The organism is Streptomyces sp. NPDC012827 (genome assembly GCF_042900905.1).
Classification (GTDB): domain Bacteria; phylum Actinomycetota; class Actinomycetes; order Streptomycetales; family Streptomycetaceae; genus Streptomyces; species Streptomyces gulbargensis.
This window is the reverse complement of the sequence record NZ_JBIBBY010000010.1, coordinates 167,783-223,023: the sequence shown is the minus strand read 5'-3', so window position 1 is coordinate 223,023 and position 55,241 is coordinate 167,783. Positions and strand designations below refer to the sequence as shown.

General features: G+C 73.2%; 49 protein-coding genes and 6 pseudogenes (2 of these 55 running past the window's edge). 30 read left to right on the top strand and 25 right to left on the bottom strand.

What is annotated here, in order from left to right; all coding sequences use genetic code 11:
• From ACFY60_RS22795 to ACFY60_RS22780, 4 genes and pseudogenes are all read right to left on the bottom strand, one after another.
• Positions 1–458: the 5' portion of a GNAT family N-acetyltransferase gene (locus tag ACFY60_RS22795; RefSeq protein WP_388613180.1), read on the bottom strand. 49 nt of this gene lie to the left of the window's left edge; the window shows 458 of its 507 coding nt (coding positions 1–458); its start codon is at positions 456–458; the stop codon falls past the left edge of the window.
• Between the two features lie 114 nt (positions 459–572).
• Complete coding sequence (locus ACFY60_RS22790) at positions 573–1,472, bottom strand: PhzF family phenazine biosynthesis isomerase (RefSeq protein WP_388613182.1); 900 nt, start codon at positions 1,470–1,472, stop codon at positions 573–575.
• A gap of 113 nt (positions 1,473–1,585) precedes the next feature.
• Positions 1,586–3,082: pseudogene (locus tag ACFY60_RS22785) on the bottom strand (leucyl aminopeptidase); the annotation flags it as partial.
• Entirely contained in the window at positions 3,079–4,086 is a 1,008-nt protein-coding gene (locus tag ACFY60_RS22780; protein WP_388613184.1) for a DMT family transporter, read from the bottom strand. The pseudogene ACFY60_RS22785 and the gene ACFY60_RS22780, both read right to left, overlap by 4 nt.
• A 91-nt stretch (positions 4,087–4,177) precedes the next feature.
• Between ACFY60_RS22780 and ACFY60_RS22775 the strand changes: the two genes are divergently transcribed.
• The gene (locus ACFY60_RS22775) at positions 4,178–5,110 is read left to right on the top strand and encodes a LysR family transcriptional regulator (RefSeq protein ID WP_388613186.1); all 933 of its coding nucleotides are present in this window, start codon (positions 4,178–4,180) and stop codon (positions 5,108–5,110) included.
• Between the two features lie 118 nt (positions 5,111–5,228).
• Positions 5,229–5,372, top strand: a pseudogene (locus ACFY60_RS22770) (VOC family protein); the annotation flags it as partial.
• Between the two features lie 12 nt (positions 5,373–5,384).
• Here the strand turns inward: ACFY60_RS22770 and ACFY60_RS22765 are convergent.
• Together ACFY60_RS22765 and ACFY60_RS22760 are read right to left on the bottom strand one after the other, a co-directional pair.
• Positions 5,385–5,480 (bottom strand): annotated as a pseudogene (locus tag ACFY60_RS22765) (IS5/IS1182 family transposase); the annotation flags it as partial.
• A gap of 18 nt (positions 5,481–5,498) precedes the next feature.
• On the bottom strand, positions 5,499–6,128 hold the full coding sequence (locus tag ACFY60_RS22760) for a hypothetical protein (protein ID WP_388613188.1): 630 nt from the start codon (positions 6,126–6,128) through the stop codon (positions 5,499–5,501).
• Between the two features lie 222 nt (positions 6,129–6,350).
• Here ACFY60_RS22760 and ACFY60_RS22755 point away from each other — a divergent pair, with 222 nt between their 5' ends.
• The 4 genes and pseudogenes from ACFY60_RS22755 to ACFY60_RS22740 all read left to right on the top strand — a co-directional run.
• Positions 6,351–6,536, top strand: a complete 186-nt coding sequence (locus tag ACFY60_RS22755; RefSeq protein ID WP_388613515.1) for a hypothetical protein — start codon at positions 6,351–6,353, stop codon at positions 6,534–6,536.
• Positions 6,537–6,601: 65 nt separating this feature from the next.
• Positions 6,602–7,403, top strand: a pseudogene (locus ACFY60_RS22750) (IS5 family transposase); the annotation flags it as partial.
• A pseudogene (locus ACFY60_RS22745) lies at positions 7,382–7,782 on the top strand (hypothetical protein); the annotation flags it as partial. The pseudogenes ACFY60_RS22750 and ACFY60_RS22745, both read left to right, overlap by 22 nt.
• Positions 7,776–7,895: pseudogene (locus ACFY60_RS22740) on the top strand (MerR family transcriptional regulator); the annotation flags it as partial. The pseudogenes ACFY60_RS22745 and ACFY60_RS22740, both read left to right, overlap by 7 nt.
• 78 nt (positions 7,896–7,973) lie before the next feature.
• Here the strand turns inward: ACFY60_RS22740 and ACFY60_RS22735 are convergent.
• Positions 7,974–8,588 (bottom strand): DUF642 domain-containing protein, encoded by a 615-nt coding sequence (locus ACFY60_RS22735; protein WP_388613190.1) that lies wholly within the window; start codon positions 8,586–8,588, stop codon positions 7,974–7,976.
• Positions 8,589–8,778: 190 nt separating this feature from the next.
• Positions 8,779–9,432 (bottom strand): DUF642 domain-containing protein, encoded by a 654-nt coding sequence (locus tag ACFY60_RS22730; RefSeq protein WP_388613192.1) that lies wholly within the window; start codon positions 9,430–9,432, stop codon positions 8,779–8,781.
• A 647-nt stretch (positions 9,433–10,079) separates the two neighbouring features.
• Here ACFY60_RS22730 and ACFY60_RS22725 point away from each other — a divergent pair.
• Positions 10,080–10,541 (top strand): hypothetical protein, encoded by a 462-nt coding sequence (locus tag ACFY60_RS22725; RefSeq protein ID WP_388613194.1) that lies wholly within the window; start codon positions 10,080–10,082, stop codon positions 10,539–10,541.
• Positions 10,542–10,606: 65 nt separating this feature from the next.
• Positions 10,607–11,254 (top strand): DUF642 domain-containing protein, encoded by a 648-nt coding sequence (locus tag ACFY60_RS22720; protein ID WP_388613196.1) that lies wholly within the window; start codon positions 10,607–10,609, stop codon positions 11,252–11,254.
• Between the two features lie 102 nt (positions 11,255–11,356).
• Here the strand turns inward: ACFY60_RS22720 and ACFY60_RS22715 are convergent, their stop codons facing one another.
• Positions 11,357–11,941: a hypothetical protein gene (locus ACFY60_RS22715; RefSeq protein ID WP_388613198.1), complete on the bottom strand. Its 585-nt coding sequence runs from the start codon at positions 11,939–11,941 to the stop codon at positions 11,357–11,359.
• 4 nt (positions 11,942–11,945) lie between these two features.
• A complete protein-coding gene (locus tag ACFY60_RS22710; RefSeq protein ID WP_388613200.1) occupies positions 11,946–12,755 on the bottom strand; it encodes a calcium-binding protein in 810 nt (269 codons plus the stop codon).
• Between the two features lie 105 nt (positions 12,756–12,860).
• On the opposite strand from ACFY60_RS22710, the gene ACFY60_RS22705 reads away from it, so the two are divergent.
• From ACFY60_RS22705 to secD, 5 genes are all read left to right on the top strand, one after another.
• Complete coding sequence (locus ACFY60_RS22705) at positions 12,861–13,487, top strand: hypothetical protein (protein ID WP_388613202.1); 627 nt, start codon at positions 12,861–12,863, stop codon at positions 13,485–13,487.
• Positions 13,488–13,574: 87 nt separating this feature from the next.
• The gene (locus tag ACFY60_RS22700) at positions 13,575–14,294 is read left to right on the top strand and encodes a 2-phosphosulfolactate phosphatase (protein WP_388613204.1); all 720 of its coding nucleotides are present in this window, start codon (positions 13,575–13,577) and stop codon (positions 14,292–14,294) included.
• A gap of 205 nt (positions 14,295–14,499) precedes the next feature.
• Positions 14,500–14,784 carry a DUF427 domain-containing protein gene (locus ACFY60_RS22695; protein ID WP_388613206.1) on the top strand — a complete coding sequence of 95 codons (285 nt, stop codon included), beginning with the start codon at positions 14,500–14,502 and terminating at the stop codon, positions 14,782–14,784.
• 323 nt (positions 14,785–15,107) lie between these two features.
• Entirely contained in the window at positions 15,108–15,530 is a 423-nt protein-coding gene (locus ACFY60_RS22690) for a hypothetical protein (RefSeq protein ID WP_388613208.1), read from the top strand.
• 144 nt (positions 15,531–15,674) lie between these two features.
• A complete protein-coding gene (gene secD / locus ACFY60_RS22685) occupies positions 15,675–17,972 on the top strand; it encodes a protein translocase subunit SecD (RefSeq protein ID WP_388613210.1) in 2,298 nt (765 codons plus the stop codon).
• Positions 17,973–18,141: 169 nt separating this feature from the next.
• Here secD and ACFY60_RS22680 read toward each other — a convergent pair whose 3' ends face one another.
• The 3 genes from ACFY60_RS22680 to ACFY60_RS22670 all read right to left on the bottom strand — a co-directional run bounded on the left by ACFY60_RS22680 (position 18,142) and on the right by ACFY60_RS22670 (position 19,658).
• Positions 18,142–18,690, bottom strand: a complete 549-nt coding sequence (locus ACFY60_RS22680) for an HAD domain-containing protein (RefSeq protein ID WP_388613212.1) — start codon at positions 18,688–18,690, stop codon at positions 18,142–18,144.
• 27 nt (positions 18,691–18,717) lie between these two features.
• On the bottom strand, positions 18,718–19,221 hold the full coding sequence (locus ACFY60_RS22675; protein WP_388613214.1) for a hypothetical protein: 504 nt from the start codon (positions 19,219–19,221) through the stop codon (positions 18,718–18,720).
• 194 nt (positions 19,222–19,415) lie between these two features.
• The gene (locus ACFY60_RS22670; RefSeq protein WP_388613216.1) at positions 19,416–19,658 is read right to left on the bottom strand and encodes a hypothetical protein; all 243 of its coding nucleotides are present in this window, start codon (positions 19,656–19,658) and stop codon (positions 19,416–19,418) included.
• Between the two features lie 265 nt (positions 19,659–19,923).
• Here ACFY60_RS22670 and ACFY60_RS22665 point away from each other — a divergent pair, with 265 nt between their 5' ends.
• Both ACFY60_RS22665 and ACFY60_RS22660 read left to right on the top strand, forming a co-directional pair.
• Entirely contained in the window at positions 19,924–20,349 is a 426-nt protein-coding gene (locus tag ACFY60_RS22665; protein WP_388613218.1) for a DUF3052 domain-containing protein, read from the top strand.
• A gap of 268 nt (positions 20,350–20,617) precedes the next feature.
• Positions 20,618–21,634 carry a LacI family DNA-binding transcriptional regulator gene (locus tag ACFY60_RS22660; protein WP_388613219.1) on the top strand — a complete coding sequence of 339 codons (1,017 nt, stop codon included), beginning with the start codon at positions 20,618–20,620 and terminating at the stop codon, positions 21,632–21,634.
• Between the two features lie 34 nt (positions 21,635–21,668).
• On the opposite strand, the gene ACFY60_RS22655 is transcribed toward ACFY60_RS22660, so the two are convergent.
• From ACFY60_RS22655 to ACFY60_RS22645, 3 genes are all read right to left on the bottom strand, one after another.
• Positions 21,669–22,517: a carbohydrate ABC transporter permease gene (locus ACFY60_RS22655; protein ID WP_388613220.1), complete on the bottom strand. Its 849-nt coding sequence runs from the start codon at positions 22,515–22,517 to the stop codon at positions 21,669–21,671.
• Entirely contained in the window at positions 22,514–23,572 is a 1,059-nt protein-coding gene (locus tag ACFY60_RS22650; RefSeq protein ID WP_388613221.1) for an ABC transporter permease subunit, read from the bottom strand. Before ACFY60_RS22650 ends, ACFY60_RS22655 begins: the two co-directional genes overlap by 4 nt.
• An 81-nt stretch (positions 23,573–23,653) precedes the next feature.
• Positions 23,654–24,973, bottom strand: a complete 1,320-nt coding sequence (locus ACFY60_RS22645; RefSeq protein ID WP_388613223.1) for an ABC transporter substrate-binding protein — start codon at positions 24,971–24,973, stop codon at positions 23,654–23,656.
• Between the two features lie 278 nt (positions 24,974–25,251).
• Here ACFY60_RS22645 and ACFY60_RS22640 point away from each other — a divergent pair, with 278 nt between their 5' ends.
• Positions 25,252–27,738, top strand: a complete 2,487-nt coding sequence (locus tag ACFY60_RS22640) for a glycoside hydrolase family 2 protein (RefSeq protein ID WP_388613224.1) — start codon at positions 25,252–25,254, stop codon at positions 27,736–27,738.
• On the top strand, positions 27,735–28,775 hold the full coding sequence (locus ACFY60_RS22635; RefSeq protein ID WP_388613225.1) for a LacI family DNA-binding transcriptional regulator: 1,041 nt from the start codon (positions 27,735–27,737) through the stop codon (positions 28,773–28,775). The genes ACFY60_RS22640 and ACFY60_RS22635 overlap by 4 nt, the downstream gene beginning before the upstream one ends.
• A 56-nt stretch (positions 28,776–28,831) precedes the next feature.
• Here ACFY60_RS22635 and ACFY60_RS22630 read toward each other — a convergent pair whose 3' ends face one another.
• A complete protein-coding gene (locus ACFY60_RS22630) occupies positions 28,832–30,460 on the bottom strand; it encodes a cellulase family glycosylhydrolase (protein WP_388613226.1) in 1,629 nt (542 codons plus the stop codon).
• A 343-nt stretch (positions 30,461–30,803) separates the two neighbouring features.
• Complete coding sequence (locus tag ACFY60_RS22625; RefSeq protein WP_388613227.1) at positions 30,804–31,838, bottom strand: ROK family protein; 1,035 nt, start codon at positions 31,836–31,838, stop codon at positions 30,804–30,806.
• Between the two features lie 213 nt (positions 31,839–32,051).
• Between ACFY60_RS22625 and ACFY60_RS22620 the strand changes: the two genes are divergently transcribed.
• The gene (locus ACFY60_RS22620; protein WP_388613228.1) at positions 32,052–33,449 is read left to right on the top strand and encodes a GH1 family beta-glucosidase; all 1,398 of its coding nucleotides are present in this window, start codon (positions 32,052–32,054) and stop codon (positions 33,447–33,449) included.
• Positions 33,450–33,472: 23 nt separating this feature from the next.
• Here the strand turns inward: ACFY60_RS22620 and ACFY60_RS22615 are convergent, their stop codons facing one another.
• Positions 33,473–34,366 carry a glucose 1-dehydrogenase gene (locus ACFY60_RS22615; protein WP_388613230.1) on the bottom strand — a complete coding sequence of 298 codons (894 nt, stop codon included), beginning with the start codon at positions 34,364–34,366 and terminating at the stop codon, positions 33,473–33,475.
• A 162-nt stretch (positions 34,367–34,528) separates the two neighbouring features.
• Between ACFY60_RS22615 and ACFY60_RS22610 the strand changes: the two genes are divergently transcribed.
• From ACFY60_RS22610 to ACFY60_RS22600, 3 genes are all read left to right on the top strand, one after another.
• On the top strand, positions 34,529–35,692 hold the full coding sequence (locus ACFY60_RS22610) for a YhjD/YihY/BrkB family envelope integrity protein (RefSeq protein ID WP_388613232.1): 1,164 nt from the start codon (positions 34,529–34,531) through the stop codon (positions 35,690–35,692).
• Positions 35,693–36,193: 501 nt separating this feature from the next.
• Positions 36,194–37,456 (top strand): cation:proton antiporter, encoded by a 1,263-nt coding sequence (locus ACFY60_RS22605; RefSeq protein WP_388613233.1) that lies wholly within the window; start codon positions 36,194–36,196, stop codon positions 37,454–37,456.
• A 167-nt stretch (positions 37,457–37,623) separates the two neighbouring features.
• Positions 37,624–38,664: a vWA domain-containing protein gene (locus ACFY60_RS22600; RefSeq protein ID WP_388613235.1), complete on the top strand. Its 1,041-nt coding sequence runs from the start codon at positions 37,624–37,626 to the stop codon at positions 38,662–38,664.
• Between the two features lie 91 nt (positions 38,665–38,755).
• Here the strand turns inward: ACFY60_RS22600 and ACFY60_RS22595 are convergent, their stop codons facing one another.
• The gene (locus ACFY60_RS22595; protein WP_388613237.1) at positions 38,756–39,202 is read right to left on the bottom strand and encodes a YybH family protein; all 447 of its coding nucleotides are present in this window, start codon (positions 39,200–39,202) and stop codon (positions 38,756–38,758) included.
• A gap of 203 nt (positions 39,203–39,405) precedes the next feature.
• Here ACFY60_RS22595 and sigJ point away from each other — a divergent pair, with 203 nt between their 5' ends.
• Entirely contained in the window at positions 39,406–40,401 is a 996-nt protein-coding gene (sigJ, locus tag ACFY60_RS22590) for an RNA polymerase sigma factor SigJ (RefSeq protein WP_388613239.1), read from the top strand.
• Positions 40,402–40,437: 36 nt separating this feature from the next.
• Here the strand turns inward: sigJ and ACFY60_RS22585 are convergent, their stop codons facing one another.
• Positions 40,438–40,995, bottom strand: coding sequence for a precorrin-3B C(17)-methyltransferase (locus ACFY60_RS22585; protein ID WP_388613240.1), 558 nt, complete (start codon positions 40,993–40,995; stop codon positions 40,438–40,440).
• Positions 40,996–41,103: 108 nt separating this feature from the next.
• On the bottom strand, positions 41,104–41,673 hold the full coding sequence (locus ACFY60_RS22580) for a CGNR zinc finger domain-containing protein (protein WP_388613242.1): 570 nt from the start codon (positions 41,671–41,673) through the stop codon (positions 41,104–41,106).
• 56 nt (positions 41,674–41,729) lie between these two features.
• Between ACFY60_RS22580 and ACFY60_RS22575 the strand changes: the two genes are divergently transcribed.
• The gene (locus ACFY60_RS22575; RefSeq protein WP_388613244.1) at positions 41,730–42,905 is read left to right on the top strand and encodes an MFS transporter; all 1,176 of its coding nucleotides are present in this window, start codon (positions 41,730–41,732) and stop codon (positions 42,903–42,905) included.
• A gap of 1 nt (position 42,906) precedes the next feature.
• Here ACFY60_RS22575 and ACFY60_RS22570 read toward each other — a convergent pair whose 3' ends face one another.
• On the bottom strand, positions 42,907–43,806 hold the full coding sequence (locus ACFY60_RS22570) for a LysR substrate-binding domain-containing protein (RefSeq protein ID WP_388613246.1): 900 nt from the start codon (positions 43,804–43,806) through the stop codon (positions 42,907–42,909).
• A gap of 115 nt (positions 43,807–43,921) precedes the next feature.
• Between ACFY60_RS22570 and ACFY60_RS22565 the strand changes: the two genes are divergently transcribed.
• Entirely contained in the window at positions 43,922–44,413 is a 492-nt protein-coding gene (locus tag ACFY60_RS22565) for a cupin domain-containing protein (protein ID WP_388613247.1), read from the top strand.
• Between the two features lie 259 nt (positions 44,414–44,672).
• Here the strand turns inward: ACFY60_RS22565 and ACFY60_RS22560 are convergent, their stop codons facing one another.
• A complete protein-coding gene (locus ACFY60_RS22560) occupies positions 44,673–45,344 on the bottom strand; it encodes a hypothetical protein (RefSeq protein ID WP_388613249.1) in 672 nt (223 codons plus the stop codon).
• Between the two features lie 210 nt (positions 45,345–45,554).
• Between ACFY60_RS22560 and ACFY60_RS22555 the strand changes: the two genes are divergently transcribed.
• From ACFY60_RS22555 to ACFY60_RS22540, 4 genes are all read left to right on the top strand, one after another.
• Positions 45,555–47,192 (top strand): phospholipase A2, encoded by a 1,638-nt coding sequence (locus ACFY60_RS22555; RefSeq protein WP_388613250.1) that lies wholly within the window; start codon positions 45,555–45,557, stop codon positions 47,190–47,192.
• Between the two features lie 229 nt (positions 47,193–47,421).
• Positions 47,422–50,220, top strand: coding sequence for a S8 family serine peptidase (locus ACFY60_RS22550; protein ID WP_388613252.1), 2,799 nt, complete (start codon positions 47,422–47,424; stop codon positions 50,218–50,220).
• Positions 50,221–50,601: 381 nt separating this feature from the next.
• On the top strand, positions 50,602–51,192 hold the full coding sequence (locus ACFY60_RS22545) for a hypothetical protein (RefSeq protein ID WP_388613253.1): 591 nt from the start codon (positions 50,602–50,604) through the stop codon (positions 51,190–51,192).
• Between the two features lie 54 nt (positions 51,193–51,246).
• The gene (locus ACFY60_RS22540; RefSeq protein WP_388613254.1) at positions 51,247–52,119 is read left to right on the top strand and encodes a hypothetical protein; all 873 of its coding nucleotides are present in this window, start codon (positions 51,247–51,249) and stop codon (positions 52,117–52,119) included.
• Here ACFY60_RS22540 and ACFY60_RS22535 read toward each other — a convergent pair.
• The gene (locus tag ACFY60_RS22535; RefSeq protein WP_388613256.1) at positions 52,063–53,061 is read right to left on the bottom strand and encodes a GlxA family transcriptional regulator; all 999 of its coding nucleotides are present in this window, start codon (positions 53,059–53,061) and stop codon (positions 52,063–52,065) included. The genes ACFY60_RS22540 and ACFY60_RS22535 overlap by 57 nt on opposite strands.
• Before the next feature lie 121 nt (positions 53,062–53,182).
• On the opposite strand from ACFY60_RS22535, the gene ACFY60_RS22530 reads away from it, so the two are divergent.
• Both ACFY60_RS22530 and ACFY60_RS22525 read left to right on the top strand, forming a co-directional pair.
• The gene (locus ACFY60_RS22530) at positions 53,183–54,241 is read left to right on the top strand and encodes a saccharopine dehydrogenase family protein (RefSeq protein ID WP_388613257.1); all 1,059 of its coding nucleotides are present in this window, start codon (positions 53,183–53,185) and stop codon (positions 54,239–54,241) included.
• A gap of 481 nt (positions 54,242–54,722) precedes the next feature.
• Positions 54,723–55,241, top strand: partial view of an MFS transporter gene (locus tag ACFY60_RS22525; RefSeq protein ID WP_388613259.1) — the 5' end (the start) only. 885 nt of this gene lie beyond the right edge of the window; only the first 519 of its 1,404 coding nucleotides appear in the window; the start codon lies at positions 54,723–54,725; its stop codon lies off the right edge, out of view.

Here is a 55,241-nt window from a genome sequence, read left to right as displayed (position 1 = left end):
GTGGTCACGCGGTCCTGCTCGAACCCGAGCTTCTCCAGGACACGGAGGGAGGGGGTGTTCCACGTGGCGACGGTCGCCCAGAGGCGCTTCCGGCCGGTCGCGGCGGCGGCGCCGAGCACCGCGCGGGCCGCCTCGGTGGCGTACCCCTGGCCGTGCACGCGGCGGAAGAGCTCGTACGCGATCTCGGGTTCCTCCAGGGTGGAGCGGCCGGTGATCAGCCCGCAGTACCCGATGAAGTCGCCCTCCTCACGGCGCTGGACGGGCAGCAGGGCGATCCCCGTGGTGCGGGTGGTGGCGAGGAGTTCTCCGATGGCGGTACGGATCCGCTCCACCGGCGGCCTCTCCTTGCCGCGCTCGGCGAGGAGGGCGGAGAACTCCTCGGCGTCCGACGCGGCCCAGGGCCTGAGGATGAGCCGCTCGGTCTCCAGGTGGAACGGCATCGTCTCGTAGGTCGTCATGTCCCCCACCCTGCCCCACCCACCCCGCTCTTCCCCACCTGCCCCTGCCACCTTGGTCGTTCGGGGCCGAGCGGCGCCCGGGACGGGCCGGCGAGGGGCCCTCACGGGGCCGTCTCAGACCGGCAGTTCCGTTCGGAACACCGTCGCCGCCGTGCCGCTGATCGACACGTCCGGTTCACCGGCGGCGGTGGTGCCGACGTCGACCCGGACGTCCCCGGGGCGGCCCATGGCGGCTCCCTGCCGTCCGGTGAAGGACAGACGGCCGCCCGGCGCGGGCACGACGCGGTGCCGGAGCAGGTACGCGCCGAGGGGTCCGTGGCCGTTGCCCGTCACGGGGTCCTCGGGGATGCCGATCGCCGGGGCGAACATCCGGGACCAGGTGAGCAGGCGCGCGTCGCCGGTCGCCCGGGTGAAGACGAAGAAGCCGTTGGTGTCGAGGGCGCGGCTGAGGGCCGTGAGGGCGGCGGGATCCGGCCGGAGGGCGTCCACGACGGCGCGGTCGCGCAGTCCGACCAGGACCTTGGCGTGGCCCGTGGAGACGATCTGGACCGGGCCGTCACCGGAGAGGTCCCCGGGTGCGGCGCCCAGGGCACGCAGCAGCCGTCCGACCTGGGGTCCGTCCAGTTCGGGTCCGAACGCGGCCGTTCCCTGGTGCATGTGGACCCGTACGCGGTCGCCGTCGCGGTCCACACGGATCCGCTGCCGCAGCCCCGTACCCGTCTTCTGCACCAGCGGGCCGGAGGGCAGTCCGTACTCGACGGTGCGGGCGAAGTGGGCGGCGACGGTGGCGTGTCCGCAGGTGGGTACCTCGGTCGTCGGGGTGAAGAACCGTACGCGCACGTCGTGGTCGGGGGCATCGGCGCGCAGGACGAAAGCGGTCTCCGAGTTGTTGAGTTCCCGGGCGACGGCGAGCATCTGCGCGTCGGTGAGACGGTCGGCGGTGAGGACGACGCCGGCCGGGTTGCCGCTGAAGGGAGCGGAGGAGAAGGCGTCGACCTGGTACAGGATGCTCACCGGTCCTCCGTTCCGCGGGCGGGGCGGGCGTCGCCGAGTGGCGGGACGGGGTGGCCGCCGGCCGTCGCGCCCGTCCCGGTGGCGGGGACGGCGGTCGCGGGTGGTCCGGGGCGTTCCCCGGTCGCCGCGCCGGCGGCGAGCCGGACGAGGGTGCGGACGGCGCAGCCGGTGCCGCCGCTGGGCGTGTGGCCGTGCGGACCGCCCTCGTTGAAGGCGGGTCCGGCGATGTCCAGGTGGGCCCAGGGGGTGCCGGCCGGGACGAACTCCCGCAGGAAGAGCCCGGCCACCAGTCCGCCGCCCATCCGCGCACCGTAGTTGGCGATGTCCGCCACCCGTGAGTCGAGACTGCCGCGCAGTTCCTCCGGCAGCGGCATCGGCCACGCGCGCTCGCCCGCGTCCCGGGCGGCCGCCAGCACCCGGTCGCGGAAGGTGTCGTCGTCGTCGCCCATCACCGCGAAGACGTGGTCGCCGAGGCCGAAGCGGGTGGCGGCGGTGAGCGTGGCGACGTCCACGATCGCCTCGGGCCGTTCCTCGGCCGCCCGCACGAGGGCGTCGGCGAGGACGAGACGGCCCTCGGCGTCGGTGTTGAGCACCTCGACGGTCCGGCCCCCGTACATCCGCAGGACGTCTCCGGGGCGCAGGGCGGAACCGGAGGGCATGTTCTCGGCCAGTGCGAGCCAGCCGGTGACGTTGACGGCCAGGTCGAGCCGGGCCACGGCCAGGACCGCGGCGAGGACCGCGGCCGCCCCGGACATGTCGCGCTTCATGATCTCGTTGGCGCCGACGGGCTTCAGCGAGATGCCGCCCGAGTCGTAGGTGATGCCCTTGCCGACGAAGGCGAGCGTGGTCGTGGCGCGGGGGTGCGTGTGGGCGATCCGTACCAGGCGCGGGGGTCGTACGGAGCCCTGGCCGACGCCGAGGATGCCTCCGTAGCCGCCGGCGGTGAGCGCGTGCTCGTCGAGCACCTGGACGGCCAGGTCGAGTCCCTCTCCCGCGGCGACCACCGCGGTGGCGAAGCTCTCGGGATACAAGTCGTTGGCGGGGGTGTTGACGAGGTCGCGGGCCCGGTTCACCTCCCGCGCCAGGACGCGGGCACGCCGTGCGGCGGCTTCCGCGACCGTGCGGAGGCCGTCGTCCACGAGCACGGTCACCTCGTGGACCGGCGGTGTCGGGTGGGTGGTGACGTAGGCGGTGAAGGCGTAGGCCCCGAGCAGGGCGCCCAGGGCGACCGCCTCCACGGCCTCGGCGGTGCCGGCCGGCAGGGCCAGGGCGATCCGGTCGGCACCGGCCAGGGTGCGCGCGGCCTCCCCGGCCGCGCGGCGCAGCGCCTCGGCGTCGTAGCCGTCGCGGTCGGCGGGGGCGGGCCCGAGGCCGACGGCGAGGACGAGGGTGCCGGTGGTCCCGGCGGGGCCTGGCAGGCGGAGCGTCTCCCCGGGGGCGCCGGTCGCCCCGAAGGCGGTGAGGAGGGCGGGCAGTTCGCCGTCGAACGCCGCGTCCGTCGCCGCTCCCGTTGCCGGTACGGGCCCGTTCGGGGTCTGGGCCACACCGATCACGAGCCAGTCGGCGGCGAGGGACGCGGCGGGGGTGGTGGTCACGGTCAGGGTGGTCACGGTCGTACGTCTCGTTCCTGGGGTGCGGGGCCGGGCTTCGGGTGGTCGGGTTCCGGGTGGAGTGCCTTCGGGTGGTCGGCTTCCGGGTGGTGGGTGGCGGTCGGGCCGGGGTCCGGTGCCGGGGCTCGTGGTGACCGGCGGCTCAGGGCCACCCCGGCGAGGACGACGACCATGCCGAGGGCGATCCGGAGGCCGAAGTCCTCGTGGAGCACGACGACTCCGAGCCCGACGGAGACCACCGGGAGCAGATAGCCGACGGTTGCCGTGCTGGTGGCGCCCTCGGCGGCGATGTTCCGGTAGGTGAGGTGGAAGGTGACTCCGGTGGCGACGACCCCCAGGACGACGACGGCGGTCAGCCGCCCCGGGGTGATGTCGACGGGGGCCAGGCCTCCGGCCGCCAGGGTGGGGGCGGTGAGGACGGTCGCCGCGAGGAGCTGCGCCGCGGACAGGGAGATCGTCGGGATGCCCCTGCCGACCAGGCGTCCCATGATCAGGAAGCCGACGGCGTAGCTGCATGCCGCGCCGACGACGGCGAGAGCGCCCCAGCCGCCCGCTCCGGTCGCCTGCCAGGGGGCCGAGATCAGGACGACTCCGGCGAAGCCCAGCAGGAGTCCGGCCACGCGGGACGGTCGCAGACCGCGCTCGGATCCGGTGGTCACGCCGATCAGCAGGGACCACAGGGGGGTGGTCGCGTTGAGGACGCCGGCGATGCCGGAGTCGATGCTCTGCTGGCCGAAGCTGAACAGGGCGAACGGCAGGGCGTTGCAGAAGAGGGCGGCCAGGGCGACGCGGCCCCAGAGCGGTCGGCCGCGTGGCAGCCGCCGGCCGGACCCCAGACAGACGGCCAGCAGGGTCACGGACCCGAGCAGGCAGCGGGCGAACGTCACCTGTACCGGGGTCAGCGCCCGCAGGGCCACCTCGATCCAGAGGAAGGTCGATCCCCAGAGGAGGGCGAGCAGGGCGATCCGCGCGCCCGCCCGCGTCCTGTGTATGACACCGTCCACCGTCGTCTCCTTGATCAGCTGTCTTGAACGGTGCCGCACTCCTTTCGGAAGGACAAGAAAAAGGTTCTACGCCTTTGTTAAGTTGCACTACATGATTGATGTGAGACGCATGCAGGTGCTCCGCGCAGTGATCACCAGCGGTTCCGTGACCGCTGCGGCCACACACCTCGGTTACACCCCGTCCGCCGTCAGCCAGCAGATCTCCGCCCTGGAGCGGGAGACGGGGAGCTCCCTGCTGGAACGGGTCGGCCGGGGCGTGCGGCCGACGGAGGCCGGGCTGCTGCTCACGCGGTACGCGGCGGTCATCAGCGAGCACCTCGCCGAGGCGGAGACGGCGCTGGCCGATCTGCGTGCCGGGCGCGAGGGCCGGTTGACCCTGCGCTACTTCGCCTCCGTCGGTCCGACCCTCCTGGCGCCCGCCCTCGCCCGCGTACGCCGTGAGCATCCGGGGGTGGCGATCGATCCCCGCCTGGCAGATCCGGACGACGCCCTGTCGGAGGTGATCCAGGGGGACGCCGACCTGGCCGTCGTCGTCCGGCCGCCGGCCGACGAGCGGCAGGCCATCCGTGTCGTCCACCTGCTCGACGACGCGTACCGGGCGGTTCTGCCCACCGGGCACCGCCTGGCCGCGAAGCGGGTGGTCGATCTGGCCGATCTGGCCGGTGAGCCGTGGGTCGGCAGCGAACCCCCCGGTCCGTGCCTCGCTCCCCTCGTCGACGCCTGCGCCGCGGCGGGCTTCAGCCCGGACTTCGCGGCCACCTCGGAGGACTACGCGACCGCCCAGGGGTTCGTCGCCGCAGGACTCGGCGTCAGTCTCATCCCGGGCCTCGGTCTGAGCGCCCGTCACCCCGGCGTCGTCGTCCGCCGGGTCCGTCACCCCGAGCCGGTCAGGGCGATCCACGCCGTCGTCCGGCGCAGTTCCCTGGAGCAGCCCGTGCTGCGCACACTGCTCGACGCCCTGCGGGACTCGGGGCGGGGTGACGGGCGGGGCTCCGGGGGGGCACCGGCTGTCCGCCGGACTTGACGCGGGCTCTTCGGGGAGCCGGCCCGATCCTGCCGCGGGGCCCGTCCTGCCGTGCGCTTCCGTGGATGCCCGATCCCCACTTGACCCTCACGCCGCGTGAGGCCGGAGGGCGGGATCCATGAGCGACTACGGCAACGCCTTCGAGATCAGTCCCGTGCCCGCTCCCGGCCCGGACGCGGTGGCACCCGAACCGTTCCGCGGCATCTACGGGATGCCCGCCTTCGTCACGATCCCCACGGAGGATCTGGCGGCGTCGGTGGACTTACCGATCGTTTCAGAATGCGGTTCGGAGACGCCGGAGGCATATGAGGCTGCAGCCCAGTTCGAGCAGACCCTGGTGGAGGTCGGCGCATCGCTCGCAGCGGGTGCGGGCCGTGGCGCACGCCTTCTACGGGCGGGGGAGCGGTGCCAGTTCGGCGTGGGTGACGGTGTAGCCGCCCTTGACGACGGGGGCGTACGGGGCCGGGGCCATACAGGTGCCGACCTCGGCGTCCTCACCGTTCGGCAGCAGGTTCACCCCGTTCCACGAGAAGCCCACCCGATCGGCCTTGCCGCCCTTTCCGCCGTCGTGCACGCTCAGTCCGACGCGCTTGCCGAGCAGGCCGGTCCCCTCGTGGCTGACCTTCGTGATGAGGGCCGTGACCGTCGCCGTGTTCGGGCCGGTGACCAGGCACTCCACTTGGCCGTCGAAGGTATAGGTGACGTTCTGGTCAGCCGAGTGGTGCGAGATGCGTACCGTCCCCCGCGCGTCGACGGGCAGCCCCGCGGGAAGCCCGGGCCGCGGGGTGCTGTACGGGGCGGCCACCGCGTCAAAGCTGAAGGAGCGTACATCCTTGTCGCTCAGGTACGGCAGTACGAAGTCCCCGCTGCCGACAACCCGCGCCGCACCCGGCCGGCGGTGGTCCGTGCGCTGCTCGGCGGACGAGGCGATGGACGAGGTGCACAGGGTGAGCCCGGCCACCAGGGCCGCGACGGTAGCGGTGGCGGTGCGCCGAGCGGACGGCGACAGCGAAGCCATGACGATTTCCTTTGCTGCGAAGGGGAGTTGACTGGAGGAACGCGACCCATCCTTCGCTTTGACAGCCGCCCGGTCGTCATCCCAAGGCCGCAAGATCGATGCCGCCTCATCGCCCGCGCGGCTGACCAGACGTCAGCCGAGGGTCGCACAGGGTGGATCACCGTCGGCCGCAGCCGTTCGCGGATCAGTTGTCGCGCCGGCGCCGCCCACGCCCTGACTCAAGTGGGGCACTACGAAGACACCGTCCGCAGGAAGGACGGGATCCTGGCGCACGCCGACCGGACCCTGTCCTTCGCCGGGCGGCTGGTGAGCGGCGGGCCACCGCTGGCCCGGCACCCTCTTTACGGTCTCGCCGCCAGGGAGCTGACGGGGACACCGGGAGTCGTCGGTCCGGGGCGCTCCAACTGATCTCTTCAGAATGAGTTGAGCCGCGGGTCGTGTGCGCGACGATCTTGGTCGGCAGGGTGTCCGGGGTGCGTGCCGATCTTGTTCCTGACGACCTGTGGGAGCGGGTGGCGCCGCTGCTGCCGCCTGCTCCCGAACGGCGCCGTCGCCACCCCGGACGGCTGCGCGTTCCCGACCGAGTGGCGCTCGCCGGTGTCATGTACGTGCTGCGGACCGTGTCGCGTGGCGCGATGTCCCCGCAGAGACCGTGGGCTGCTCCGGCGCGACCGCCTGGCGCCGGCTGCGGGACTGGACCGAGGCGGGCGTCCGGCCACGCCCGCACGCCGCCCTGTTGTCCAAGCTTCGCCGCGCCGGTCCGCTGGATCTGGACGACTGCTCCGTGGACGGGTCGCACGTCCGGGCTCTCAAAGGGGGGATCACGTGGGCCCCTCGCCCGTCGACCGCGCCCGCCCCGGCTCCAAGCACCACCACCTGATCGTCGACCGGCACGGAACCCCGCTCGCCGTCACGCTCACCGGCGGCGACCGGCACGACGTCACCCAGCTCCTGCCGCTGCTGGACGCCATCCCATCGATCCGGGGCATGCGGGGACGCCCCCGCCGCAAGCCCCGACGACTGTGTGCGGACCGGGGATACGACTTCGACACCTACCGCCGCCTGCTGTGGAAGCGCGGCATCAAACCACTGATCGCACGACGCGGCGTCGCCCACGGCTCCGGACTGGGCAAGGTGCGCTGGGTGGTCGAGCGCGCCGCCGCCTGGCTCCACCAGTTCTAACGGCTCCGCAGGCGCTACGAACGACGCGCCGATCTCCACCAGGGCCTGCTCGAACTGGGCTGCAGCCTCATATGCCTCCGTCGCCTACGAACCTCATTCGAAAACGATCAGTTAGGGGTGCGCGGCTGGGGTTCTTCGAGCTGTTCGGCATTCCGGGCACGCTCGTGCATCTGCGCCGTTGGGCGTTCCAGGACGTACGCCTCCCGTCGGCGACGGACGTTCCGGAACGGGCACCGGCCACGAGCGTCAGCTTCGCCTGCGTACTCGACCAGGTCGACCCCCTCGTCGCGGCCTGCCGCGCGCTGCCCCCGGCTCGGTCGCCGGGCCGCGGGACACCCCCTGGAACACCCACGACGTGGAAGTGATCACGCCCGAGAACGCGCGGATCGTCCTCACCGCGGCGAAACCCTTCGATCCGGCCGGTCGGAAGGCACGTGACCTTGTGGCCATCGGGATCACTCCGCCCCCGATGTCGCCGCCCACTACGACGGCATCCGGCCCGGTCTCGCCGCATGGTTCCGCCGCCTCATCGACGCCGGTGCGCGGGCCCACGGGATCGATCCGGACACCGCGACGTGGGAGTAGCGCGGTCGGCACGGCGGGGGCCCCGCTCTCACGGGCGGGCCCCCCGCCGGCCGCGCCCGGCGCTTCGGGCCGTGCGCGTCAGTGGTCCGGGGTGTCGTCCGCGTCCTCGCTGAACGGGACGACCTTGACGTTGGTGATCATGGCTCCGCAGTGGCCGGATTCCGGCGGGGAGGCGGAGGAGAAGCGCAGGGTCTCCTCCTCGCCTTCGGCGAGGAACTGGAGGCTCGCCGGGCCCCACCGCTCGCCCTGCTCCGGTGGGACGAACCGCTTGCGCTTGTTCGCGACGATTTCGACGGTGTAGGGCTGTTCGGGGATCTCGTCGCATCCGGGCCAGGTTTCGCGGGAGTGCTCCCAGCGGATGACGTACCGCTGACCGACCGTGGTCTCGAAGGACTGCTCGATGCTGCCCGGAGACCCGCCGGTGAGGTTGGCCGCCTGGTGGTAGGACGGTGATCCGGCGAGCTTGCGGCCGACGATGTCGATGTCGCCGCTGCGAAGCCGCCACTCCGGGAGCTCGCCGGCGTTGTCGGAGTCGATGCGCCGGTGGCCCAGGTCGGTGTCCGGCGCGGCCGGCCGGGAGAAGGTGCCGTTGTTGACGAGGTTGTGGTCGGCGGCCGTCGCCGGAGGCTGCGTCGCCGTACCGCAGGCGAGGAGGGTGCCGGCGACGAGCAGGACACGGTGCGTACGAGGCATGGACGTCAGTGCCTTCCTGATCGGCTGAGGGACGAGGAGCGGGGAGTGGGGGCGCGGGCGGGGCACGGCACGGGATGGTTCGCCGGCGGGTGGTGCCCGCGGGCGGGACAGCGCCCCGAGAGGGGTCCGCGTCCGCGGGGAGGACCCGTCGGCCGGGGCGCTGAGCAGACAGAGCCGGGCGGGAGAGGGATCAGTCGTCCCCGTTGCCCCCGGTGTCATTGCCTCCGCTGTTGCCGTTGTTGTTGCTGTTGGCGACCGGCTTGACCACCACGTCCGCGATGAGCGCGCCGCAATGGCCGTTGGACGGGGGCGCCTTGGAGGTGAAGCTGAGGGTCACGAAGTCGCTCTCGGCGGTGAAGGTCAGGCTCCGCTTGCGGTAGGTTCCGGGGTCGCCGGTGGGCTCGAAACGCTTGGGTTCGACGTCGCTGCCGTCGAGGGAGACGTCGTACGGCTGGTCGGGAAAGCTCTCGCAGCCGTCCCACGTCTCGGGGCTGTGGTACCACTCGAGCTTGTACCGCTGGCCGCTGTCGGTCTCCAGGTCCTGCTGGATCGAGCCGTTCCCGCCGCCGTTGATGTTCGCCGCCTGGTGGCGGTAGCGCGCCGTCTGGCTGCTGAAGATGTCGACGCTGCCCTTGGTGACCCGCCAGCCCGTCATGATCTGGTCGGAGTTGGCGGAGGTGACCCGCTTGTAGGTCGCGGCGCCCCTCTCCACGTCGGGCTTGCTGAACGTGCCGTTGGTCACCAGGTTGGTACTGGCGGTGGCGAAGGTGGCGGGGACGAGGGCGAGGCCGGCGAGCAGGGCGCTGCTCAGTGCCGTGACCACGACGAGGCGAGGCCTGTTCATGAGAATTCCTTCCGTCGGGGGTTCGAGGGCTGTACTGCCCTGGGCGGGGACACGGGAGGTGGGGTTCTTCGGGGCCGGCCGTCCGGAACGGACCGCGAAGGGTTCCGCGACGGCGGAACCGGGTGCAGCGATCGCCGTCGAATGCCGAATGACGAAAAGCGCCGGAATGGACATGACCCGCGACATCAGGAACCCGCACGCATGCATTCGCGTCCCGGACCACCATGACGCCTCCCCACACCTCGAACGCAAGGCATCGCGGGAGCCTTCACCTGATCGTGTGAGAAGGCCGGAAGGCCATTCAAACGTGAGCTTTTCCTACAATGGCGAGCGCCTGCCACATGCGGAGCGCACGTGATCTCCCGATTGCAGAAACCGTCCTCCAACGGTTCTACGTGGCATTTGGTGCGCGTGTGACACCGGAGTCGAAATGCAGAAGCATCCGCTTGCACGGAGAGTAAAAGCGCGCCCTCTTCACAACCCCGCTGCGCGCTCCGGGGCAGCCGCCAGGTGGAAGATTCCCTGTTTCCGGGGAACCGACGGGGTAACAATTGCCCCTGCCGGACGGGAACGGATTCGCCCCGTCTTCCCTTTCCGGCCCATCGGAGGCATCACCCCTTCCCTGCACAGCGGAAAAGGAGAAATGCATGCCCGAAATCAGCCGTCTGCACGTCGACGTACAGACCGCTTCGGAGACGCCGGCCAGAACCACCAGCAGGATCTACCTCGGTTTCGGCGGACGCGAGTTCCGGCTGCGGACACAGAGTGATCCGGCCGGTGATTTCACCCCCGGGGCCCGGCAGGACTTCTACCTCGGGGCCGACCCCAACGTCGCCCAGCCCCAGCGGAACGATCCACGCGAGCCGCGCCTGCCGGCCACCGCCCTGGACGGCGAGGTCTACCTCCGGCTGCACCCGGCGGGCGACCATCGCGACTGGGTCGTCGAGCGCGCACGCGTCCACGTCTTCTCCGGAGCGGAGGAGCTGGCCGTGTACGACACCCCCGCGCTGCGCGACGCCAACTCCCCCCTGAAGCACAAGATCTGGCTCGGTGACGACTACGGCCACATCTACCACCTGGAACGCCAGGGAGCCCCCGGCGGCGACTGATCCCCCGTAAGACGGCCGACGGCCCCTTCCGGCGAAACCCCATCCACGAACAGGAAGACATCACCATGAACCGCACCGCACGCAAGGCCGGTCTCATCACCCTCGTCCTGGCCGCCACCCTGACCGGGCTGGCCACCGGCGCCCCCCAGGTCACCGCCGCCTCCGGCGGCCACAACCTGATCACCAACGGCTCCTTCAACCAGCCCACCGCCCCCGAGGGGCCCCACGGTTACACGCGCATCGACTCCTCGAACGACCACCTGCTGCCCGGGTGGGACGTCGTCCGCGGCGACATCGACATCTACAACCGCGACCTGGCCCAGAGCCCGAAGCGCAACCAGGCCGCCGATCTGACCGGCTCCCAGCCCGGCACCATCCGTCAGACGGTCGAGACCGTGCCCGGCAAGGAGTACGCCATCCGCTGGCAGCACTCGCGCGAGACGTTCCCCGGCTGCGACCGCTTCCCCGAGCAGCCCTACGAAGTCACCGTCATCGGCAACACCAGCGGCCGCTTCGAACCCCAGGGCGACGCCGGCGACTGGCTCAAGACCGGGATGCGGTTCACCGCTTCCGACGACACCGAGAACATCCAGTTCGCCTCGAAGTCCAGCACCAACAACGGTGGTTGCGGCGCGATGATCACCGACGTCACGGTCACGGCCCTCACCTCGTCCAACGAGGGCGGCAACGGCGGCGGGGGCGGGGACGACTGACGCCGCATCACCTCGGGCCGTCCGTCGACCGAGGGGACCCGCCCCGGGCGGGTCCCCTCCGCCCTCCTGCCGCCAGGAGACCCGGGACCGGAGGCGGCGGCGTCACCGCACGGACGGCCCGAGAGTCTCGTCGGCCGTCTCGAAGCGGTGCTCCACCGGCTCGCCGCCCGGGTCACGGAGGTCGCCGAAGTACTCCGTCTCCGCCGTGCCGTCGAGTACCGCCAGGAGGAAGGCGAGGCACCCCGTGGCGTGGTGCTCCCACAGGGGGCCGCGGCCCTCCTGGTACAGCACGGTCCACTCGTCGGGGTGCCGGCCGGGCCGTACGAGCCAGAAGAGGAACGCTCCTGTGCCTTCCTCGTACCCCCAGGGCAGGACCATGGCCCCGGGCTCCCGCAGGACGGTCGGCTTCGGTTCTCCCAGGGCCCACAGGCCGGCCAGGGTCTCGTCCCGTTCCGCCCACCAGGTGCGCAGATCGCAGTCGGGGTGGGCGGAGTCCGGGACGAGCAGCCAGACCGTCCCGTCGAAGACGCCTGCGCCGTAGGTCGCGACGAGCTGCTTGTAGTCGGCGGGCAGAGCCGTGCCGACGGCGCGCTCGACGCCGTCCCAGTCCACCGCCGGCGGATCGGCGGGAGGCGGGCAGAGCCGGACGAGGGCGCCGAGGGTCTCCGGAATGCCGGCGCCGGTCATGACGTCAGCGCACGTCGACGTGGTCCGCGGGTGAGGACGCGGCGGTCGCCCACACCGGAGCCGGGTGGTACCAGCGCCAGTAGCCGTCGGCGGTCGCGGTGACCGTGGCGCGCAGTGCCCCGGTGGAGGGCGAGGTCACCGTGCGGACCGTGGTGTAGGAGGTGCACGGGGACTTGCAGAACTGGAGCTGGACCGGCCGGCCGGCGAGGGCCGTCCAGGAGTGGGTGTTCCAGTTGGCGGCGGTCAGACGGCCGGTGACGGTGAGCGCCGCGCCCTTGCGGACCGGCTCGGGGCCGGCGTCGCCGGAGACGGCCACGAGTCGCCGGACCGCGACCGAGGGGAAGTAGTCGCTGTCGAAGTCGCCGTCGCGCGATTTCGCCTGGGCGTAGGCAGTCCAGTTGGTGGGGCCCGCCAGGCTGTTGTGGACCATGTCGGACCGCGGGTCGAGGGTGAGCGTCGTGGTGCAGGTCTTCACCGTTCCGGCGGCGGAGCAGGTGGCCTGGCGGGACGCGTGGAAGTTCGTGCGGTCACCGGTGCGGTTCTCGAGGTCCAGCCACACCTGTTCGAGGGCGGAGTCCTCGGAGATCGTCGCGGTGACGGTCACCCGCTTGGCCGCGGTGGCCAGGACGATGTCCTTGCCTCCGTTGACCACCACCTTCGTGATCCGCATGGTGGTGGCGGCCCGGGCGTCGGGTGCGACGGCGGTGGTGACGGCCGAAGCGGTCAGGGCGGCGCCGACGACGGCGGCCGCGGTGACGCGGTGACGGGCACGGAAAAGGGCGCGCAGGCGCAAGAAGTCCCCCCAGGACGACATCCGGCCCCCTGGCCGGATGTTTGAGCATGGTGGGCGGAGTGTAATCGAGCGCTCCGACAGCCCCCGCGTCGGCCCGGTCCGTACCGGTGCCTAGGGTGAGCGGTTGTGAGCACGGACATCCACGGGGGGATCGAGTTCCGCCATCCCGGTGTCGACGCCGGATACCACGACGGTGAGCCGTGGGTCAGGGCGATGGACCTGTGGCCCCTGTACGACGAGAGTGACCACGCGGCTTTCGGCTGCCTGTTCGGGGTCTGCAACGACGCGGGGTTCCGCCCCCTCGCGGCGGGGCGCGGGCTCCCCACCGACATGTCGGGGGACCTGCGGGCCGTGTTGGAGCCGCCGGTGCGGACCAGGGAGTTCCACGGCGCGACCTGGGCCGACTGGGCGGAGATCGCCCGGCTCGATCCCGGCACCGTACCCGAATCCCCCTGCACCGGCCGCCTGTCGTGGTCGAAGGCCTCCCTGCCGTCCCTGCTGCACCAGCGGCTCGTGCCCGACCGGTGGCCTGCCGAGGTGGTCGGCCTCGTGGGCCCGCCGCCGGACGGCCTGGACCGTACGGCGCGCTTCTCCGAGTGGACCAGCGGGGATCTGCTCTGCCGGTACGAGCCGCTGACCGCCGGTGCCCTCCTGGGCGCCGGCTCCCCCTGGTCGCACGTCTTCGCCGTGATGAAGGCACTGGCGGACCGCTTCGGCGAGCGGGCGGTCCGGCTCGTCGTCGCGTTCGGCTGAGCCCCGCGGCAGGACGGGACGAGGATCGGACCGTGATGCTCGTCACGACGGGGAGTCCGCGGGTGCGGCATCCACGATCATGCCGGGATGGACGCTCGTTTCCTCGGTATCCCCGAACTGGTCGAAGTTCCGGACGTGGCCGTCGTGGTCGATGTCATGCGTGCCTTCACGGTCGCCGCCTGGGCCTTCGCCCAGGGGGCGGAGAAGATCGTTCTCGCCGGGTCGCTCGACGAGGCCCTGGCTCTCAAGGCGCGTCATCCGGACGCGGTGGCGCTGAAGGACGGTGCGCCCGCCCCCGGGTTCGACGCCGTCAACTCGCCCGGCAGGCTGCGGTCCGTGGATCTCGGCGGCCGGACCGTGGTGCAGAAGACCACGGCGGGGACGGTCGGCGCCCTGGCGGTGAAGGAGGCGTCGCTGGTGCTGTGCGCCGGCTTCGTGGTGGCGGAGGCGACGGCCCGGCTCCTGCGGACCCGCGGGTGTGACGGCGTCACGTTCGTCGTCACCGGTGAGGACGGGAAGGCCGACGAGGACCTGGCGTGTGCTCAGTACATCGCCCGCAGGGCCGCCGGGGCCGAGACGGACCCGGCCGCATTCCTCCACCGGGCCGGGACGTCACGGGCGGCCGCCGAGCTGGCGGAGGGGGTGCGCCAGGGCGTCCACCCCGATGATGTCGCGCTCTGCCTCGAGCTCGACCGGTTCCCCTTCGCCCTGGTGGCGGCCGTGGAGGAGGGGCTCATGGTCCTGCGTCCCCATGCCGTGCCCTCGCCGGACGAGGGGCCTGCACAGATCGACGGGCGTCCGCTCTGACGGTCCCGGGCCGGGAGGGCGCCGGGACGGGGCGTTCGGACCCGCGCGACCGGTCCGCCCAGGCGGACCGGGTCTCCGGTGCCCGCAGGCCGTGGTCGGGTTCGTCGTCGAAGTCGCGGGCGGCGGCGTCCCCGCAGGCGGTGGTCGCACGCGGATTCCGCGGGGCGCGGGACACCGGCCGCCCCGCTCTGTGAGGATGAGTGCCATGCCGAAAGCACTGTGGAAGGACATCGTCATCGCCGAGAGCGAGGACACGGTCGTCGTCGAGGGCAATCACTACTTCCCCCGGGCCTCGTTGCGCGAGGACGTCCTGCGCGACTCCGACACGCACACCACGTGTCCGTGGAAGGGAACGGCGTCGTACTACACCCTGGAGCACGCCGGGGAACGCAGCGAGGACGCCGTCTGGTACTACCCCGACCCGAAGGACACGGCCGCCATGGTGCGCGACCGGGTCGCCTTCTGGAAGGACGTCGAAGTCGTCGACTGAGCAGCCACGCGGCGGATCCGCCGCCTGAACCGAACGCCGTCCCGCACCGCCCGGGGCACGCCGTCCCGCGTCCCCGTGACCGGCCCGCCGGCCACCTCGTCAGGATTCCGAGGACACCCCCTAGGCCGTGTCTTTTGGATCAGGCCGGATCAGGGAGCGGCGTCTGGCGCCGTGCATCGCAAGGCGGAGGAGGGAGTCCATGCGGAGCATCGGCGACCGACGACAACGCAGCGGGGCGCGGTGCCAGGCGCCGCGAGCCCGGCAAGATCCGAAAGACACGGCCTAGGCTGGGGGGACTCCACGGGCGACGGGAAGGGGGCGGGATGGGGCGCGCCACGCGTTTCCTCGGTCGTCTTCTGCCCGGGCTGCTGTGCGCGCTCTGGTCGCTGCTGATGGTGGCCCCCGTCTCCGGGAGCCCGGCGGGCGTCCTGCCGGTCCCGCACTCCGCGGTCGCCTCCCCCGCCGTTCTCCCGGCGTCCGGAGGCGGCCCGTTCACCACTCACGCCGGGCCCGGCGCCGACGCGGCGCCCGAGGTCTCGCCGTCCGCCGTCGCCGAACTGCCCGCGGTGGTGGAGCACTCCGTACGCTTCCCTGCGCCGCCGATGGCTCCGCCCGTGGTGCGGCGGGGGCCGGACGTGCCGTTGCGGGGCGCGGTCGCGGGTGAGGCGCGCCGGGAGCGGGCGCCGCCCGGGGGTTCGTACGGTTCACGGGTTCCGCGCGGGCCCCCCTCCACCCGGCACAGCTGACGTTTCCGGCGCCGCTGTCGTCCGGGCCTTCGGTATGTCCGGGCCCGGGATTTCCTGACGGCCGCGCGTTTCCGACCTGTCCGCCGGCACCGGCGCACCGAGCAGACGCCGTGCGTCCCGTGCCGCGCCGCCCGTGGAGTTCCCATGTCTTTTCCCGTCGCGCTCCGGCGCGCGCTGCTCGCGCTCGTCGTCGTCGCGCTCTCCCTCTGGACCGTTCTGACCACGCCGCCCCGTCTCGGGCTCGACCTCCGGGGCGGCACCCGCATCGTTCTCGAAACCCAGCACACCCCCAGGGTCCGCGCCGACGCCGCGGCCACCGAGCGCACATTGGAGGTGTTGCGCAAGCGGGTCGACGGGCTCGGTGTGGCCGAGCCGTCGCTCGCACGGTCCGGCGAGCGCCGGATCGTGGTGGAGCTTCCGGGCCTGCGCGATCCCCGGGAGGCCGCCGAGGTGATCGGCCGTACCGCCCAGCTGACCGTGCACGCCGTCACCGCGACCGCTGCCGCCCCTGAAGCGGCCGCCGCGAAGAACGGCCGGGTTCTCGCCGATCCGGACGCGCCCGGTTCCTTCCTCGCCCTGTCCGCGCCGGTGCTCACGGGTGAGGGGGTGAAGAGTGCCGAGGCCGTCCTCGACACTGCCGGCGGCCGTGGGTGGACCGTCGACCTCGCCTTCCGGGCCAAGGCGGCGGACGCGTGGGCGCGTCTGACCGGCAAGGCGGCCTGCGCGCCGGCCGGAGATCCCGCGCGGAGGGTCGCGATCGTCCTCGACGACCGGATCGTGTCCGCGCCCGGTGTGGAGGCCGGCGTGCCGTGCGGTTCGGGCATCGTCGGCGGGTCCACGCAGATCACGGGCGGCTTCTCGGCCGGCGAGGCCCGGGATCTCGCCGCGCTCGTGGAGGGCGGCGCGCTGCCCGTGCCCGTGACCACGGTCGAGCAGAGCACCGTGGGGCCGACCCTCGGCGCCGAGGCGATCCGGGCCAGTCTGCTCGCCGCGCTCATCGGCCTGGCCTGCACGGGCGTCTTCGTCATCGCCGTCTACCGGCTCCTGGGATTGCTCGCCACGCTCGCCCTGCTGCTGTACGGACTGATCTCGTACGCCGCCGTGCTCGCCCTCGGCGCCACGCTGACCCTTCCCGGGCTCGCCGGGTTCGTCCTCGCGGTCGGCATCGCCGTGGACGCCAATGTGCTGGTCTTCGAGCGGGCGAGGGAGGAGTACGGGGCCCTGGGCCGGACCGCCGCGCGGGACCCGCGGCGGCCGGTGGCGGCGGCCTTCGGGAAGGTGTGGAGTGCCGTCGCGGACGCCAACGTCACCACGCTCCTCGCCGCCGGACTCCTCTTCGCCTTCGCGACCGGGCCGGTGAAGGGCTTCGGTGTGACGCTCGCGATCGGCGTCGTGGCGTCGATGCTCACCGCGATGGTGATCACCCGGATCTTCGCCGACGGTGCGCTGGCGCTGCCGGCGGTGCGCCGACGGCCGTCCCTCACCGGTATGGCCACGCCCGGGCGCCTGCGGACCCGGCTCACCCGTCGGGTTCCCCGCCTGATGGCGCGCCGCCGCCGGTGGTTCGCGGCGAGTGCCGGACTGTTGCTGCTCGCCCTGGGCGGGATCGCGGTCCGGGGCGTGGAGTTCGGTGTGGAGTTCACGGGCGGCCGGGTCGTGCAGTACGCGGCCGTCCGCCCCGTCGACGCCGACGAGGCGCGGTCGGCCGTGGCCGCCGCCGGGTTCCCGGACGCCGTCGTCCGGACCACGGGCGACGGGGACCGGGAGGTGTCCGTGCGGGTCCGGCAGACCGGGGACGCCGAACAGGACGAGATCCGGCGGGCCGTCGCGAGCGTGGCCGGGCCGGTCTCCGTCGAGCGGGACGAGCGCGTCGGGCCGAGTCTCGGCGGCGAGCTGCGGACCCAGGCGTTCGTCGCGCTCGGTCTCGGTGTCGTCGCGCAGCTGGTGTATCTGAGCGTACGGTTCCGCTGGACGTACGCGGTGTCGGCCGTGGCGGCGATGGCGCAGGACGTCCTGCTCGTGATCGGTCTGTTCGCCTGGCTCGGCAAACCCGTGGACAGCGTCTTCCTCGCGGCGCTGCTCACCGTGGTCGGCTATTCGGTGAACGACTCCGTGGTGGTCCTGGACCGGCTGCGCGAGCTACGGCGCAAGGGCGGCCGCCTTCCGCAGGCCGACCTCGCGGACCGGGCGGTCGCCCAGACCCTGCCGCGTACGGTCAACACCGGTATGGGGGCGCTGTTCGTGCTGGTGGCGCTCGCCGTCCTCGGCGGAGACTCGTTGACGGACTTCTCCGTCGCGCTTCTCGCGGGCGTGGTCCTGGGCATGGCGTCGACGGTGTTCACGACGCTGCCCCTGGCGGTCCTGCTGGAGGACCGACGCCCGGCGCCGGTGCCGGTCCGGCCGTCCGTACGGGAGCGTGCGGGGTCGGGGGCCGTCGTCTGACGTGACGGGTGAGGGGTGCGTCCGGGCGGGCCGGGCGCGTGAGGGGGGTGGCTCCGGCGGCCGGGGCGCTCCCCCAGGCCGCCGGGGTGACGGCGGGGGGGTGCCGAACCCCGTGTGGCGGCCTGACTTTCCGTCAGTCACCCTCACCCGTCTGTACGTTCGCGCCCCGCTACGCGGTCCGGCGGTCGTCCCCGGGCGCCTCCGGCTGCCGCCGGAGCCAGGCGCCGACCGTCGCGTAGTCGTCCTCGGTGAGACCGACGCGGGCATCGACGCGGTGCAGGAGGGCGGGTCCCCGGTGGTGGGCGGCCACCCACGCCCGGTCGGCGTCCCTGATCTCGTCGTCGACCCACACGAACGGCCGCCCCGCCGCGTGTGTGACGAGGGCGCGGGTCTTCCAGTGGAGTCCCGCGCGTTCGTCCTGCTCGTCGAGGGAGGACGGCTCCGGCCAGGTGATCACGGGAAGGGGTGCGAGACCGAGCAGGGGGGCGAGGCACTCGTTCGCGTCCTGCATCCAGGTGGTGGCCCAGACGATCGCACACGGGAGCGCGGCCAGCTTCTCTCCGTGCGCGGGGTCCAAACGGGTCAGCAGCGGGTTCGCGGCGGCTGCCGGCACATGGCCGGTCCGGAAGGACGGATACCGTCCGCTTTCCGCCCCGAACGGGATGAGCGGACCGTCGACGTCGAGGAACAGCAGGGGAAGCCACCGGGGATCAGTCATGTCGGTCCAGCATATCGACCGTGCGGGTCAGGTCGTCGTGGCGGTGATCCGCCAGGCGATCATGCCGGTGGATCCGGGTGTTCCCGTCACGGAGAGCGGCAGTTGCCCGGGGGCGCGGTCGACGCGGTGGCGCACGGGCACGGAGTCGCACGGCGCGGGCGGGAAGGCGGTGCGGTCGATGACGACGGTGACGGTCCCGGTCCCGGCGCAGGCGACGGAGACCGTGTAGGACGCGCCCCGGGTGAGCGGGGAGCGGTGGTGCACGCCGTCACGGACGCGTTCGAGTCCGGATGCGACGAAGGCCGGGTCCTCCTCGGGGGCCGTCGTCTCCAGGGCGGCCCTGGCGCGGGCGCCCTGGGCGAGTTCGGTGGCCGCCCTCGTCGGCTGCTGCCCGTCCCGCTGCTGCGCCGAGGCAGCCGGTGGGGTGGTGGGCCGCCCCGGGTCCGGGGAGGTGTCGGTGGTGCAGGCGGTGGCGAGGGCGGTGAGGAGGACAAGGGCCGAGGCGGTGGTTCCGCGTGTTCCGGTGCGCATGGTTTCCCCCGTGGTGACGTCCGTGCGAGGCCACCCGCCGGTCGGTGAGGTGGTCGTGGGGGGAACGTATCCGGGGGCGCGGGGATGACAGGCGGGGAGCGCGATCTTCTGAGGGAGATCTGAGGTCCGCCGGCGCGTGCCCGGCCCGGCGGGGAAGACCGGACCGGGTGCGGAGCCCGTCGGTGGAGGCGCGGTCAGGCTTCGGTGCGCTGCTCGAGGCGGCTGCCATGGGGCAGGGTCAGGGACATGATGTCGCTGGGGGCATCCAGGGCGATGCGGTGCCAGCGGCCCCGAGGCACGATCACCGCCGTTCCCGGGGTGAGTTCGACACCCTCTTCCCGATCGCCGGGGTGCTCCGGGTGGAGGAGGAGGCGGATGCCTCCGGTGAGGCAGGAGACGACTTCGTCCGCCTCGGTGGATCTCCCAGTGGTCGCCATGGACGTCGGCGTCGGTCTCGACGTGGAAGGTCATCAGCTGCCAGCCGTCCCGCTCCGGGTCGAACACCGGCTGTTCGGCGCGCACCCGGCCGTCGGGGCGGATGTGGAGGAAGGAGGAGTGGAGGTCGATCGGGGTCACGGTCATCGTGGTGGCTCTCCTCGTCGGATCGGCGTGGGGCACCCGTGACGCCCGGTCGGCGTGGCGCGTTGAACGTCGCGGCGTTCCAGCTGGACGCCTGTCGATGGGAGACGAGGAGGGCCGGCGATGACGACGGCGGAGACGAGCATGGCCGACCGGCTGGGCTTCACCCAGGGCCAGACCGTTCGGGAGATCGGTCACGCCCAGGACAGTGACACCGATCTGCGCCAGGCCGTCGAGGAGGCGACGGGCAAGGAGCTGGTCGGGGTGGGGACGGGCGGCCTGGCCGACGCCGTACTGCTGTGGTGGCGGGACGACGACGGTGATCTCGTCGACGGCCTCCACGCGGCGCTGACCGACTTCTGCGAGGACGGCGCCGTGTGGCTGCTGACCCCCAGGACCGGCCGGATGGGGCACGTGGAGCCCAGTGACATCGCCGAGTGCGCGGCCACCGCCGGGCTGGTGCGGACCGGCTCCGTGAGGGTGGCGGTGGACTGGCAGGGGACCGAGCTGCGTACGCCGCGGGCGAGGCGGTCCGGCAGGAGCGCCTGACGGGGCGGGCCGCGCCACCACCGGGCGGCGCGGTCCGGTCCTGGACCGCACCGCCGGGCCGGGAGCCGGCCGGGCGTCTGCGTCCGAGGGGTGAAGCGCTCGCGGGACGGCCACAGCCGGGGCGCCGCTGGTCCCGGAGGGGCGGGCACGGGCGGCCGTGCGGGCTCGGCGGGTGGAGCGCGGGCGGTCGTGGGCCTGACCGGCGGGGATGCCGGGGCGGGTAGGGTCAGCGGGGCGGGAGGATCGGGTCGGAGAGTGGGAGTGACGGGTGAAGCGGCCGACGATTGCGGACATCGCGCTCCGAGCCGGAGTGTCCAAGGTGGCCGTCTCCTACGCGCTCAACGACCAGCCCGGGGTCTCCGACACCACCCGCGCCGCGATCAAGGCGATCGCCGAGGAGTTGGGCTGGCGGCCCAACAGTGCCGCGCGGGCGCTGACCGGGGCGCGAGCCCAGGCGGTGGGGCTCGTGGTGCGGCGTCCGGCCTCCACGCTCGGCACCGAGCCCTTCTTCATGGAGTTCATCAGCGGGATCGAGCACGTCCTCTCCGACCGGGCCCACGCCCTCATGCTGCAGATGGTCGACAGCGAGGCGCGGGAGATGGAGACGTACCGGCGCTGGTGGGGCGAACGGCGGGTGGACGGCGTGTTCCTCGTCGATCTGCGGGACGGTGATCCGCGCGTGCCGGCGATCGAGGCGCTCGGGCTGCCGGCCGTCGTCATCGGCCCTCCGCACACGGCCGGTTCCCTGCCGGCGGTGTGGTCGGACGACGCCGAGAGCGTGCGCGAGACCGTGCGGTACCTCGCGGCGATCGGGCACCGGCACATCGCGCGCGTGGCCGGTCCGGCCGACCTCGCGCACACCGCCGTACGGGACGACGCCCTCCGGGAGGGGTGCGCGGAGGCGGGACTGGCCGAGCCGGAGATCCTGCACACCGACTACACCGGTGACGAGGGGGCGCGGGCCGCCCGCCGGCTGCTCATCGCGGCGGAACGTCCCACCGCGATGATCTTCGACAACGACATCATGGCGGTCGCGGCGCTGTCCGTAGCCCAGGAACTCGGCCTCGTCATCCCCCGCGACCTGTCCGTCGTCGCCTGGGACGAGTCGCCCCTCACTCAGGTCGTCCGGCCTCCCCTGTCCGCGCTCGCCCGGGACATTCCGGCGTACGGGGCCGGGGCGGCCCGTGCCCTGCTCGCCCTCCTCGCGAACGAGACGGTCGGGAACGTGCAGGCCGAGTACGCGCGGTTCGTGCCGCGCGGCAGCACCGCCGCGCCGCCGGCCTGACCCGCGTGCCGGGCCCGGCTCCGGCCGCGGCCGGCTACTTCGTCGCGCCTTGCGCGAAGCCGTTGTAGATCCAGCGCTGGAGCAGCAGGAAGACGACGAGCGTCGGCAGGATGACGAGGATCGCGCCGGCCGAGATGGCCTCCCAGTGCGCTCCGAAGGGACCCTTGAAGCGGAAGAGGGCGGTGGAGATGGTGCCCAGATCCTCGGAGTGCAGGTAGAGGAAGGGGATGTAGAAGTCGTTGTAGGTGGTGATCCCCTTGATGATGACGACGGTGGCGATGGCCGGCTTGAGCAGCGGAAGAATGATCTTCCGGTAGATGGTGAAGGCGTTGGCCCCGTCGAGGCGGGCCGCCTCGTCCAGCGAACGCGGGATGGAGCGGATGAACTGCAGGAAGATGTACACGGAGACGATGTCCGTGCCCATGTAGAGCAGGATCGGGGCCCACCGGGTGTCGACCAGGCCGAAACCGTTGACGATCTGGAAGGTCGCGACCTGGGTGGTGACGGCCGGTACGAGGGTGGCGACGAGGAACAGCGCCATGACGGCCTTCTTGGCGCGGAAGTCGAAGCGGTCGACCGCGTAGGCCGTCATCGAGCCGATGATCACGGTGCCGGTGAGGGAGAAGAGGAGGATGAAGGCGGTGTTCCCGAAGGCGGCGAGCAGATGGCCGTCGGTGAACGCGGTGGCGTAGTTGCGGAAATTGAGCCAGTCGCCCGGGAGCGAGAGCGCTCCTCCCTCGGACACCTCCTCGGTCGTCTTGAGCGAGGTGAGGAGGACGACGGCCAGCGGGAGCAGGACGACCAGCGCCGCGGCGATCAGCGACAGGTAGGTCAGTACGGTCCCGGCCCTGAGCCGGCGGCGGGAGGTCGGGGCGGGGGTCATACGAGATCCACCTTGTCGTCGGGGACGAGCCGGCGCTGTACCCAGGTGAGGAGCAGGATGAGCGCGAGCAGGACCACGGCCGCGGCGGAGGCCAGGCCGGTCTTGTTGAACTGGAAGGCGAGCTTGACCGTCTGGATGACGAAGGTCGACGTGCCGGTCGCCCCGCCGGTCATGATGTAGGGGATCTCGAAGACGGACAGGGAGCCGGAAATCGCCAGGATGACGCTGAGGCTGAGGACGGGCTTGATGCTCGGGGCGATGATGTGGCGGAATTGCTGCCACCGGTCGGCGCCGTCGAGTTGCGCCGCCTCGTAGAGCTCGCCCGGGACGGACTGGATGGCGCCCAGGAAGAGGACGAAGTTCAGGCCGGTGAAGCGCCAGACGGACACGCCGGCCAGCGAGAGGTTGGCGGAGGTGGGGTCGCCGAGCCACGGATGGTCGGTGGTCACGCCCAGCCACACGAGGACGGAGTCCAGGGTGCCGCCGTCCTGGAAGAAGTACAAAAAGACGAAGCCGATCGCGACGCCGTTGATGAGGTAGGGGAAGAAGAGGACGCCCTTGAAGAAGTTGCGGAACCGCAGGTTGAAGCTGAGAACCGTGGCGAAGTAGAGGGCGACGCCGATCTGGAGGGCGGAGGCGGCCAGGTAGTAGCCGCTGACGAAGAAGACCCGGAACATCTCGGGGCGGGTGAAGATCTGGACGTAGTTGTCCACACCCGTGAACTCCCGGTGGGGGCTCACTCCGTCCCAGTCGGTGAAGCTGTACGAGATCATGCTCGCCACGGGCACGTAGGTGAACGTGAGGAGCAGGGCCAAGGGCACGGCGAGGAAGAACCACGGGGTGGCGCGGCGCAGGGGCGAGTGGCGCCAGGAGCGGGCCGCGGGTCTGCGGGGCGCCACCGGACGCGTGCCCGTACGGCTGGGGGCGCCGGCCTCCGTGGCGGCGGGGGCGGGGAGGACCGCGGTCCCGGGCGCGGTGCGGGGGCGCGGGGCTCCGGGGGCCGGGGCGGAGGGATCGGTCGCGGTGCGCGGGGACTTCGGGGGTTTCTCGGTCATGTCGGCCTTTCGTGTCCGCGGCTGCGGGAGGGAGGAGGCCCGGCCGCCGCTCGGCGGCCGGGACCCGCGTTCCACCGGTGTTCAGGAACCGGCGGTCCTCGCCGCCTCGTCCCACTTCTTGTTCAGGTCGGCGAAGAAGTCCTGGAGGCTGCCGTCCTGGGCGCCTCGGGCGGTGTCGATGAGCTTCTGCCGGTAGTCGGGCTTGTTCAGGCCGATCTCGGCGGCGTTGTCGATCTCGTTGACCACGGCCGTCTCCGCCTCGGACCGCTCCACGAACGTGACATCGTTGTCAACAAAGTCCTTGAGGGTGGCCGGCATGGGGGCCGCCTTCACGGCGGGCACCGCGCCCTCCCGCTCGGAGTAGCCGGACTTCTCGGTGAACCAGTCGATCCAGGCGCGCGCCGCCGGCTTGTTCTCGGAATGGGCGCTCACGGCCTGCTGGTAGTCGGAGACCAGGGTCGCGCAGAACGCGCCGTTCTTCTGCGCGGGGAAGGGCATGAAGCCGATGTCCTCGGCGGAACCGCCGGCCTGCTTCGCCGCCGCCCGCATCTGGGTGATCGACCAGGAGCCGAGCATCATGCTGCCGATCTTCCCCTCGGCGAGCAGGGCCTTGGAGGTCTCCCAGTTGGTCGTGGTCGGGTCCTTCTCGGCCAGCCCCTGCTTCACGATGTCGTGGACGAGGGTGTCGATGGTGTGCAGTTCACCGCCCGCCTTCCAGGGCGACACCGGTCCGGCCAGCTTGTCGGTCGCCTTGGCGTCACAGGTCACCGATCCCACGTTCGAGGTCCACTGGACCATCGGCCAGCCGTCCTTGAAGTTCGTGTAGTACGGCACGGCGTCGGTCCTGTCCCCGAGGGTCCGCAGGGCGGCCAGAAACTCCTGGGGTGTCCTGGGCCAGGCGGTGATCCCGGCCTTCTTCCAGAGGGCCTTGTTGTAGACGAAGCCGTTGGCGGTGCCGAACTGGGCGATGCCGTAGACCTTGCCGTCCACCTCGGTCTTGTCGCTGAAGCGGTACTTGCGGGCGAGCTCGGCGGCCGGGCCGAGGGGCGCGAAGAAGGCGGGGTAGTCGTTCTTGGCCACCGCCGCGGGGATCATCAGCACGTCACCGTAGGTCTTGGTGTTCATGCGGATCTTCACCTCCCCCTCGTAGTCGGTGATCCCCTCGAACGTCACCTTCACCTTGGGGTAGACCTTGTTGAAGTCGGCCGCGTACCGCTTGAGCGTGCCGTCCTGGACCAGGTCGGTCCGGTGGGTCAGGACCTTGATCCGCCCGGAGACCCCGGCGGGGTCGGCCGGCGCGGCCGCGATCTCCCCCGTCGCGGCTCCCCCGCCACCGCATCCCGCCACGGTGAGTGTCGCGACGGCGAGAAGCGCGCCCGTGAACGCCTTCGTCTTCCCCATGTGCCCAACTCCTTCAGGGTTACGGCTCAGGTCAAAGTGGGATGTCGGCACTATGACAGGAGCGTGTGAACCGGTAAAGCTCCGGTTTCCTGCGCGATGCCCAATCGTTATCCAGAGCCCGTCCGGCAGCCGGAATTACGCGTTTTGCGGTTTCTTGCTTGCACGGTGGGTGAACACAGGGAGCTTTACCGGTTCATGGACAGTGCGGGGCGCGCGCGGCTAGGTTGTCGGCGTCGTACACACATCCCCCGCCACGCCGGGCGATTGGAGCCGCACACATGAAGGACGTCACCCAGCTGACCGAGGGCTGGAGCCTGCGCCACGAGGACGCACTGCTCCCGGCCCGCGTCCCCGGCTGCGTCCACACCGACCTGCTCGCCGCGCAGGTCATACCCGACCCCTTCATCGGCCGGAACGAGACGGAGATCGCCTGGGTCGGGCGCCAGGGGTGGTGCTACGTCACCGACTTGGACCACCGCAGCCGGCACGAGCGCACGGAGCTGGTCTTCGAGGGCCTGGACACCGCCGCGGAGATCGTGCTGGCCGGCGAGGTCCTCGGCCGGACGCGCAACATGCACCGGACCCACCGCTTCGACGTCACGGGCCGGACGGGCCGCCTCGAGGTGCGCTTCGACTCGGCGTACGAGGAGGCGGAGCGCGTCCGCGCGCTCACCGGGGACCGGCCGAACGTCTACCCCGAGCCCTTCCAGTACATCCGCAAGATGGCCTGCTCGTTCGGCTGGGACTGGGGGCCGACCGTCGTCACGGCGGGCATGTGGCGGCCGGTGCGGCTGGAGCACTGGTCGACGGCCCGGCTCGCCGAGGTCCGTCCGGTCGTCACCGTCGACGGTCTCCCCGCCGACGGCACCACCACCGGCCGTGTCGAGGTACGGGTGCGGGTGGCGCGCACCGAGCGCGGTACCGGCCGGCCGCTGACCGCCCGGGCCGTCGTCCGGGCCGGCGGCCCGGCGGCGGAGGCCGGGAGCGCGGCCGTGTCGCAGGCCGAGGTCTCCTTCACGGGTGACGAGGCGGTCCTGCGCCTGGACGTGTCCGATCCCGAGCTGTGGTGGCCGCGCGGGTACGGCGAACAGCCGCTGTACGGCCTGGAGGTGACGCTGGCCGACGAGGAGGAGGGCCGGCTCGACGTCTGGCGGCGCCGCGTCGGCTTCCGTACCGTCACTCTCGACCGGTCGGCGGACGCGCACGGAAGCGGCTGCACCTTCGTCGTCAACGGGGTACGGATCTTCGCCCGGGGGGTCAACTTGATCCCGGACGACGTGCTCCCCTCCCGGACGACGCCGGAGCGCTACCGGACCCGCCTCACGCAGGCCGCCGACGCCAACGTGGACCTGGTCCGCGTCTGGGGCGGTGGCATCTACGAGGACGACGCCTTCTACGACGTCTGCGACGAACTCGGCCTGATGGTCTGGCAGGACTTCCTGTTCGCCTGCGCCGCGTACCCCGAGGAGCAGCCGCTGCGCGGGGAGATCGAGGCCGAGGCGCGCGACAACGTTGTCCGGCTCATGCCGCACCCCAGCCTGGTCCTGTGGAACGGCAACAACGAGAACCTCTGGGGCTTCCGGGACTGGGACTGGGAGGAGCCGCTCGCGGGCGGCTCCTGGGGCGAGGGGTACTACCTCGGCCTGCTGCCGCGGATCGTCGCCGAGCTGGACCCGTCCCGGCCGTACACGGCGGGCAGCCCCTGGTCGGGGTCGTGGGAGCACCACCCCAACGACCCCCGGCACGGCACCCACCACTCGTGGGAGGTGTGGAACCGGCAGGACTACGCCGAGTACCGCGCGAGCGTTCCCCGTTTCGTCGCCGAGTTCGGCTGGCAGGCACCGCCCGCCCTCGCGACGCTCCGCCGGGCCCTGCCCGGCGAGCGGCTCGCCCCGGACTCCCCCGGCATGCTCCACCACCAGAAGGCCGAGGACGGCAACGGCAAGCTGAACCGGGGCATCGCCCGCCATTTCCCGCTGCCCGAGGAGGACTTCGACCGCTGGCACTACCTGGCGCAGGTCGTCCAGGCGCGGGCCGTGGCGGCGGGCATCGAGCACTGGCGGGCCCACTGGCCGGTCTGCGCCGGCACGGTGGTCTGGCAGCTCAACGACTGCTGGCCGGTGAGCTCGTGGGCGGCGATCGACGGGGACGGCCGGCTCAAGCCGCTCTACCACGAGCTGCGCCGGGTCTACGCGGACCGGCTGCTCACCCTGCTGCCGGGTGAGGACGGGCCGGTGCTCGCCGTCGACAACCAGGCGGGCACGCCCTGGCACACGACCCTCGGAGTGCGCCGGCTGCGCGCGGACGGCACCGTCCTGGCGAAGGCCGGCATCCCGGTGGAGGTGGCGCCGCGGTCGGTCGCCCGGCCGGTGCTCCCGGCGGAGCTGCTGCCCGCGCCCGGGTCGGCCGAGGAGTTCCTCGTGGTCGACGCGGACGGCCTGCGCGCGGTGCACTTCCCCGTCACCGACCGGGAGTTCGCCTACCCGCCGGCCGACTACGGCGTCCGGCTGGAGACCATGGCCGGCGCGGACGGTGACGCGGGGACCCGTGCCGGACAGGCCACGTCCTTCGACGTGGTGGTGACGGCGCGGACCCTGGTGAGGGATCTCCTGCTGCAGGCCGACCGGCTCGGCGCTGGGGCGTCGGCGGACCGGGGGCTGCTGACCCTGCTTCCCGGGGAGGAGGCCAGGATCCGGGTGAGCGGCTGCGGGGACGTCTCCGTCGAGCAGGTCCGTGCGGCCCTGTTCTGCGTGGCCCCTCGGTGAGCGGTCCCGCTCCTCGCGTCACCATCAACGACGTGGCGGCCCGGGCGGGGGTGTCCAAGGGCGCCGTGTCGATGGCGTTCAACGACCGCCCGGGGGTCTCCCGGGCGACCCGGGAGCGGATCTTCCAGGTCGCCCGGGAGCTGGGGTGGGCTCCGCACCAGTCGGCGCGGAGCCTCTCCGGCCGGCGGGCGGGCATCGTGGGCCTGGTGATCTGCCGGCCGGCCCGCCTGCTCGGACTCGAGCCCTTCTACATGGAGTTCGTCTCGGGGATCGAGAGCGTCCTGACGGAGCGGGCGCACGCGCTGCTGCTCCGGCTGGTCCGGGACCTCGGCGAGGAGATCGCCGTGTACGAGGAGTGGTGGCGCGGCAGGACGATCGGGGGCGGGATCCTGGTGGACTTCCATCAGGAGGATCCCCGGATTCCCGCGCTGCGGGCACTCGGGCTGCCCGCGGTCGCCGTCGGGCATCCGTCGCTGACCGGGGGTTTTCCCTCGGTGTGGACGGACGACGCCACGGCGGCCGCGGACGCGGTGCGCTACCTGGCGGCGCTCGGCCACCGGCGTATCGCCCGGGTCGGGGGCCCCGCGGGGCTCGGTCACAGCGCGATCCGGGCGCGGGCCTTCGAGGCCACCATGGCGGAGCTGGGCCTCGACGGCCGCCGGCAGGTGGCGACGGGATTCGCGGGCGAGGAGGGGGCCCGGGCGACCCGCGGGCTGCTGATGGCACGGGACCGTCCGACCGCCATCGTGTACGACAACGACATCATGGCCGTGGCGGGGGCCGCCGTGGCCGCCGAGATGGGGCTCGCCGTGCCCGACGACGTGTCGCTGCTGGCCTGGGACGACTCGCAGCTGTGCCGGCTCACGCACCCGCCCCTGTCGGCCATGAGCCATGACGTGCACCGCTTCGGCCAGGAGGTCGCGCGGGCCCTCTTCGAGGTGATCGAGGGGACGCGGAGCGGGGCGCTCCAGGTGCCGACGCCGTCCCTGACCCCCCGCGGGTCCACGGGCCCGCCCCGGCCGGCGCGCGGTGTGTGAGCGGGAGGGGCCGTACCCCGGTCGGGGTACGGCCCCTCCCGTGCCGGGCCGGGCGGTCAGTTCCTGGCGCAGGGCGCGCCGTTGAGGGTGAAGGTGGCGGGGACGCCGTTGCCGCCGGTGGACGAGGCGCTCAGGCCGAAGCTCACGCTGCCGCCGGCCGGGATGGTCCCGGTCCAGGGCTCGTGGGTGGCGGACACCTGGTTGCCGTTCTGCACGACCTTGGCGTTCCAGGCGGACTGGACCGTCTGGCCGCCGGGGAAGGCGAAGTCGAGCCGCCAGCCTTTGACGGCCTGGGTTCCGGTGTTGCGCACGGTGACGTCGGCGTTGAAGCCGGTCCCCCAGTCCTGGAGCCGGTAGGCGACGGCGCAGGTGCCGGTGGCGGGCCCGGAGGCGGTGGTGAGGGTGACGGCGGCGGAGCGGGGCGACCGGTTGCCGGCGGCGTCGCGCGCGTACACGGCGAAGGTGTGGGTCGTCGAGGGTGTCAGGCCGGTGAGCGTGGCGCCGGTCGCCGTGGTACTGGTGACGGCGGTCTCCCTCGTGCCGTCGAGGCGGACGACGTCGTAGCCGGTGACGCCGGTGTCGTCGGTGGCGGCGGGCCAGGTCAGCCGGGCGCCGGTGGCGGTCACGTCGGTCGCCGTGGGTGTGCCGGGGGCGGACGGCGGGCGGGTGTCGGTGCCGCCGGTGCCTCCGTAGACGCTCGCCTCGCGGGAGGTCTGCCGGATGCCGTCGGCGCCGTGGAACAGGCGCTGTCCCCAGGGGGTGAGGCGGGCCGGGTCGAAGCCGGTGGCGAGGTCGAGGTACTCCACTCCCCCGCCGTTGCCGCTCCACGACCAGCCGAGGTAGCCGAGGTCGAGCTGCCGCGCGGCGGCCATGACGGCGTCCTCGTCGGGGTTGCCGTCCGAGTGGTCGTGGCCGAACTCGCCGACCACGACGGGGAGCCGGCGGGCGACGAAGCTGGTCAGGTAGGCCTGGACCTCGGCGGCCGTGTCGTACACGCCGTACATGTGGACGGAGAAGACGGTGTTGCGGTCGGGGTCGGCGGCGAACACCGCCGGCGCGTTGTCCCGCATGGTGTTCGACCAGTCCTGGCCCCAGTTGGGGGCGTCCACCATGAGCGTGTGATCGAAGCCGGCGGCGCGCATGCGGGTGACGGCGTTCCTGGTGTCCTCGGTCCAGGCGCTGTGCCCGGTGTTGCCGTGCGGTTCGTTGCCGAGGTTCACGATGACGTACTTCTCCTGGCCCTTGAGCGCGTCGGCGACCTCCAGCCAGTAGTCGACGGCCTCGGAGAGGGAGACGGCGCCGGCCTGTTCGCCGTAGCCGGTGGTGTCGTGGGCCTCGAGGACGCAGACGAGCCGGTTGGCCTTGCACCCGGCGACGACGTTCGCGACGTCGGCGGTGTCGTTCTTCGTCCAGCGGTCGCCGGTGCTGAGCACGACGCGGGCCGAGTTCGCGCCGAGCGCCTTGAGATCGCGCAGGGCCTTGGCGGTCGTGGCGGGATACCAGGTGTGGGCGTGGTTGACGCCCCGGAGGACGAAGTCGGTGCCGTTGGCGTCGAGGAGGCGGCCGTCCGAGATGTGGAAGCCGGGGGCGGGCGCCTCCGCCGTGCGGGCCGTGGCGGGGGTGGTGAGCGTCGTGGCGGCGACGGTGAGCAGTGCTCCCGCCGCGAGGGCCGATGTTCTCTTCATGTGGGGTGCTCCCAACTCGGTGGCTCGCCCGCCCGGGACGTGCGCGCCGGGGCGTGGGCCTGCCGGACGTACACGGGCCGGGGCGTGCGGGCCTGCCTGACATGGAGGGTGCGGTGCGGCCGGCCCCCTGGGACGGCGCGCCGATGGGCGCGGCGAGGGAGCCGGAGGCTCCCACCGCCCGGTGCGGTGCTGCGGCTCTTTCACCGGGTGGCGGGAGAGAGGACGGCCGGCCAGGGTGCGCGTTCTCTCCTCGTGTGGGTGGCGGGGAGGATGCGCGGGGCCGGCGACCGATGATGAGGCTAGAGGGGGAAGGGAAGGAAGACAACAGCCGGAACATAACCGGTTAAGCGAGCGTGCCCCTTTCCGCCGTGCGCTCGGCCGCCGGGCGTGAGAAAAAGCCTTTGAGAGCCGTTTCCGCGGGAAGGACCCCGCGGGGCGGACCGGCCGCTCCTGCGGCGGCGGCCGCCGCTCCGATCAGCCCGGCGTCGAGGGCGAGTGCCGCCGGCGCGATCGTCAGGTCCCGGGTGAAGTCGAGGACGGCGTGGTCGGCGAGGTGCCGGCGGAGCGGGCCGAAGAGCGTCTCACCGGACTGCGCCACGCCGCCGCCGATCACCACGAGGTCGAGTTCGACCAGGGCCGCCGTGGCCGCGATCGCGGCGGCCAGGGCTTTTCCGGCCCGGTCGAAGGCCGCCCGCGCGCTCGGATCGCCCGCGCGGGCCGCGGCCGCGGCCGCCGCGGCCGTCGGGGCGGTGCCGGGCGGCGGGGTCCACCCGGATGCCAGGGCGTGGGCGGCGATGGCGGGGCCGGCGGCGAAGCGCTCGACGCAGCCCCGGGCGCCACAGGGGCACAGGGGCCCGTTCTGGTCCACGGTGATGTGCCCGATGTGACCGGCGTTGCCCGTGGTGCCCGCGTGGAGCCTGCCGCCCAGGATCAGGCCGCCGCCGACACCTGTGGAGACGACCATGCACAAGGCGTTGTCCACCCCTCGGGCGGCCCCGGCCCAGTGCTCGGCCGCCGCCATCGCCACGGCGTCGCCCACGAGGACCGGGCGGATCGCGGACGGCACCCGCGAATGCGCCCGCACACGCTCGACCAGGGGAAAGGCGCGCCAGGCCGGGATGTTGACGGGGCTGACCGTGCCGGCGGCGGTGTCGACGGGGCCCGCGCTGCCGATGCCGAGGCGGGCCAGGCCGGCCCAGGCGGGGTGTGCGGCCAGTCCGTCCAGGACGCGGAAGACCGCGGCCATGAGGTCCTCGGCGGACCCCTGGGCGGGAGTGGCGTGCTGCGCCCGGGCCACCAGACGCCCCTTCCCGTCGACCAGAGCCCCGGCGATCTTCGTACCGCCGATGTCGAGCGCTCCGTACACCCTCGCGTTCATCGTCGCGTTCCGCCTTTCCGTGGACAGAGGAATGGTCCGTTGCGTGCCGACGTACTGTCACCTGCGGTGACAACGTTGTCCAGTTAACGGGTTCAGTTCACCCCGGGTTTAGTAAAACCCTCTCCTCCGAAGGTGTCCGGCCTGGACGGCACCACCGAATCCCCGCGATGCTCGCCCCTGTTACCGGCCCCCGAACGAAGGACCTCTGCCGCCGTGAGTGATTTCCCGGCCTTTCCGCCCGGCTTCGCGTTCGGCGCCGCCACCTCCGCGTACCAGATCGAGGGCGCGACGCGGGCGGACGGGCGCGGGCCGTCGATCTGGGACACCTTCACCCGCCGCGGCGGTGCCGTCCTGGACGGCACCAGCGGGGAGACCGCCTGCGACCACTACCACCGGCACCGGGAGGACGTCGCCCTCCTTGCGGGACTTGGAGTCGACTCGTACCGCTTCTCGATCGCCTGGCCCCGGATCCAGCCCACGGGCAGGGGGCCGGTGAACGCCCCGGGGCTCGCGTTCTACGAACGGCTGGTCGACGACCTGCTGGAGGCGGGGATCACCCCCGTCGTGACGCTTTACCACTGGGACCTGCCCCAGGCACTGGAGGACGGCGGCGGCTGGCGGGTTCGGGACACCGCCGAGCGGTTCGCGGAGTACGCGGAACGGGTGGCGGGGCGGCTCGGGGACCGGGTCCCGCGCTGGATCACCCTCAACGAGCCCTGGTGCAGCGCCTTCCTCGGGTACGCGAACGGGGAGCACGCGCCCGGCGCGGCCGAGGGGACGCCGGCGCTCGCCGCCGCCCACCACCTGCTCGTCGGTCACGGCCTCGCCCTGGGCGCGCTGCGGGCCGCCGGCGTCCGGGAGGCGGGCATCGCCCTCAACCTGGACCACGTGACACCGGCCGGTCCGGGGCCGGCCGACGCGGCCGCCGCCCTCCGCGCCGAGACGCAGCGCAACCTGATGTGGACCGAGCCGCTGCTGAAGGGCCGGTACGCGACCTCGGAGGCCGACACCTGGGGCGAGCTGATCGCGCGTCAGAACTTCCGGCGGGACGGCGACCTCGCGCTCGTCTCCGCCCCGCTCGACTTCCTCGGCATCAACTACTACACCCCCTCGACCGTCCGCGCCGCTCCCTGGCGGGAGCCCGATCCGTCCCGCCGTACGGCGGCGGACAACCGTTTCGAGGCGGTGCCCGTCACCGAGGTGCGGCACACCGCCATGGGCTGGCCGGTCGTGCCCGGGTCCCTGTACGCGCTCCTGACCTCGCTCAGGGACCGCTACGGCGCCGCTCTCCCGCCGGTCCACATCACGGAGAACGGCTCCGCCGAGCACGACGTCCCGGGGCCCTGCGGCGTGGTGGACGACGCCGACCGCGTCGCCTACCTGGACGGCCATCTGCGGGCCGTCGCCGAGGCGGTCGCGGACGGCGTCGACGTGCGCGGCTACACGGCCTGGTCGCTCCTGGACAACTTCGAGTGGGCCCACGGGTACAGCCGGCGGTTCGGACTCGTCCACGTCGACTTCCCGACCGGGACGCGCACCCCCAAGACCTCGTACCACTGGTACCGGTCCGCGATCGGGGCGGCGAGGCACGGCGGCGGCCCGCGGCCCTGAACGTCAGGGCCGCACGGCTCAGATCAGGGCAGCGGGGTGCCGCCCGTCGCGTTGACGATCTCTCCGGTGATGTAGCTCGCCGCCGGTGACGCGAGGAAGACGTACGCGGGCGCCATCTCGGCCGGCTGGGCCGCGCGCCCCAGCGGTGACTGGGCGCCGAAGTCCTTGACGTCGGGCATGGTGGCGGGGATCAGCGGGGTCCAGACGGGGCCGGGAGCGACGGCGTTCACCCGGATGCCCCGCTCGGCCACCATCTGGGCCAGGCTGTGGGTGAAGGAGATGATCGCCGCCTTCGTCATCGCGTAGTCGAGCAGGTGAGGGCTGGGCTGGTAGCCCTGCACCGAGGTGGTGTTGATGACGCAGCCACCGCGGGGCATGTGCGCGAGGGCCGCGCGGGTCAGCCAGAACATACCGTAGAGATTGGTCTTCATCACCCGGTCGAACTGCTCCGTGGTGATGGCCTCGATGCCGTCGGGCTGTGCCATCTGGTACGCGGCGTTGTTGACGAGGAGGTCGATGCGGCCGAACTCGCCCACCGCCCGCTCGATCAGGTCCCCGCACTGCCGCTCGTCGCGGATGTCGCAGGCGACGGTCACGGCGGTGCGCCCGGCCTCTCGGACCAGCCGGGCCGTCTCGGCGGCGTCGTCCCGCTCCTCCTCCAGGTGGGTGAGGACCACGTCCGCGCCCTCCCGGGCGAACGCCAGACAGACGGCCCGGCCGATGCCCGAGTCCCCGCCGGTCACGACCGCCACGCGGCCCCGCAGCAGATCGTGCCCCTGGTAGGACTCCTCCCCGTGGTCGGGGCGCGGGTCCATGGCCTCGGTCGTCCCGGGGTGTTCCTGTTCCTGCTCCGGCTGCGGCGGGCGGGGGTGCCGCGTCTGCGGGTCGGGGACGCGCGTCTCTTCGTCGGGGGACATCCCTTGCTCCTGGTCTCCTCGCTCGGCAGTACAGGGGTTCGACTACCCGGGGGCGGCCGGGACATCCCCCCTTGTGCGGGTTTCGCCTGATCGGGGGACCGGATCACCACCCCGGTGGGGCCGGACCGCGTACGTCGGGCGGGTGCGGGTACCCGCTGCGGCATGGTGGATCGCAATGCCCCTCGTGAACCCTTGCCCGAGCCGCCCGAGCCGTCGTCCGGGCGCCGCACGCCGCCGGAGCACCCGAAACCGGAGCCGTCGCGTCCGGCGGAGCCGTCACGCTCACGCGAGCGGTCGTCGGCGGAACCACGGCGCGAGTCCGGGGCGCCCCCGGCGCCCGAGGACGTCGGGCCGGGCCCCGAGGTCGAGGAGCGTGCGCCCGACTCGCCGAGCGAGCTGCCGGGCCGTTCCTGGCGCGCGATCCTCAAGGGGTCGGTGCGCGAGTTCGCGTCAGACGAGCTGTCGGACCGGGCCGCCGCCCTGACGTACTACGGCGTGCTGTCCGTCTTCCCCGCGCTGCTCGTCCTGGTCTCGCTCCTCGGCATCAGCGGCCGGTCCACGACGGACCGGGTGCTGGACAACCTGCGCGAGCTGGCGCCGGGCCCGGCCCGGGACGTGCTCGGCCGGGCCGTGGAGAACCTCCAGGGCCACACCGGCACCGGAGCCGTCATGGTCGTCGTCGGCCTGGTGGTGGCCCTGTGGTCGGCCTCCGGGTACGTCGGGGCGTTCATGCGCGCCGCCAACCAGGTGTACGACGTGCCCGAGGGCCGCCCGATGTGGAAGGTGCTGCCGCTGCGCCTCGGGCTGACCGCGGTACTCATGCTCATGGCGACCGCGAGCGCCCTGATCGTGGTCTTCACCGGGGACGTGGCACGGCGGGCCGGTGATCTGCTGGGGGTCGGCGACACCGCCCTGACCGTGTGGTCGATCGCCAAGTGGCCGGTGCTCGTCCTGCTCGTGGTGGTGATGATCGCCCTGCTGTACGGGGCGAGCCCGAACGCCAGGACCGGTGGCTGGCGGTGGATCACGCCCGGCAGCGTCGTCGCCCTGGTGATCTGGATGGCGGCCTCGGCGGGCTTCGCCCTCTACGTGGCCGAGTTCGCCTCGTACAACAAGACCTACGGGACCATGGCCGGTGTCATCGTCTTCCTGGTGTGGCTGTGGATCAGCAACCTGGCGGTGCTCCTGGGCCTGGAGTTCGACGCCGAGGTGCTGCGGCAGCGGGCGGTCGCGGGCGGGATGCCGCCGGACGAGGAGCCGTACGTGGAACCGCGTGACACCCGCTCGTGGAGCGAGGAGGACGTGCGTTCGTTCCGCAAGCCCTGAGCGCCGTTCGCCGCCCTGCGCGCCGGTCCGCGAACCTCGGCGCCGGGGCAGCGACGAGGGCCGGTGCCCACCGCCGTGAAGCGGGTGGGCACCGGCCCTCTCGTCGTACCTCAGGTCATCGGCTCCGGGCCCGGGCCCGGTGGGGGCAGCGGGCCCGGCTGCGGGAACGGGTCCGGGGCCGGGCCCGGGGACGGCGGGTCCGGCTCGGGCTGCGGCGGAGCCGGCGGGACCGGATCGGGACCGCCGGGACCGGGTCCCGGTCCGGGCAGCGGGCCCGGCTCCGGGCCGGGCCCTGGACCGGGCGGGGGCGTCGGGTTCGGCGGGACGGGATCGTTCGGGGGCGTGCTCATGGATCCTCCTTCCATGGCCGGGGACTCCATGTCGAAGGCACGCCTACCCGCCCGCGCGGCGGGCACTCGCGCCGGTCCACCGCTCGGGCGGGGCGGGCGTGACCCCAGGCCGGGACGCATGGCCGGCCCGCGGGCGGGCAGGAGCGGACCGGTGACTCTCTCCGACGCTGTGTACCTCGCCCTGGGCGTCGGTGCGCTGGGCGCTGCGGTGGTGCCGCGCCTGGTGTTCCGGCGTCCCCTGTCCATGCCCATGGTGTTCGTCGCGGCGGGCGCCGTCGCGGCCCTGCTGCCGTGGGACATGCCCGTGGTGGACCCCGTGGACGACCGCCTGTGGGTGGAGCACGCCACGGAGGTGTGCGTGATCGTTTCCCTCATGGGCGCGGGCCTCGCGCTGAACCGGCCCGTGGGTCTGCGGCGCTGGCGCGGCCCATGGCGTCTGCTCGGCATCGGGCTGCCGCTGACGATCGTCTTCGCCGCCGCCACGGCCGCGCCGCTGCTCGCGTGGCCGCTCGCGCCCGCCCTGCTGCTGGCGGCGGTGCTGTCGCCGACGGACCCGGTCCTCGCGGCGGAGGTGCGGGTGGGCGAGCCCACCGACGAGAAGGACGACGAGGACGAGGTCCGCTTCACGCTCACGGCCGAGGCGGGGCTCAACGACGGGCTGGCCTTCCCGTTCGTCCTGGGCGCCGTCGCCCTCGCGGCGGCGGCCGGTCAGGACGGCGGGTCCTGGGGGTGGCTCGGCCGGTGGTTCCTCGTGGACGTGCTCGTGCGCATCGGCGTCGGCGTGGCCCTGGGCATCCTCGTCGGACGGCTCCTCGGGCTGATGTTCTTCCGCGCCCCGCAACGGTGGCTGCGGCTGTCGGAGCACATGGAGGGGTTCGTCGCGCTCGGTGCCACCTTCTTCGCGTACGGGGTGACGGAGCTGGCGGGCGGTTACGGGTTCCTGGCGGTGTTCGTCACCGCGTGCACCGTGCGGGCCGCCGAGCACAGCCACGGCTACCACCGGGTGCTGCACGAGTTCACCGAGCAGATCGAGCGGCTGATCACCGTCTTCCTGCTGTTCCTCCTCGGGGGCTACCTCGTGTCCGAAGGCCTGGCCGAGCTCTCGTGGCGGGGCGTCGTCGTGGCGGTCCTCCTCGTGGTGGTGCTGCGGCCCCTGGCCGGGTGGCTCTGCCAGCTCGGCATGCCGGTGGCGCGGCGCGAACGGCTGGTGACGGCCCTCTTCGGGATCCGCGGGATCGGTTCGATCTTCTACCTGGCGTACGCCCTCGGCCACACCGACGCCTTCGCGCCGTACGCCCGGGAGCTGTGGGCGGTCGTCGCTTTCACGGTGCTGCTCTCCGTGCTGGTCCACGGCGCCGCCGCGACCCCGGTCATCCGCCGCCTGGACCGGCTGCGCGACGCGGGGCGGGAGTAGCCGCGCGGGAGCCCGCCCCGCCGTCGCACCGGATCCTCGCTTCGCCGCACCGTCCGCCGGACGGGGGCGCCGGCCTGGGGGCCGGTCCGGGGGCGCGGCCATGATCGATTGTCAGTGGCGGGTGAGAGCGTGGGAACACGTCGAGCCCGAACGAGGGGGAGCCCGTCATGGCCGGAAACCAGAACTACATCAACCACGTCGCACTCGTACTGGACGCCAGTTCGTCCATGTCGCACCTGAGCGGGAAGGTCGTCGAGGTCGCCGACCAGCAGATCGCCTATCTGGCGCGCCGGTCGCGGGAGCTGGACCAGGAGACGCGGGTCACGGTGTACGTCTTCGCCGACAAGGTGGAGTGCGTCATCTACGACAAGGACGTGCTGCGCATGCCGTCCCTGAAGCAGCTGTACCGCGTCGGGGGGATGACGGCGCTGCTGGCCGCCGCGCTGAAGTCGCAGCGGGAGCTGGCGCTCACGGCGCAGCTGTACGGCGACCACAGCTTCCTGACGTTCGTTCTGACGGACGGGCAGGAGAACGCGAGCCACCGGTCGCCCGACGCTCCCACGCGGGATCCGAAGGAGCTGGCCCGGGCGGTGGCCGGGATGATCGAGACGCAGGAGGACAACTGGACGCTGGCCGTGCTCGTGCCGGATCAGATGGGCCGGCACGAGGCCATGCGGTGCGGCTTCCCGAAGGACAACATCGCCATCTGGGACGCCACCAGCACGCAGGGTCTCGAGGAGGCCGGGCAGGTCATCCAGGAGGCCACCGAGAAGTTCATGGTGGGCCGTACGAAGGGCATCCGCGGCTCGCGGGCGGTGTTCTCGACGGGCGCGGAGGCCGTCAACAAGGAGACCATCGAGGCGGCCGGTCTCACGCCGGCGCAGCCCTCGGAGTACCGGCTGCTCGACGTGACGCGTGACGGGACGATCCGCGACCGGGTGGTCGAGTCGGGGCACGAGTACCGCACGGGCTGCGCGTTCTACCAGCTGAGCAAGTCGGAGAAGGTGCAGGCGCGCAAGCGGATCGCGGTCCTGGAGAAGAAGACGGACCGGATATTCACCGGTCCTGAGGCGCGCGCCCTGCTCGGGCTGCCCGATGTGGAGGTGCGGGTGAGGCCGGACCACAACGACGAGTTCACGATCTTCGTGCAGAGCACCAGCGTGAACCGGAAGCTCGTGCCGAACACCCGGCTGCTCGTCATGAACTGACGCCCGATGAGGGAAGTGCCGGCGGGTGCCCCGGGCCCGCCGGCGGCCGGGGACGGTGGTCAGTCCCCGGTGACCGCCGGACGGTGGTGGGTCACGCGGGCTGGTCCTTGTCCGCGGGGAGCCACACCTGGAAGGTCGCCGGGTCGACCGGGATGGAGATGTGTTCATGGGTGACCGCCCAGCTGCCGTCCGTCCGCCGCAGGCAGACGCTCTCCCGCACCCAGACGGAGGCCTGGAGGCCACCCTTCCGCTCCCCCGTGTCGCGGTGCAGCATGTGGGCGAAGGCGAGGTCGCCGCTCGTCACGAGATGCAGATCGTGCGTCTCCAGGACGATGGGGCCCACATAGCCGTCGAACCAGCGCAGGAAGTTGCGGCGAATCTCCTCCTTGCCGGTGAACCGGAGCGGCGGGACGACGTCGTAGTAGACGGCGTCGGGCGCGTAGCAGTCCATCAGGCGGTCGATGTCCTTCGCCTGCTGGGCCTCGGTGCGGCGGGCGAGGAAGGCGCGGATCCCGGTCTCGTCGCTGGTGGTCGTCATGGCGTACTCCTTCACATCGGTGTGTGCTGTCTCCACGACGGGCCGGAGCGGCCCGGCGGCCGCTGCCGCCGGCGCCGCGTTCCGGTCCGTCGAGAGGTACGACGGGACCGGCCCCCGAATCGTGAGGTGGGGGCGCCTCACGATTCGGGGTGCCGTGTCGTCGTAGAGGGTGGGAGACGATCCGATCGAGGGAGCAGCGACACATGACCACTCCGGCCGACACGGCGGGCGGCCCGCAGGAGCCGCCGCTGAGCGCGATCACGGGCGAGCGGCGGCAGTTGATCAATCTCGCGTACCGGATGCTGGGTTCCGTGACGGAGGCGGAGGACGTGGTCCAGGAGACGTACGCCCGCTGGTACGCCCTGCCTCCGGAGCGGCGCGGGGCGATCGCCTCGCCCGGCGGCTGGCTGACCAGGGTCGCGGGGCGCATCTGTCTCGACGTGCTCCGTTCGGCGCGGGTCCGGCGGGAGAGGTACGTGGGGGAATGGGTGCCGGAGCCGGTGCCCGCGGACACCGACTGGCTCGGCGGGCCGTCGCCGGACGGCGCGGCCGATCCCGCCGACCGGATCACACTCGACGAGTCGGTCGGCATGGCCTTCCTCGTCGTGCTGGAGACGATGACTCCGGCCGAACGGGTCGCGTTCGTGCTGCACGACGTCTTCCGCTACTCGTTCGGCGAGGTGGCGGAGATCGTCGGCCGCAGCCCCGAGGCCTGCCGGCAGCTGGCGTCCTCGGCGCGCCGCCGCGTCCGCGCCTCACGGGCGCCGGCGGCACCGACGGACCTGCAGGCCCGGGTCATCAGGACGTTCAAGCGGGCCTGGGAAGCGGGGGACATCACCTCACTGGTCGGTCTGCTGGATCCGGCCGCGACCGTCGTGGGCGACGGCGGCGGGCTCGTCACGGCCGCGCTCCGCCCGGTCGAGGGCGCGGAGCGGATCGCCCGATTCTTCGTCACGCGCGGCCTGCCGGACGGGTTGACGCTCGACGAGAGTGTGGTCAACGGCCGGCCGGGGCTGGTGGCGCGCCTGGGCGGGGTCGTCCGGTCGGTGTACGCGTTCGACATCGTGGACGGCCGGATCCGGCACATCTGGGCGGTGCTCAACCCGGAGAAGCTGCGGCCGTGGACCGAGGGGACGGATCCGAACGGGGCGGTGCGTCCGCGCCCACCGGTGGTCCGCCCCGCTCTCGACGGCCGCTGACCGGGGCGCTGAGGGCATGCCCGGGTCCGGTGCGGGTCAGTGGCCGCCCAGACCCGGGAGGCAGGTGCCGTCCATGGTCCGTCCGGCGACTTCGACGGTGGCGGTTCCGCTCGTGCCGATGAGGCCGTTGACGCAGACCTTGCCGGTGCCGCCGCCGAGGACGATGTTCCGGGGCAGACTGCCGGGGCCCGTGGCGCCCGCCCGGTACTCGATGTCGTCCGGGGAGAGTCCGAGGGCGGCAGCGGCGGCCGCCCGGATCTCGTCCTCGCCGGCGGGCTTCGCGGCCAGGCCGCGCAGGGTGCGGCCGAGGCGCTCGGCCGCACCCTGTGCCCCGGCGCGCTCCTGTGGGGTGAGTTCCATGGGGCGCCGGTAGCCGTGGTTCTCCGCGTACTTCTGGCTCGGGTCCTGCGAGATGCAGGGCGTGCCCGGGGCGAGGGGAGGTTCCATGGGGGCCGGGCAGTACCGCATGGTCTCCCGGGCCGAGGCCGCCGGCGATCTCCTCGGGTCGTCGGCGGGGTCGGCGCAGCCGCCGAGGAGGGCGAGCCCTGCCAGGAGGAGAGTGCCGGTGGCGGTACGCGGGAGGGGACGGCTCATGTGATCATCCTGCGCCCCCGGGCGGCGCGCAGGCCTCGGCGGCCGGAAGGATGGCCGATTCCGGCCGGTCGCCCGGGTGTCTCCTCCCCCGTGCCGGGGGCCTGCGGCTCATGCCGTCGGGGCTTCGGCGCGGGCGCGGCGGTGGGCGGCGACGCGTTCGCGGGTGGCGCAGCGGCGGGAGCAGTAGCGGCGTTCAGGGCCGCTGCCCTGAGCGAGGAAGACGTTCGGGCAGCGGGAGGACGCGCACACGCCGCCGGGTGGGCGCCGCCGGTCCCAGACGAGGACGGTCAGGGCCATGCAGGAGGAGGCGAGGAACCACTCGTCCCAGGGGGCGTCGTCGTCGCTGTCGAGGTGCGGGTGCCAGGGGGTGTCGCCGCCGTGTGAGGAGAGGCGGAGGGGGCCGGTGTGGTCCCGCAGGAGGCGGTTGAGGACGCGCGCGGCCGTGTCGGTGTCCTCCGCGGCGAAGACCTCCCGCAGCCGGGCGGCGGCGTCCCGCATGCCCGCGACGTCCCCGGCGGTGAGGTCGAGGGGGCCGGTCTCGCCGTGGGCGCGGAGGAGGGCGGCGATCTCCTCGGGGGCGGGGTCCCCGTCGCCGGCGAGGGCGTTGATCAGGTCGGCGGTCCGCCGGGCCGTGGACAGGACGGAGTGCCGGGCGGACCGGTCTTCGGTGAAGGACACCCGCGGAATGTAACGCACCTTGTGGAGTTCTGAGTTACCTACGTAACGTCCCGGCCATGGTGAAGCGTTACGGGCTGTGGGTCCATCTCGGGGGAGCGCTGACCGCCCGGATCGGGGACGAGATGTCGGGGCCCGCCCTCCTCCTGGCCGGGCTCGCCCTGACCGGGTCGGCCATGGAGGCGTCCGCCCTGCTCGCGGGGATCGCCGCCGCCGCGGCCCTCGGCGGGCCTGCGCTCGGGGCCTTGCTCGACCGGGCGGACCGGCCCGGGCGTCTGCTGGCGGGAGCCCTCGCCGGGTACGCGGCGGGGCTGGTCCTGGTCGCCGGGGCGCTCGGCCGGCTGCCGTTCGCCGCGATCCTCGCGGTGGCCGTGTGCACGGGCCTCGCGGGACCCGCCCTGTCGGGCGGGTGGACCGCTCAGCTGCCCCGTGCGGCGGGGGACGGGGAAGGGCTGGACCGGGCGAACGCGCTCGACGCCATGACGTTCGGCGCGGCGGGCCTGGCCGGACCCGTCCTCGCGGGCGGGGCGGCGGAACTCCTCGGGGCGCCCGCCGCCGTCGTGGTGTCGGCGGTGCTCGTCACCCTGGCCCTGCCCGCCGCCTGGGTGCTGCCCGCCCGTTCCACCGGCGCGCGCCGCCCCCGGCCGGCGTCGGCGGACACGGCTCCGGCCTCCGTCGTACGGGTCGTCGCGGGGAGGCCCGCGCTGGCCCGGGCCACGCTTTCCTCGGTCGTCTCCGCCGTGGCCCAGGGCATGGTGACGGTGTGCGTCCCGCTGCTGGGGGCGCGGGTCCTGGGTGGGTCCGGCCGGGGCGCGATGCTGCTGTCCTGCACGGCGCTCACGGCCCTGGCGGCCACGGCCGTGCTCGCGCGGTTTCCCCGCGCGCTCTCCCCCGAAGCGGTCATGTGGGCGAGTGCGCTCGTCCTGGCCGGCTCCTCGGCCCTCGCCCTGTGTCCGCATCCCGCCGCCCTGGTGACGGCCTTCCTCGTGGCCGGGGTGGGGGAAGGCCGGCAGTTGGCCGCCTTGTTCGCGATCCGTCACCGGGAGGCTCCGGAGGGCTTGCGCGGTCGCGTCTTCACCACCGGAGCCAGTCTGAAGATCACCGGGTTCGCCCTGGGCGCGGCGGTCGGGGGGCCGGTCGCGTCCTGGTCCCCGGCGGGCGCCCTCGTGGCGGCGGCCGGGGTGTCGGTCCTCGCCGCCGTGGTGTTCCTCGTTCCGTACACCTCTCGGGCGTGATTCAGGGGCCGGCCTCCGGCGGGGCGGTGAGGGTGCGCAGGGCCCCAAGGAGGTGGCGCAGGGCCGGCCCCGGCGGGCCGGGGCGGACCGCCAGGGAGGTGGTGACGGGCGGCCCGGCGAGGGGGCGCACCGTGACGCCCGGCAGCCGGGGCGGCTCCCGTACCTCGTAGAAGACGGTCCACGACGGTTCGGGCGAGGTGCCGATCGCGGCCAGGGAACCGTGCAGATCGGTGAACGGCGGCGCGGGCGGCGGGACCGGGTGCCCGGCGGCCCGGAAGGCGTCGGTGACCAGGTCGTGGAAGGGCGGGTTGGCGTCCCGGGGAGCGAGCCGCAGCGGGAGTCCGGCCAGGTCGTCGAGGCGGACGGTCTCCCGGGCGGCGAGGGGGTGGCCGGCGGGCAGGGCCACCAGGAGCGGGTCCTGCCAGAGCGGGAGCAGTTCGAGGCCGGAGGCGGCCGGCAGGGCCCGGACGAGAGCCGCGTCCAGTTCCCCGTCCCGTACGGCCGCGAGGCGTTCGGTGACCGGCAGACGGTTCAGCCGGACATGCAGGCCCGGTGCGGAGGCGGCGAGTTCGGCGAGGAGGCGGGGGATCCGGTCGCCGGGCGCGTGCACGGTGCCGAGCCGCAGCACCCCGTCCGCGCCGGCGGCGATGTCGGCGGCGATCCGGGTGGTGCGGTCGGCGGCCGCGAGGACGGTGCGGGCCTCGGGGAGCAGGCGTTCCCCGGCGGCGGAGAGGCGGACGCGGCGGGTCGTCCGTTCGAAGAGGACCACGCCGAGCTCACGTTCGAGGCGGCGGATCTGCTGGCTGACGGCGGACTGGACGATCGTCAGCCGCTCGGCCGCGGCGCCGAAGCCGCCCTCGTCGGCGACCGCCACGAAGTACCGCAGCTGCCTGAGCTCCATGGCCCCTCACCCTCCCGATTCATCGCGATCCGTGATCGCTGTCTTCGCCAACCGCCGGTGGTACGGGGCTTCTTCCCGGGCTCGAATGGTGGGCGAGTCCACGACAGGAGAGACCATGACCACGCCCCACCGCTCCCCCCGCCCCGGTACCGCCGCCCCGCTGATCGTGCGGGCGGAGGACGCGGAGCGGGTGCCGCTGCCGCACGGCGGCGCCTTCCTGCTCCTGGCCGACGCCTCGGACACCGGTGGCGCCCTCGGCGTCAACCGGCTGACCCTCGGCCCCGGCGCGACGGGCGCCCGGCCGCACCACCACGCGCTGTCCACGGAGCTGTTCCTCGTCCTCGACGGAGCCCTGCGGTTCACCGGCGCGGGGCGCACCACCACCGTCACCGCCGGCGGGCTGATCTGCGTCCCGCCCGGTGTGCCGCACTCCTTCGGTGCCGCGCCGGACTCCCCCGCCGACCTGATCGCCGTCCTCACCCCGGGGATCGACCGCTTCGACTACTTCCGTGCCCTCGGACGGATCCAGCGCGGTGAGGAGTCCTTCGACAACCTCCTGGCCGCGCAGGACCTGTACGACGTGCACTTCCTGCCGCCCCAGGAGTAGGGCGCCGGAAGGTGTCCGGGTGCGGGAGCACCGCCGCACGGCCCTCGGGGCCGGAGGGGCAGTCATCCCTATGACACGACGGATTGCTGGCGCAATGTCGACTGCAAGCCCTGTGGACAACTGCCCCCAATGGCCCGGCACCCTCTCACTCGCCGTCACAGCACCGATTTAGGACACTACCTCCCATTCATGGGTAACGCGGCGTCGCCACCCTGTCACACAATATGAGACATCGCGTGTGACCTGGGACACATTATGATCATGACCGGCGGAGCAGATTTGCAATGTCGAACGCTCCCTCCGCGGGCGCGACGCACATCTCGACCTCCGTCAGCTCGCCGTTGACCGTGCCCTCCAGGCACAGGCGTCCGCCCTTGTCGCGAAGGTCGACGGCGAAGGTCGTGACCGCGCCGGACCGCTTGAGGCCGTGGATGCGCTCGTCGATGTAGCCGAGACCGTTCAGCACCTTCCTGACCTGGGCGGGATCGGGCTGCCCCAGCCGCAGCAGCGCCTCGGCCACGCGCTGTTCGTGGTGGACACCGGCGCACCAGTCACGGGCGTCGAGTTCCGCTTCCGGGCCGGCCGTGGGGGCGACGGGCTCGACCGCTCCGCCCGGGGGCGGCGCCACCGTCGCGCCGGGCGGCGGCTCGACCGGGGCGGTCGGCGCCTCACCCTTCGGGGTGGCCGGCGCCTTCCGCTTCGTCCCCGGCGGGGGGCACTCTCGCGCCACCTCGTCCAGCATCGCGGTGAAGGCCGCGCCCTTCCCCGCCGGGACGGCATCGACGGACCTGGCCGGCGCCCCGGGGGAATCGGGCTGCTCGGAGCCGCAGGCGGCCAGGGTCAGAGCGGCGAGGGCCGTCACCGCCAGGGTGCGCCGGCGGCGGCGCATTCCGGGCTCAACTGCCATGATCCGGAGTCGGGTTCGCATCATGCGCCCAGTCTCGGGACCGGCCGCACACGCCACATGAGTACGCGTACTCAACCTCCGGCGGTGACCGGAAATCTTCACTGCTGCAAGGAAGCGGAATCAACTACTGCCATATACAAGCCACTTGTGGCCGCAATCGGCACGGGTCTACGGTCCGCAGCGATCAAGCACCACACCTACGACACGAGGGGGGAACTCGTGCGCAAGACAGCCATGCCTGTCCTTGCAGCGCTCTCCATGGCGTTGATGCTGCCGCAGCCGACCGCCGGAGCCGTTGTCATCGCGCAGCCGCAGGCCGCGGCCGCCACTGTCGATCCGCCGCTGGCCGACGGGGAGATCAAGCAGGTCGGTCCCGGCCTGTACTCCACCGCGGAGAAGTCCTTCGAGCTGTACGAGACCGATGTGGCCGAGGGCCTCATGGGCCGTACCCACACGGTGACCGAAGGCGCGGACGGAGTGGCCAGGCCGGAATCGGCGCCCGCCACCCGCCCGGACCAGGGCGTCTTCGGCCCCGGCTGGGAAGCCGGATTCCTCGGGGGTCAGCTCAACCGCAAGCTGGAGCAGCGGGCCGATTCCGTCGTGGTCACCGATCTCGACGCGAAGGTCTCCGTCACCTACGCGCTCAAGAGCAGCGTCGACTACCCGAGCGGCGGCGGCGTCAAGAAGTACGAGACCGCCACCGGCGACAAGCTCACCGAGACCACCACGTACAACGAGGCGACCGGCACGCTGGTGACCACCGCGGCCGAGACCCTCGCCGCGGCCACCGGCACCCCGGACACCGACGTGACCGGCGACGAGGACGCCGGCGCGGCCGTCGGGGTCGCCAACCTCACGGCCACCTACAACTGGAAGCAGGTCGCCCCGGGCACCGACAAGTGGCGTGTGACCAGCCTGGGCAACCTGGCGGACGGCACCACCGCCACCGTCTCGTACGACACCAAGGGCCGGGTCGCCACGGTCAGCGAGCCCGCCACCGCCGACGCTCCGGCGCAGTCGGTGACGGTCAAGTACTCGACCGCCACGACGGCCACCGGCACGGCGCTCGGTGAGTACACGGGCCGGGCCAAGGAGATCACCCTCACCTCGGGCGCCACCACGCAGACGCTGGCGCGCTACTCCTACGACGCCTCGGGTCTGCTGCGCGGCGTGACCAACCCGGTCGAGGGCACCGACCCGGTCGCGTCGTACGCGTACGACACCGCGGGCCGTGTCTCCGACATCGCCTCCCCGTCCAGCGGTGAGTGGGACCTGACGTTCCCGGCCGAATCGGCCGCCCCGAACGCCGCGCCCGTCGGCACCGACCTGCCGTCCGCCACCGAGCCCCTCCAGGGCCCGGCCGGTGACGGCACCGCGACCGCTCCCCCGGCCGCCGACTTCACCACCGGTGAGATCAACGACCCGCAGGCCTACCCGCGTTACTGCAACCGCGCCACCGAGTGGATGTGGTACCTCAACCGCGGCTGCGTCGCCTGGGCCGCGCACTACGGCTGGCACTGGCCGGTCTTCCGGTACACGCCGACCAACTTCCGCGTGGCGGGCATCCTCAACGACGGCTGCAGCACCCCCGGCCCGAACATCAGCCGCCCGGGCGGCTTCAACTTCCGGGCCGCGTGCGACACGCACGACTACGGCTACGGCCTGATCGGCAACACGTACAAGGGCTACAAGTACTACCTGGACCGCAGCAAGAAGTCGAACGTCGACAACGCCTTCTACGCCACGATGAAGACGCACAGCTGCAAGGCGTACAACATCCTCGTGCGCTGGCGGTGCAACTCCTACGCGTACGTCTACCTCAAGGCCGTGGCCTGGAAGGGCAACCCGAAGAACGGTGCCAGGGCGACCTGATCACGGGTCCGCGCACCTTCTGACGGCGTACAGCGCGAGCTGACGCACAGCACGACCTCCTGACGGAGCACGCCCCTCGGGGCGTGAACGGGCCGGGTGGCGGACACCTCTCGCCACCCGGCCCGTTCCGCCGGGCCCCTTCCCTCGCTCCTCCCCATCTCCCCGGGCTGTGCCGTGTCCGCGTCCGCCGATGCCTGGCCACGACACGCCCCCTGCTCACCGAGGCAACATGAAGAGAACCATCTGGGCGACGGTCGTCACCGCGCTGACGGCCGTGACCCTCGGCGCCGCGATACCGGCCCACGCCATCACACCGTCGGGCAACGCGACCGCAGCGGCCGAGGCCGCGACCGACCCGGTCGACCCGCCGCTCTACGACCGGACGGCGAGCGGCGGCAAGGTCCGCGTCAACGTCGTCACGGAGACCCTCGCGGACGTCGCCGACGCGGCGACCGCCGGCGAGAAGAAGCAGGAATTCGAGACCGTACCGGTGGTCACCCTCAAGGTGGACCGGGCCGGCCTCGACCAGCTCGCCGCGAAGCCGGGCGTGGTGAGCGTCACCGAGGACAAGGTGGAGCAGCCGACCCTGGACCAGAGCATCCCGCTCATCGGCGGCGACGACGCCCTCGCGGCCGGCAAGACCGGTACGGGCCAGACGATCGCCGTCCTGGACACCGGCGTCGAGGCCGGCCACCCGTTCCTGAGGAACCGGGTCGTGGCCGAGGCCTGCTTCTCACCGAGCGACGCCGAGAGCGGCATCGTCAGCCTGTGCCCGAACGGCACCGACGCGCAGGAGGGCACCGGTGCCGCCAACACCGCGGCCGGCCCCTGCGCCACCATGCCCGCCTGCGACCACGGCACCCACGTGGCCGGCATCGCCGCGGGCAACGGCAGCGGCCTCACGGGCGCGCCCAGGAACGGAGTGGCGCCCGGCGCCGCCATCGTCGCCGTCCAGGTCTTCAGCCAGTTCACCACCGAGGAGTTCTGCGGTGGCGCCGCCCCCTGCGTGGGCAGCTTCCAGAGCGCCCAGCTCAAGGGCCTCGAGCACGTGCTGAAGCTCAAGCAGGCCGGTACGCCGATCGTCGCCGCCAATCTCAGTCTCGGCAACGGCCGTTACGCCACCGCCTGCGACAGCGACCTGCGCAAGCCGGTCATCGACAGCCTGCTGACCGCCGGCGTGGCCACCGTGATCGCGGCCGGCAACAACGGGCACACCGACGCGGTGAGCATGCCCGGCTGCATCTCCTCCGCCGTCACGGTCGGCTCGACCACCGACGACGACGAGCTGTCGGCCTTCACCAACCGGGGCCCGCTGCTCGACCTGTTCGCCCCCGGCACGGGCATCGTCTCCTCCGTGCCCGGCGGCACCTACGCCTCCAAGAACGGCACCTCCATGGCCGCGCCGCACGTGGCCGGTGCGTACGCGGTGCTCAAGCAGGCCTTCCCGACCAAGAGCGCCGCCGACCTGACGGCCCTGCTGAAGAGCAGCGGCCGGGGCGTCGTCTACACCGGTGCCACCACTCCCCGCATCGACCTCGGCACCGCCGTCACCGGCGGGGGCACCACCCCGAAGCCGGCCGGCATGACCGACTTCAACGGCGACGGCGCGGAGGACATCGCGATCTCCGACCCGCAGGCCACCGTCGGCACGGACGCCAAGGCCGGTCTGATCCGCATCGTGTACGGCGGCGGCAAGGGCACCGCGGAGATCAGCCAGGACCTGGACTGGGTGGCCGGCGGCTCCGAGGCGGACGACTACTTCGGCGAGACCCTGGCCACCATCGACTGGAACAAGGACGGCTTCACCGACTTGGTCGCCGGAACCCCCAGCGAGACCGTCGGCACCGCCACCGACGCGGGCTTCGTGGACATCCTGTACGGCGCGGCCGGCGGCCTCGGCACCGGCACCCTGAAGGCCACGCACCTCGAACAGGGCTCCGGTACCGGCGGGATCGCGGCGTCGGCGTCCGAGGCGGGTGACCGCATGGGCCACCGGATCGCGGCCGCGGTGAACGACGCCGGCCGGCCGTACCTGATCATCAGCCTGCCCGGCGAGACCATCGGCACGGCCACTCAGGCGGGCGCCTTCTTCTACGTGCACGGCACCACCAGCCTGGCGGTGAACCAGTCGTCGGCCGGTGTTCCCGGTGACCCCGAGTCGGGAGACCTCTTCGCCTGGTCCGTGGCCGCCGACCAGAACTACATCGCCGTCGGCGCCCCCAACGAGGCCATCGGCACCACGGCGAAGGCCGGCGGCGTCGTGATCTTCGACGCCAACCGCTTCGACTCCGGCGGCCGTCCCCTGCCGCTCGCGGGACTCGACCAGGACAACGCGGCCATCTCGGGCGGTTCCGAGGCGGGCGACCAGTTCGGTTACGCGGTGGCCATGGCCCCGTTCCGGGCCAGCGGCGCCCCGGCCGCCACGGAGTCGATCCTGGCGATCGGGTCGCCCGGTGAGAGCGTGACGGTCGGCACCGAGGACCGCGCCAACGCGGGCCGCGTGGTGCAGATCCGCATCAAGCCCGACGGCACCTGGAGCTACCTGCGTGAGCTGAAGCAGGGCACCGCGGACGACGACGTGTCCGGCACCTCCGAGGTCGGTGACCGCATGGGCGAGTACCTCACCGCCGTCAACACGGCCCCCGGTTCGGTGAGCACCGTGGCGTCCATGCGGCTCGCCGTGGGAACGCCCGGTGAGGACCTCGTCACCACCGCCAACGCGGGCGCGATCCACACGTTCTCGCTGGCCGGCTCGGCCGGTACGAACGACCGCTGGATCGAGGCCGGTGACGGCGACGGCATCCCCGGTCCGCCCGGCGCCAACCAGTACCTGGGCAAGAACATCCACTTCACGGCGACGAAGCTGTACGTGGGCATGCCCTTCGGCCCCGTGGCCACGGGCGCGCTCCACGCGCTGCCGATGTCCAACGTGACCCAGGGCGGCACGGTCGCCCCCACCACCACGTACAAGCCCGGCTCCGGCGGCCTCCCGGCCAACGGTGTGGCCTTCGGCTACTCGGCCCGGTAGACGGCCGGCGATGCGTACGGCCCCCGAAGGCTCCGGCCTCCGGGGGCCGTTCCGGTCCTCGCTCTCCACCGGCGCCCGCGCGAGGCCGGCACCGTCTCCGTGACCGGTTCCGGCTCCCGGTTCCGCCTGCGCCGCCTCGACCCGGCCGATGGCCGGGCCCGGCAGGTTCAGCTGGTCCGGCGCCCGCCTCCCACGGCGAGGGCGCGCGGAGGTGCCCCTTCAGCCACTCCCGCGACAGGCCCTGGCAGGCCGGACCCGGTGGGTCCCGGCCACGTCCCGCCGTCCGCCGGTCGGCGCACCCCTCCCCCGCTAGGGTTTCGGCAGCGCCGCGGTGCGCCGCGGTGCGGGGCGGCGGCGGATGTACGAGGTGGGGAAGGCTCGATGGCACGGACGAGTGGACGGCCTGCGCGGGACGCGGCCGGGACGGCCGCACACCAGGGCGGCGAGGACGGCGCGGACCGGCCGGCCGGAGGGGGTCGCGAGGTCGCGGAAGCGGTGGCGGCGCTCCGCGGTGACGGCGAGATCCCCGAGGCGTGGATCGCGGGGCTGGTCTTCAACGAGAAGGCCGGCGACGAGGTGTTGCGGCGGGTCTTCACCGTCGATCCGTTTCCCGACGCGCGGTACTGGCTCGCGTACCACGAGCTGCCGCCGGCGGCGGCACGCGCGTCCGTGCGGCATCCCGATCCGCAGGTGCGCCGGTTCCTCGCCGAGAATCCGCGGCTGCCGGCGGACGTGTTCGCCGTGCTCGCGGAGGACACCGACGCGCGGGTACGGCGCGTCGCCGTCATGACGGCGGGCGAGTACCGGATCGAGCTGCCGCCTGAGCTGGTGGTGCGGCTCGCCACCGGGGACGACGCCCGGCTCCGGTACTGCGCGACCGCGCTCGCCGGTCTGCCCGACGAGGTGCTGCTCTCGCTGGCCGGGGATCCCGATCCGCGGGTGCGGGCCGCCGCCATCGGCCCGTGGAGTTAGCCGAAGTTGCGCCCCGGGGTGCGGGCCGCGGCCGCGGCCGACGAGGATCCGCTGGTGCGGGAGGCGGTCGCGGAGGCCACCCGGGTGGAGGCGCCGCTGCCGGTGACGGTCACGGCCTTCCTCGCCGAGCCCGACGCGGCCCGCCGGAGGGAGGCGGCCCGCTCCGCGCCCGTCGACGCGGACCTGGCCGCGTTCCTGGTGGGCCACGAGGAGAGCGCGGTCCGCCACGCGGTCGCCCACAACCCGCATGTGCCGACGGCGCTCGCTCTCGCCCTCGGGTCGGACACGGACCCCGCCGTGCGGCTGGCCGTGTCGCTGCGGGCGGATCTGACCGAGGAGCAGCGGGCGGCGGTCGACGTCACCGTCCCGGCGGGACGGCAGCCGGTGCCCGCCTGGGTCGCCGAGCGCTTCGGGGACCCGGAGGCGATGCGGGAACTGGCCGCCTCCGGTCATGTCGTCCTGCGCCGGGCGGTCACCCGCGCCCCGTGGCTTCCGCCGGACGTGATCACGCGGCTGGCGGCCGACGACGACTTCTTCGTCCGGCTGATGCTCTGCGAGAACGACCACGCCCCGCACGAGCTGCTGGTGGAGATGTTCACCTCCTGGGACGGTCTGAGCTCGGGCTCCCTGGTCCACCGCCGCAACTTCGCGCGTCCCGGGCTCGCCCGGTTCGCCGACCACGCGGACGCCCGCCTGCGGTACGCCGCCCTGTTCGACCCGCAGGCCGGGCCGGAGCTGGTGGAACGGCTCTCGTACGACCCGGAGGCGCTGGTACGGCGTCAGGCGGCGGGCGACGCGCGGCTGCCGCTGCGCCGGCTGGCCCAGGTGCTGGACGAGCCGGGTACGGCACGGTCCGCCGCGGGCAATCCGTCACTGCCGGTGCCGCTCATGCACCGGATGCTCGATCTGGCGGGCGCCGGGCACTGACGCGGGCCGGGTGCGGAAGGTGCGGCGGTAGGTGTCCGGGGGGACGCCGACGGTGCGCTGGAAGTGGCGCCGCAGGGTCGTCGCGGTGCCCATGCCGGTGCTGGCGGCGACGGTGTCGACCGTGTCGTCGGTGCTCTCCAGAAGCTCCTGGGCGTAGCGGATGCGCTGGGTGAGGAGCCACTGGAGGGGAGTCGTGCCGGTGACCGCGCGGAAGTGACGGGTGAGGTGCCGGCTGCTCAGGCCGGCCCGGCGGGCCAGGTCCTCCACGGTGAGGGGTTGGTCCAGGTGCTCGACCGCCCAGGACAGGACGCCGGCGAGCGGGTGGTCGCCGGGGGCCGGGACGGGGGCGGTGACGTACTGGGCCTGGCCGCCGTCGCGGTGCGGGGGGACGACCAGGCGGCGGGCGAGGGCGTTGGCGGTGGCCGCGCCGTGGTCCCGGCGGACCAGGTGCAGACAGAGGTCCATGGCGGCGGCCTTGCCCGCGGAGGTGAGGACGCCGCCCTCGTCGACGTAGAGGACGTCGGGGTCCACGGTCACGCCGGGGTGACGGGCGGCCAGCTCCCGGGTGTGCGCCCAGTGGGTGGTGGCGCGTCTGCCGTCGAGCAGGCCCGCGGCGGCGAGGACGAAGGCGCCCGTGCAGAGGGAGGCGACGCGGGCCCCGGCCTCGTGGGCCGCGCGGACCGCGTCGACCAGTGCGCGGGGCGGCTCCCGGTCGATGTCGGCCCAGCCCGGGACGATCACGGTATGGGCGGTGGCGAGGCCGTCGAGGCCGTCGTCGGGCTCCAGCCGGAAGCGGCCGGCCCCCGCGGCGGCCGGCCCGCAGATCCGCAGGTCGTACCAGGAGCGGGCCGGAGCGGGCGGGCCGGAGCCGAAGACCTCGCAGGCCAGGGCCAGTTCGAAGTGGAGCATGCCCTCGGTGAGGGCCAGGGCGACCGTGGTCATGTCCGGAAGTGTACGGGTCATGGCGTTCCGGACCGTCGCCGGGGAGCGGCGTGCCTGGTGGGATGAGGGGGACGGAGCGCGGTGGACGACCGCGCCGGACCGGGACGAGAGCGGGGAACCCATGGGAACGGCAACGGGGACGACGGCGGAGTCGGGGCGGGGACTGCCGGTGGTGGTGTTCGGGGCGTACGGGCACACGGGGCGGTTCGTGGTCGCGGAGCTGCGGCGGCGCGGGTTCACGCCGGTGCTCAGCGGCCGGGACGCGGGAAAGCTGGCGGCGATGGCGCGGGAGACCGGCCTGGAGGCCCGTACGGCGTCGGTGGACGATCCGGCCGCGCTCGACCGCGCGCTGGCCGGCGCCGCGGCGGTGGTCAACTGCGCCGGGCCGTTCGCCGTGACGGCGGCGCCCGTGATCGAGGCGGCCCTGCGCAACGGGGTTCCGTATCTGGACGTGGCGGCCGAGATCGAGGCCAACGCGGACACGTTCGCGCGGTTCGCGGGCCTTGCGCGTGAGGCGGGGGTGGTGGTCGTGCCGGCGATGGCCTTCTTCGGGGGGCTCGGTGACCTGCTGGCGACGGCGGTGCTGGACGGCGGGACGGCGGCCGGGGAGGTGCGGGTCGGATACGCGCTGAGCGGCTGGCATCCGACGGCGGGCACGCGTGCGGCAGGGGCGGTGTCCCGGGAGCGGCGGGGCGGGCGCCGGGTGCGCTTCGCGCGGGGACGGCTGGAGTACCGCGACGACGCCGCGCCGGCGCGGGAGTGGCGCTTCCCCGAGCCGTGGGGGACGCGCGAGGTGATCGGCGAGTTCACGATGGCCGACGTGGTGACGCTGCCGAGCCATCTGTCCGTCCCCGAGGTGAGCACCGCCATGACGGTCGAGGCGGCGCGGGACGTCGTGGCCGCGGACACGCCGGCACCCGGGGCCGTGGACGTCCGAGGGCGGTCCGCGCAGACGTTCCTGGTGGACGTGGTGGTCCGCGCGGACGGCGCCGAGCGGCGCGCGGTGGCCCGGGGGCGGGACATCTACGCGGTGACCGCGCCGCTGGTCGTGGAGGCCGTGGCCCGGGTGCTGTCGGGGCGGACGCGGGTGGCGGGCCTGGCGTCGGCGGGCGCCATGTTCGACGCCCCGGACTTCCTGGACGCGCTGGCCCCGGACCTCACCTGGGAGCGGCTCGCCTGACCCGGTGCCGGGTGGCCGGCGCCGGCCACCCTTACCGGAGGTGGCCGCCCCTCCCCCGCCGGACGGCGGGGACGCCCCCGCCTCCTGACGCCTTCGCGCCCCCGTCGGCACTGCGGCGGGGGCGCTCCGCTTCGCGCCCGGGGCGACTTGACTCTCCGTCGGGGCACTTCTTGCGGGCCACCGCGCCCCTGCCTAGCTTTCCGGTGGCGGGGAGGCTGGTTCGGCGCCTCCGGCCCGGGGTTGCAGGTGCCACTTCACGAGAGCGGGGGACCCCCTTGTCCGACCACATCGCCGACGCGCTCGTCCGGCCCGGTCCGACACGCGCGCGGGCGCGCAGGTACGCGTCGGAGGCGGGGAGACCGGGAGACGCCGAGGGTACGGGGGCTCGCACGGGGTTGCCGGCGGAGGTGGCCCGGCACCGGGCCCGCGCGGCCGCCCGGCACCCGCGGCCGCCGGTCGGCCGGCCGGCGGGCGGTGCGCGGTGAGCCGGGTACGGCGGTTGCCGCCGCCCTGGTGCGACGGACCGGTTCTGGTCCTGCTGGTCGCCGCGTTCGTGTCCGGCGCGGGCGTCTTCCTGGTGGTCCCGTACCTCGCGCTCCATCTGCGCGACGGCGCGGGTCTGTCGTCGGCGGCCGTGGGCCTGCTGCTCGGGCTGAGCTACTGGAGCACCCGGGTATCGGGGCTGGCCGCGGGCGCGCTGACGCACCGGTGGGGCATGCGCCGGGTCATGGTGTTCGGCAACCTGCTGCGTGTCGCCGGTTATCCGCTGCTGCTGGGCGACTCCCTCGCGCAGATGACCTGTGCCGTGCTGCTGATCGGCACGGGCTCGGGCGTGTTCTCCCCGGTCGCCCGGGCCGCGCTGCTGCGGGCGGTGGCCGGCGAACACCAGCTCAAGGCCGCGTCGGTGCGCGCCCTGTGCGCCAACGCGGGCATGGCGCTGGGGCCGCTCGTCGGAATGCTGGTGTTCGTGCGGGGGTCCGCGGCGCTGTTCGTGCTCGCC

What these genes read in the sequence shown, in the direction of transcription:
- ACFY60_RS22775 (WP_388613186.1), top strand. Translation starts at nt 4,178, where the DNA reads ATGATTGATGTGAGACGCATGCAGGTGCTCCGCGCAGTGATCACCAGC.
- ACFY60_RS22760 (WP_388613188.1), bottom strand. Translation starts at nt 6,128, where the DNA reads ATGGCTTCGCTGTCGCCGTCCGCTCGGCGCACCGCCACCGCTACCGTC.
- ACFY60_RS22735 (WP_388613190.1), bottom strand. Translation starts at nt 8,588, where the DNA reads ATGCCTCGTACGCACCGTGTCCTGCTCGTCGCCGGCACCCTCCTCGCC.
- ACFY60_RS22730 (WP_388613192.1), bottom strand. Translation starts at nt 9,432, where the DNA reads ATGAACAGGCCTCGCCTCGTCGTGGTCACGGCACTGAGCAGCGCCCTG.
- ACFY60_RS22725 (WP_388613194.1), top strand. Translation starts at nt 10,080, where the DNA reads ATGCCCGAAATCAGCCGTCTGCACGTCGACGTACAGACCGCTTCGGAG.
- ACFY60_RS22720 (WP_388613196.1), top strand. Translation starts at nt 10,607, where the DNA reads ATGAACCGCACCGCACGCAAGGCCGGTCTCATCACCCTCGTCCTGGCC.
- ACFY60_RS22715 (WP_388613198.1), bottom strand. Translation starts at nt 11,941, where the DNA reads ATGACCGGCGCCGGCATTCCGGAGACCCTCGGCGCCCTCGTCCGGCTC.
- ACFY60_RS22710 (WP_388613200.1), bottom strand. Translation starts at nt 12,755, where the DNA reads ATGTCGTCCTGGGGGGACTTCTTGCGCCTGCGCGCCCTTTTCCGTGCC.
- ACFY60_RS22700 (WP_388613204.1), top strand. Translation starts at nt 13,575, where the DNA reads ATGGACGCTCGTTTCCTCGGTATCCCCGAACTGGTCGAAGTTCCGGAC.
- ACFY60_RS22695 (WP_388613206.1), top strand. Translation starts at nt 14,500, where the DNA reads ATGCCGAAAGCACTGTGGAAGGACATCGTCATCGCCGAGAGCGAGGAC.
- ACFY60_RS22690 (WP_388613208.1), top strand. Translation starts at nt 15,108, where the DNA reads ATGGGGCGCGCCACGCGTTTCCTCGGTCGTCTTCTGCCCGGGCTGCTG.
- secD (WP_388613210.1), top strand. Translation starts at nt 15,675, where the DNA reads ATGTCTTTTCCCGTCGCGCTCCGGCGCGCGCTGCTCGCGCTCGTCGTC.
- ACFY60_RS22680 (WP_388613212.1), bottom strand. Translation starts at nt 18,690, where the DNA reads ATGACTGATCCCCGGTGGCTTCCCCTGCTGTTCCTCGACGTCGACGGT.
- ACFY60_RS22675 (WP_388613214.1), bottom strand. Translation starts at nt 19,221, where the DNA reads ATGCGCACCGGAACACGCGGAACCACCGCCTCGGCCCTTGTCCTCCTC.
- ACFY60_RS22670 (WP_388613216.1), bottom strand. Translation starts at nt 19,658, where the DNA reads ATGGCGACCACTGGGAGATCCACCGAGGCGGACGAAGTCGTCTCCTGC.
- ACFY60_RS22665 (WP_388613218.1), top strand. Translation starts at nt 19,924, where the DNA reads ATGACGACGGCGGAGACGAGCATGGCCGACCGGCTGGGCTTCACCCAG.
- ACFY60_RS22655 (WP_388613220.1), bottom strand. Translation starts at nt 22,517, where the DNA reads ATGACCCCCGCCCCGACCTCCCGCCGCCGGCTCAGGGCCGGGACCGTA.
- ACFY60_RS22650 (WP_388613221.1), bottom strand. Translation starts at nt 23,572, where the DNA reads ATGACCGAGAAACCCCCGAAGTCCCCGCGCACCGCGACCGATCCCTCC.
- ACFY60_RS22645 (WP_388613223.1), bottom strand. Translation starts at nt 24,973, where the DNA reads ATGGGGAAGACGAAGGCGTTCACGGGCGCGCTTCTCGCCGTCGCGACA.
- ACFY60_RS22640 (WP_388613224.1), top strand. Translation starts at nt 25,252, where the DNA reads ATGAAGGACGTCACCCAGCTGACCGAGGGCTGGAGCCTGCGCCACGAG.
- ACFY60_RS22630 (WP_388613226.1), bottom strand. Translation starts at nt 30,460, where the DNA reads ATGAAGAGAACATCGGCCCTCGCGGCGGGAGCACTGCTCACCGTCGCC.
- ACFY60_RS22625 (WP_388613227.1), bottom strand. Translation starts at nt 31,838, where the DNA reads ATGAACGCGAGGGTGTACGGAGCGCTCGACATCGGCGGTACGAAGATC.
- ACFY60_RS22615 (WP_388613230.1), bottom strand. Translation starts at nt 34,366, where the DNA reads ATGTCCCCCGACGAAGAGACGCGCGTCCCCGACCCGCAGACGCGGCAC.
- ACFY60_RS22610 (WP_388613232.1), top strand. Translation starts at nt 34,529, where the DNA reads ATGGTGGATCGCAATGCCCCTCGTGAACCCTTGCCCGAGCCGCCCGAG.
- ACFY60_RS22600 (WP_388613235.1), top strand. Translation starts at nt 37,624, where the DNA reads ATGGCCGGAAACCAGAACTACATCAACCACGTCGCACTCGTACTGGAC.
- ACFY60_RS22595 (WP_388613237.1), bottom strand. Translation starts at nt 39,202, where the DNA reads ATGACGACCACCAGCGACGAGACCGGGATCCGCGCCTTCCTCGCCCGC.
- sigJ (WP_388613239.1), top strand. Translation starts at nt 39,406, where the DNA reads ATGACCACTCCGGCCGACACGGCGGGCGGCCCGCAGGAGCCGCCGCTG.
- ACFY60_RS22585 (WP_388613240.1), bottom strand. Translation starts at nt 40,995, where the DNA reads ATGAGCCGTCCCCTCCCGCGTACCGCCACCGGCACTCTCCTCCTGGCA.
- ACFY60_RS22575 (WP_388613244.1), top strand. Translation starts at nt 41,730, where the DNA reads ATGGTGAAGCGTTACGGGCTGTGGGTCCATCTCGGGGGAGCGCTGACC.
- ACFY60_RS22570 (WP_388613246.1), bottom strand. Translation starts at nt 43,806, where the DNA reads ATGGAGCTCAGGCAGCTGCGGTACTTCGTGGCGGTCGCCGACGAGGGC.
- ACFY60_RS22565 (WP_388613247.1), top strand. Translation starts at nt 43,922, where the DNA reads ATGACCACGCCCCACCGCTCCCCCCGCCCCGGTACCGCCGCCCCGCTG.
- ACFY60_RS22560 (WP_388613249.1), bottom strand. Translation starts at nt 45,344, where the DNA reads ATGATGCGAACCCGACTCCGGATCATGGCAGTTGAGCCCGGAATGCGC.
- ACFY60_RS22555 (WP_388613250.1), top strand. Translation starts at nt 45,555, where the DNA reads ATGCCTGTCCTTGCAGCGCTCTCCATGGCGTTGATGCTGCCGCAGCCG.
- ACFY60_RS22550 (WP_388613252.1), top strand. Translation starts at nt 47,422, where the DNA reads ATGAAGAGAACCATCTGGGCGACGGTCGTCACCGCGCTGACGGCCGTG.
- ACFY60_RS22545 (WP_388613253.1), top strand. Translation starts at nt 50,602, where the DNA reads ATGGCACGGACGAGTGGACGGCCTGCGCGGGACGCGGCCGGGACGGCC.
- ACFY60_RS22535 (WP_388613256.1), bottom strand. Translation starts at nt 53,061, where the DNA reads ATGACCACGGTCGCCCTGGCCCTCACCGAGGGCATGCTCCACTTCGAA.
- ACFY60_RS22530 (WP_388613257.1), top strand. Translation starts at nt 53,183, where the DNA reads ATGGGAACGGCAACGGGGACGACGGCGGAGTCGGGGCGGGGACTGCCG.